This is a genomic window from Pseudoneobacillus rhizolycopersici, assembly GCF_054786815.1.
In genome coordinates, this window is sequence record NZ_JBTOOE010000011.1 from 1 (window position 1) to 57,671 (window position 57,671).

Sequence of the window (57,671 nt, forward strand, 5' to 3'; positions counted from 1 at the left end):
TTTTGAGGTGTTTGCTTGGTCATTTTGTCCATGAGATGCTGGTTCATAGACATTTCTAGTAGATTTCTTGGTCATTTTGTCCATGTGACGCTAGTTCATAGACATTTCTAATAGCTTGCTTGGTCTTTTTGTCCATGTGACGCTGGTTCATAGACATTTCTAGTAGATTTCTTGGTCATTTTGTCCATGTGACGCCTTCTATTGGACATTTAAACCCGCCAACCATGCAATTTTCTCCAATAGAATATCTGAAACTATTTAAATAAGCTAATCTCTTTCCATTTCACCCGAAACCGATCTACCCTTTTACGAAACCCAGACCGTAAATCTGGTTCCAGCTCGACTCCCGCTAACCGACCGATTTCCTCAACAACCTCTTCGATGGACATATTGTCTGTAGGGATATGCGTGGCGAAAATTTCTTTCCCTAATTGTTCGAGCCGCGTATAACTTTGCTGATAAGCCCAAGAGTTTTCCCCTTCCAATCGCCCTCGTAAACGCTTTTTCACCGTTTCCTGCTTCGTTGACAATGTAAAATGTTTTACCTCCACACCGGAACTTCTTAATCGACCAATAATTTCTTCAAAATACACCTCATTCGTCAACGTCATCGGAATAATAATGGTACCCTTATATTCACTCGCCAACTGATGTAACAAAGAAAAATTAGCCTCGCGCCATAATGGGTAATCTTGAAAGTCACCTTTGGCCATTTCTCTTGGTACATTTGACATGAGCACAAATCCGAAACGTTCTGGGTCATAAACAAAAGAATGAGGCAATCGACGCTGCAATTCATAGGCAGTTGTTGTTTTGCCAGATCCAAAAGTTCCGTTAATCCAAATAATCATACTGAACTCCTTTTATGAAAGAATAGTAATAATTATAAGGAGATTTTTCCAAATTTTCCATCACAAAATTGTAATATTTCCGTTAACGACTCCATTGACAATGATTCTCATTATCTTTATCATTAACAGTATAAACAACTAGAATGTAACGTAAAAATTCGGGGGGAACATCATGTTTGATATGTTATTTGGGTTAAAGGATATTCACACAGTCATTTCCAATAAACGAAAAATTGGTGGGGCTGCAGAGGCTGATATCATTCAGTTGGCATCTGGTGAAACGTTTCAAAACCCCGTATTTACAAATGTGGAAATCTCCAAAGGACAATATATTTCCTTCGGTTTTATCGATGAGAATGGTGTGAACATCATTGCCAATGTCGACCAAATTGCCGTCATTAAAGGCTTGCAACATAAATTAATTTGTCAACTAAACAATCAATATATTAAACAAATGATGACTCGAGATACCTTACAGTATTTGCAAAAGCTATGTGAAATCAATGCAGGCTTCGTTACGCAAACATTTAAAAAAGAAGCGTTAAAACTTGTTCAGGATGTAAGCTTTAAAGAATTGAAGAAACACAACATCACGCTTCCGTTTTCAGTCGAAGATAATCTTGTTCCTATCAATCATCGTTTATTCGCTTAAAAAAGAGGTCCTATCGCTTAGGACCTCCTTTTTATAGAAAAAATTCCGCTTGGCAGGCTAGCCTTAAGCCTCCAGCGATTCCGCCTGCCAGTTTCTTTTTCTCCAAATCATTAGGCATGGATAAGCCAGTACCGTTGATGATCCTAACGGTACATTGACCGCAGGTTCCCTTCCGACATTTGTATTTAAGCGACTGTCCTTGATTCAAGGCAGCGTCTAGCAACTTGCCCTTCACTGGTTGAATTTCGTAGCGTTGTCCATTTTGCTGAAGGACCATTTTAGGCACAGTAGATTCAGGAGTAGTTGGTTCCGCCAATTCGAATTGGGGTGTAATCGGTTTCTCGACTCTAACTGTTGCTGTATCCGTCAGTTCTTTTCCAGGTATAAGCGAGCCTACTGTATATGCTCTTACTCTCATAAGATTACACTTTCGCGTCTTCCAATGTACAGATCGCGGAAGGTCGTTTAATTCTAAGTACGGCGGTTTCATAAACGCGGAAAGGATGATTCATTCCTTCTTCTCCAAGGTAAGCCGTATCAAAATCCTCGGAAACGGCTAGGTCTAAATTATTGCGACCAGTATTAACAAGCACCCCGGCTCTTCCTTTTAAAACAGGCGATTGGAACACCCCATCGGTGACTAGCTCACGCACATGCTCAATTTCCAAGACATTTGTGTCACGGTGAACGCGATGTAAAAGTGAATAAAGTTCTGGCGAAAGAACAAGTGCAAATGGGCCATTATGATTCATTTCTAACAATTTATTACGGGCATCCACAATATCCTGGAAGGCGTTTCCTGATTCGAACCATTCCCCCATTAAGTGGGTTAAGCGACCGGGGACGTTCATGAGCCCTGGGGTATCAAATTCCTTCGCACCATGGAAAATCATTTGATCTTCCAATATAGCAACATCCCGTGCTGCGTTCGCCGCTGGTGAAAAATCAATTGGAATATCCAACACTTTTGCCTGCTCTAAATCGCGCCAATAGAGGACAAAATCCTTATAAAGGAAGGGAATGGTTAAATTAACCCTTTTGCTGGATTCGATATCGGTATCGAACGAGCCTTGGAAGTCCATTTTGGCTTCGAAGTTTTCTAAGAAAATATCATTCGGGATGCTTTGTACCCCACGACCAAGCGGCCCGTATAGCTCAATAAACCGACGACCAACCAATTGTCTTCTGGCTGCCTGAATGACCGTTTGATCCAGCTGAGCAAATTCTTGCTCTGTTAAAGGTGAATCTGGAAATAATAACGACTTACTCATATTTATTTACCTCTCTTAAATGAATTTAGATTAAACTTCCAACCGTAAAGCCCTTTTTTGCAGATGTTGGTTTTGGTGCCATAACCGGTGAAACTTGCGTTGTTGTAGATCGATCTAAATGATCTTGGTGTTCATCATGATAGGCATGTGGGTCAATATAGTTGGTATCAAAGCGGCTATTGATATCATTTAACATCGTTTTAACCTGTTGATAATCATTGTAGGATACTTCGCGTAATTGATTTAATAAAGTACTTCTTTCCGGATCAGTAAAGCGAAATAACGCCAAATCCAAATGCTCAACAAAATTATGTAGGCCGAACTTTTCAAGATTTAATTCTTGTAAAAGGCGATTAAATTCGTTATTGGATGGAGTAAAATTCTCTTCTTCTTTTTCAGCTTGAAACTTACTTATAAGTGGAATGAGAATGACTAATCGGGATAAACGCTGCTCTTCCTCTTCAAATATATGGTGATAATAGAGGCGCTCATGGTCGTCTGTTGCATTTTGAATGACAGGGTCGAGCATCGCCATAAATTTTTCTATCGCATCTTTTGTGGTGGTAAATATGTGATAAAAAATCGCTAATTCTTCTTTCATTACAGCACCTCCGTATAAACTCAACTAGTTAAACAGTATTGACGGAGAATAGCAGGTTTTAAACTTTAAATAACAATATTTAACACTTAATGAAGAAGTGGATATGATATAATAGGTTAAAATTCAAAGACGATTGATTGGTGATGGTGGATGAGGACAAAATCACTTGTTTATCAAAATGACTCCATTTCTCGTTTCAAAAGAAATGCTTATATTTTTCTATTACCGATTTTTGTGATGGCCTTTTTAGCCGTCACAATCATTTTATTTGAGTCAGGAGATTTAAACTTTCTTAATATCTTTACGTTTTCCTCATTAGGGATTGGTTTCTTCATTTGTTTCTTACTATTACTAAAAGAGAAGGTTAAACTGCAGAAAGTCGAGTTCTTTGTTTGTTTAGGCGCCAGTTTTGTTACACTCCTTCGTACATATGACAGCATTTTATTAAATATAGGAAATAACGGCGATATGCATCTTGGAACCTTTTCCTATTGGATGCCGCTGCTTTATTTGCTATATTTCTTTACCTTTCGCGGAAAAACGGCTTTAATTTTTTCCATTACTAACTTTACCCTTAGCCTGCTTCCAGGTATTTACTATATCTTCTTTAATGAACATGCCGTTAGTGAAGCCATATATTCTTTATTGCAATTTTATCTAGCCATCATCGGAAATATCATTTGTTTATACTATTTTCAAAGAATGCTAGAAGCATTTTTACAAGCAGAGGCTGTTAAAAAAGAAGCCAGTACTGACTTTTTAACCAATATTTATAATCGACGAAAAATGGACCTAATCCTTATCGACTCATTAAATACCGCGAAGACCAACCAGGATTCCATTTCCGCCATCTTGTTTGATGTCGATTATTTTAAACGAATAAATGATACATATGGGCATGATGTAGGTGATAGCGTTTTAAAGGAATTATCGTCTCTTATACTTAAAAGTCTTCCATCCCATGCATTTTTTGGAAGATGGGGTGGCGAGGAGTTTCTGATTATAAGTATTGATCCGAACGGCTATCAACTTGCTGAAGATATCAGAAAAATGATTGCCAATCATCGCTTTAGTAGAGTCAACCAACTTACCTGTAGCTTTGGTGTATCCGTTAGTTCAAAGGATTGTTTACCGAATGATTTAATTAAGCGGGCTGATGAGGCACTGTATTCCGCAAAGGAGAACGGAAGAAATCAAGTTCAATTTGATTGGGCCGTGTAGGACATGCATGGAGTGGGGGCTGGGAATGAAAGAATCGATTGCCATTCAAAACCAATTGATTATTAAATTAAAAAGGCGGATTTACCTATCATTACTTCCTTTATTTATAGGTGCGTTTACTTTTTTAATCATCATACTTTCCAGGAATGATGAATTACAATTTCACGGTTTTATAACCTTTTCGACGCTGTTGGTTGGATTAGTATTATGTTGTATCTTCGTTCTAATCCGAAAGCATGATACTTTATATGCTGATCTGTTTCTTAGTTTATTAGTTACCGTCCTGTTTTTAATAAATTTTTATAGACTACTATTACTGGAACTTGGGCATACTGGCAACGTGAATTTAGGACCAGTGGCTTATTGGGCACCGCTCTTATATTTACTTTTTTCCTTTTCGTTTAAAGGAATCGTTGCTTATAGGTTGTCCATACTTGTGTTTTTTTTATCGCTATTACCGGGAATCTATCATCTATTTATTAGTTCTTATGCTAATAGCTATACATTTGATACATTAATTCAATTTTATATTTCCTGTTTTGGTTATTTTTCATTTCTCTATTTTATCCGGAAAATTTTTGAAGGCTCGGTGCAACAAGACGCCGATAAATACTATGCCGTGACGGACTATTTAACAAATCTTCCAAATCGGCGTAGAATCGATCATCTTTTACATGAGGAAATCATTAAAGCGAAGCAGCATCAAGCCTCACTTTCCGTCATTTTATTTGATGTTGATTATTTTAAACGAATTAATGACCTGTATGGACATGATATTGGGGATGAGGTATTAAAGCAGCTTTCCATTCTAATAGCCAAAACCTTGCCTGAAAATACTTATTTCGGCAGATGGGGTGGTGAGGAATTTATCATTCTTGCCCTTCAGACGAACAAAACTAAAGCAATGGAACTGGCACAAGCTATTAAATTAGCTTTGTCTGAACATCCATTTGAAAAGGTCGGACTGATTACTTGTAGTTTCGGCATTACCGAACTAAAGGAAACAGATATTCCAAAGGATATTTTAAAACGGGCAGACGAGGCCCTCTATCTTGCAAAAGAACGAGGGAGAAACAGAATAAAGGTTGGTTAACAAAGCCAACGTGACAAGAGAAAAACCTACTTTTATTTCATTTTAGATGATCATAATAATTGATATTATCTAAATTTAAGGGATATCAATTTCAGATTTAAATGTTTATGATAAAATGATGAATGGAGTGATTGGAGGTTTAACCATGTTTTCTTTTTATAAAATTCTTGTGTTTGTACATATATTCTCGGCTATTATTGGGATGGGGCCGGGGTTTATTTTAACAACGGTAGTGAAATCAGGGAATAATATGACCGAGTTGCGGCATTCCTATAAAGTAAGACACAAGCTTCATATTTTTGTGATGATTGGTGGAGTGCTACTATTAATTTCCGGACTAGGTATGGGGGCGCTCAACCCTGCCCTTTTCAAAATGGGCTGGTATGTCACTAGTTTGCTATTATTTTTGGTGGCCCTTGGGATGGGTCCTATCATCCTGTCACCCAGATCCAAACCGATAAAAGCTTTGCTGCAGACCCACACAGGGGATGAAATCCCCGCGGAGTATTACCGATTATCGAAAAAGCTATTCTTTTTCGAGTATGTGGAGAACTTTATTTTTGTGATCATTATTACCTTAATGATATTGAAACCTTTTTAGTAAAAAACACACCATCAGAAATGGTGTGTTTTTACGGTTGTATATATTGGTATTCTAACTCATCTTCCTGCTCGTGGTATTCAACATGCAAATCATGCCCATTAAAGTACCATACATCCGATTCCTCGATGAAAAATAAAATTCCATCCGCTTCGTATCGGACCGCGATATCGATGGGGTCCTCGTCTTTGGAGAAACCGAGTGAATAACTTTCCTGTACAGGACTTGAGCCGTAAAGCTTCGCATAAAAGCGGATATTCCCGCCTTTTTGGACACCTATTATTTGTTTAAACCATTTCAGCGCTGAATCACTAATTGTAAGTTTCATTTCATGTTTCCCCCATTTAAGATATAAGACTAGTATACCCCATTACCTGTTATTTTTCCCACACATACCCTTCCATTTCCATTTTATTTCTCATTTCCCAAAAAATATAGTATCTTAAGGAATAGGATTATTTCGAAGGAGCTTTTTATGTGGAAAAATAAAAACGTTTGGATTTTGTTAATGGGGGAATTTATTGCCGGATTAGGATTATGGCTTGGTATTATCGGAAACCTGGAATTTATGCAAGAAAAGGTCCCATCCGATTTTGTAAAATCCTTAATCTTGGCTTCTGGACTACTTGCGGGGATCATTGTTGGCCCACTTGCCGGGAGAATGACGGATCAGGTCAATAAGAAAAAAGTGATGCTAGTTTCAGGGTTTACTAGAACCCTCAGCGTCCTTTTCATGTTAATCGCCATTGAAACCGGATCTGTCTGGTGGATGATTGTGTTTCTAGTCTTTCTTCAAATATCTGCCGCCTTTTACTTTCCTGCCCTGCAAGCAGCGATTCCTTTAGTAGTAGCGGAAAAGGATTTATTGCAGTTAAATGGCGTTCATATGAATGTCGCAACTGTTTCCCGTGTATTAGGTACAGCATTAGCAGGAGCCCTTGTTGTCGTCATGTCCCTTTCCATGCTTTATGTTCTTTCATTGGCCGCCTATTTAGGGCTCTTTTTCCTGACATGGTTCTTAACCATTGAGGAGAAAGAAAAGATGGTTCCTGTCGTCAAAGGAGGCCAACCTGCTACCTCTAGTTTTAAAGAGGTATTCCCCATCATTAAAGGGTTGCCTATTGTTTTCATGACATTAATACTCACACTCGTTCCAATCCTGTTCCTTGGTGGCTTTAATTTAATTGTCATTAATATTAGTGAGCTGCAGGACAGCTCAGCGATTAAAGGGTTAATTTATACGGCTGAAGGAATCGGCTTTATGCTTGGTGCCTTTATTGTTAAACATCTTAGTCAAAAAAGATCGCCCTATGCGATTTTATTTTTCTTTTCAGTTGTCATTGGTTTCTCCGAATTGTTGCTTTACTTTGCTAAAAGTCCAGTATTAACGTTGGTTGCCTTTTTTGTATTTGGGTTTTCGGTGGGCTGCTTCTTTCCGACAGCAGCGACCATTTTTCAAACAAGAGTTCCCAAAGAGTTTCATGGAAGGTTCTTTTCGTTCCGGAATATGCTTGACCGGATTTCATTCCAAGTTGTGTTATTAATGGCCGGATTTTTATTGGATGCGGTCGGTCTTTCTTACATGTGTATGATATTCGGGATAATTTCTCTTTTCATGACAGGCGTTTTCTTTGTCCGGTTTAGAAAGAATCAGGCGATGACTATTTCTGATAAAAATGCCTCTTTAGATGTTTAGCAGATAGAAGAAATGCCAAGACGCTGTGTCTTGGCATTTTGTATTATGTTTTAATAGGAAGTTCCTTCTTCCCATAGTCTGTCGATAAAATATTGTTTAAGGAAGTACAATGCCATAACGACCACGATGAGGTTTACCCAGTTCACAACAATTTTGTTATTTTTGGGCTGGACAATGCCAAGCGCGACAATATTCCAAAACCATTTCTGGTCGGTCCACCTTTTTTTCAATGTGGCTGATTTACCTGCGCGTTTTTTATTTTCATATCTGGCCCAGATAAGAATAATTACGACATCCAAAACGGAAGCAATCGCTATGGAGGTTGCAACAAAACGCTTGGATGGTTTCCACTTATCGGCATTTTTTATTTCCTTTTCTATTTTCTGCTGTTCGTATTTCTTCATTTCCATTTGAAAAGTATGAGAAACCTCTGATTTTGGTTGCTCGAGCGTTTCATTGCCTGCTTTATCTTTCTTGACGACACCTAAAATAAGCGAGGCCATTAAGATCCCATAGACTAGAAAAAAGCCAAGCACCTTTTTTTTCGGACTGTTAAAATAAGAAGCCATTGCCTATACCACACCCACTTTGGACTCGGCAGTTGAATACGTATGAGAAGTGACAAACCTCTCTTGAATTTCTCTTAATCTGATACAATCTCGGAAATGATGAATATCCACTTCTATTCCATATATGGTTTCGATCATATGTTGTTTTTCCCCCTTGTTATTTTTCAAAAAAGGAGACTAAATGGTCTTTTTTATTATAAAGGATAGTGGGAAATATAGGCAATATATTTCGTCATGTTTTTTTAAAAAAACTGCCTATTGCGAATCTGTCTATCGCATTAGGCAGGTAGTTTTTTTATCTAATTTAACAAATTTTCGATATCGGAGATGATTTTAGTGGGTGGAGTATTTGGAGCATATCGCTCTCTAACTATACCATTGCGGTCGATTAGAAATTTTGTAAAGTTCCACTTAATCGCCTTTGACCCTAGGATTCCCGGAGCTTCTGTAGCTAAATATTGGAATAGAGGATGTGCCTTTTCCCCATTTACGTTAACCTTCGCGAACATAGGGAAGGTTACTCCGTAGTTGAGGCTGCAAAATTCAGCAATCTCTTGTTCATTGCCTGGTTCCTGCCCACCAAACTGGTTACATGGGAACCCTAGTATTGTGAGGCCTTGGTCTTTGTATTGCTGATAAACCTGCTGGAGCTCAGCGTATTGAGGTGTAAATCCACACTGACTAGCTGTGTTGACAATGAGTAGAACTTGGTCTTGGTACTTTTCAAGACTAATTTCTTCGCCTTTAATCGTTTTTGCAGAAAATGAATAGATGTTCATATTATTCTTCCTTTCCTATTCTACTAGGGCAACCATGTCCCAAGAAGTTCCGTTTATCCCAACTTGTTGAAATCCAAATCTTTCGTATAAACGAAGAGCAGGGTTTGTTGGGTCGACACTTAAGGAAATTTTTTTGTATCCTTGTTCCTTCGCATTTTTAAATATTTCCTCTAACAGCAATGTACCAATTCCTTTTCCTCTATTTCCAGGAAGTAGGGCAATGGCCAAAATTGGCGTTTGTTCGTCTATGTAGCCGTAGGTTTTGGTCGTTTCATTAAAAAGTCTCCACCACACTGCACCGACGGGCTGGTTGGATGGATCGGTTGCGATTAAAGCGTAGTCGCCGGTTCGCCCCCAATCAATTAAGCTGCGTTTAATAGACGGATCATTTAGGACATCCCTTGACGGTGGTTTATGCCCCTCGGGTACATGAATGGCATGATAGAGCATATCCCAAAGAAATTCTATATCGGTAGGATTGCTGGGTCTGATTGTATAGTTGTTTGGCATTTTTTTGGCTCCTTTCTCATTTTTTTAAGTACAATTGCTAGGTGTTGTTTCTTGGATCCCTATTGAGGAATTGCTCGATTGCGTTTCATCCAATACTTGTAAGGATATGCTCCTTTATTAAACGGAATGACTTTTTAAATAAAGCAAGCATGTCATGCAACTCTTCGTCTGACTCAAAATTTAGACAAAGTGCAAAGGGGATAAAGGATTCCTCTTTTTGGATCACCCCGGCAAGCGAGAATCCATAATAGTGGTCCAGTTCAATATTTCCACTTTTCCGGTAGCATTTCACACCTTCTGGCCAAATCACGCTTTGATGATTATCTTCGATGGAGAGAATTTCCTTCATATATTTGACGGTTTCATCCTTATGAATGATGCTTTTTTCCCAAAGATGCTGATAAAATTTTGCTAACTCATCTGGAGTGGAGACAAGGCCAAGCTCCCCATTAAATAATGAAAGTGCCATCTCTGGTTCAAGCGTTTCCATGCCTATCACTAAGTCATTTAGTTCTTTCAACTTCCCAGGGAAACGAGTTTTGGCTAATCCGAGTGAACGCAAAAATGAGAGTATTTCTTCCGACCCTAGGTATTCCTGCAGTAGTTCGGTAGCGGTATTATCGCTATACCCCATCATCGCATTGGCGAGTTCGAGAATCGATAATTCCGTGCCATTTGGTATGTTTTCGGTATAGCTGCTGTCAAAAATTCTTGCTTCATCGGTTAAAGGAAGTTTATCGGTAAACGATAGCATCCCTAACTCAAATTTCCGTAATAAATCTCCTAAAATAAACACCTTATAGCTACTGGCAACATTAAATTCCTTTTCACCTTGATAGTGCCACGATCGTTGTCCTTCGAGTAAAGAAAAGCCAAAATGTTCTTTTTGATCTCCCCACAACTCCAACAATCGATCCTGCAAATTCACCATCATTCTCTCCCCCGTTCTATTTAAATAATTTGATTTCGATATCATCGGAAAGCTCACGCATAAGCGTGTCGATATCTTTATTCTCCAATTCTCCCTTTTCTGCTTTTTGGAGCATCTTGACAAATACCTTTTCCTTTTTATCCATCACTTTCTTCATTGCTTTTTTGGTTAAATCTATGAAAAATGAGCCATCTTTCTCAGTAAAGTCATTCATTTGTTGAATTAATCCATCTAATTGCTGGGCAACTTTATCTTGGTCCTTAGCGGATAATGTTGTCTTCTTTTTTAAAGGTTTTAATTCCTTCTTCACTATGGAAAAAGCCTCTGCTAAGCCCTCTGCCTCCGTAGCCAATCTCTCCGATTTTGAGGTAGAAGTATCAATATCAATTGAACAACCTGTTAATAAAAATCCACCTAGCATCATGATTAATAATACCATTTTTTTCATATAAATCGCTTCCTTTATTAGTTAATTTTTCCAAGGACACTAAGATAAACGTTATATAAGACAGTGACGAGCATAGCAAATGCGAGAAAAATCAAACCGATTGCGATGTCGTAAGGGTAACCATACATTCCAATTTGAGTTGGTCGGACATTCGCAAAAAGTAAACCTATTAAAATGATGGGGATTACTGAGATAAAGCTAACGACCAATCGTGGCCAGCGTCGTTTGATCTTACGGTTTCGACCTTTTACCCTTCTATAAACGGACCAACCAATCCAAATTAGAATCAGTAAGCTAACTAATGAGACCATTAACATGATCATGCCAGCCATTTTAAATAGAGGAACTGGGTAATCGTCATTTTCAGGTGTTTCTCCTATTAAAATTTGTAGCATACCTTTGGCTATCGATTGCTTCGGCTCGGAATTGGATTCGCCAATCATTAACACCACTCCGATTTTTTCTTCTGGCATCATCATCATGACTCCAGCTGAACCGACTCCATCTCCCCCTTTATAAAGAGTGAGTCGATTAGATACTTCGCCAACCTCAAAACCACTTGTGGAATATTGCCAATGCTCCTGTTCGGTAGAAACGAACCCTTCAACAGAAGTGGCAATACTTTCCTTTTTCAAGAGTGAATCATAGCCAAAAACCGCTGAAACATATTTAGCCAAATCGATTACATTCGTGTAGACTCCGCCTTCTGGATCCTGACTTGCCCCGAAGGTTTGATAGTTTTCTAGCTTTGTATTTCGGAAACCGAAGAACCAACTGTATTCCTTTGCTAAATCCTGATTAGGAACTTGATGGAGTTGTTCACCATAAATTGTCTTTTTCATCCCCAAAGGTTGATAGACAAAGTTTCTCATATAATCGTAGTAGCTAAATCCAGAAACTTTTTCAATGATTAGTCCAAGCGTGTTATAGCAGCTGTTGCAATATTGACCTTTTGTGCCTGGTTCGTACTGCATTTCGACACTTTTTAATGCTTTTATAGAAGCCTCTAGCGAGTTGCGATTATTCTTCTCATCTAGAAAAATCACACCATCTGCTTCAAATCGATTGATCCCTGCCGAGTGAGTTAATAAATGCTTTATGGTAACCTTCTTGGATTTCTCCTCATCTAGATAGGAGAACCATGGCAAATATTTTTGCACAGAATCATCGACCATTAATTTCCCTTGTTCCTGTAGCTGAAGGATGGCTGTCGCTGTAAGTACCTTCGTCAATGAAGCGATCGAATAAATCGTTTCCGGGCCGGCTTCTTGTTTTAACTTAAGGTCACTGTAACCTACTCCCTTTGCCTCAATAAGATTTTCTCCTGAAATAATGGCATATGAGCCACCGACGATTCCTGCTTCTTTAAACTGTTCATTTACATATTGATCTACCTTCTTAAGCTTTTCTGCGGTTATCGTAGTGGAACTGGCTAAAGCTTTTTGCAAAAAGAGTGGAAAAAGCAAAATAACCAATGTGATTAGAACAACTATTTTTCGTTTCATCACTTATCCTCCTCGTTTTCTTTACACCCTTACTTTACTTAAGAAAAGTCATACTTCTAAGTGCCAAATGGATAAAATAGAAACGGCAAAAGTAACAACAAAAAACCCGAACCTAGTCCACAGACTTTGTTCGGGTTTCTATTATTGCTTAATAATGCTTTCACCAATTGCCTTCATAACCGCCGAAGAGCGATTTTTTACGTTTAATTTCGAATAAATATTGGAAATATAGTTTTTGACTGTGCCTAGCGAGAGATACATTAATTCGGAAATGGCCTTGTTGGACAGCCCTTGAGCCAAGTAATTGAGAACTTTTAATTCCTGTGGGTTTAAGTCATAGGAATTGGGCATTGGAGAAGTCGTATTCAAGGAATCCTGACTTTTCATCGATCCTTGGTGGATGGATTGAAATACTTCCTTGGCCAGTTCCTGGGGAATTAATGACCCTCCGTGATACACCATGCTAATGCCACTTACTAAAAAATGCGGGTCCACTGCTTTTAAAATATAGCCTTCTGCACCAGCGTTTAATGCTTTTAATACATGATTAATATCCTGAAACGTGGTTAAGATGATAACCTTTATTTGCGGAAAACGCTTTTTGATTTCTTCGGTTGCCTTTACGCCATCCATTACCGGCATTTGAATATCCATAAGTACGATTTCCGGACTTTCCGTTTCACATAATTCAATAGCCTCCACACCGTTACCGGCCATACCGATAATTTCAATTTCTGAAATACTTTCCAAAACGATTTTTAAGCTTTTTCGAATAAGCTCTTGATCTTCGACGATTATTGTTTTAATCATACGGCCACTCCTTCCCTTGCTACTGGAATCGAACAGCGTATCTCCGTTCCTTTTCTTAATTCTGATTCTATTGTCATTATACCACTTAGTGAACTGATGCGATCCTTCATCGTCTGCAGGCCAAAACCAAGATGAAGTGAATCGGTTCCGATTCCATTATCTTTAATTTGTAATACAAACTCGTCCTCATGGTAAGTCATTTTTACGAAAATCTCGGTTGCCAGGCCATGTCGTTTGGCGTTTGTTAGCCCCTCCTGCAAGCAACGGATACAAGTGTATTTCACTCTTTCTCCTAATTCTCTTTCCTTGCCTTCTATTAGAAATTCAACGTCTGTACCGGTATGAAGGATAAATTCATCAATAACCTGCTGATAGGATAAGGAAAGTGGCTGATGATCTTCGAGCGGTGAAATCTGGTGAATCGTTCGTCTCACATCATCTAACCCTTTTCTAGCAAGATTAGAAATTTCCTTTATACTACTCTCAGCTTCCTTTTGGTCTGCCTTCATAATAAAGGGCAGCGCGTCGAGGCTCGTAATGACCGAGGTAAAAATATGGCCAACAGTATCATGCAAGTCCTGAGAAACCCGGTTCCGTTCTTCTAAAATCGTCAACTCTTCGATTCGTTTTGAATATTGCTCTAGGGCTGCATTTTTTTCTTGGACGGATTGAATTAATTTTTTCATCTTATTGTTTGTGACGCTAATTCTGCCTAAGCAAAATCCCATCATATAAAAGAGCGATGTGTTTATGAAAATATCAATAATATTTTCGGTTAATTGATCCCCCAACCATGCACCCGTTACAAAAATAACTATACTCAACGACATCCCTATCCATAATAAGGGCCGAACTTGGCAAACATAGGCAATCATAATCAGCGGCAAATACAAGAAATCGAAGGCGCCAATAAGTTGGAATTCGTTCATCATGTAAAAAAACATGCTACTGGTTAATAACGTTTCGGTAATAAAAAAGCCTAACAAATCGATATAGCCTGGTCGGTAAAAAAGGAGTGGCACCAGATAAATTGCTACGAACCAAAAGAATAATAGCCATTTTGTAGTCGGCTCGACTGTGGAGTTCAGGACCCAGCTAGCATTATAGTAAATCCATAAAGTACGCATAAAAAACATAAACGTATCGAGCCAGTTCCAATTCCGGTTATCTAACTCTACCACCAATCCTGATCATCTACCTTCCATTCTAGTTCATGTAAAGATTATACTCATTTTTCTTAAAATTATACAAATTTAGACACTTTTGGAAGTGACTTTCGGCTAAAAGGTTTTTGTGACCTAAATCTAACCATCCGTCACTTATCGCTATTACCTTTTGCCACTAAAATGAAAACTGTAAATATTATCGAAAAAAGGATGATGGTCAATGAAAAAAGGATTAATTCGCATCGCCAGTATTTGCGTGATCAATTTTGTTCTCAATTATTTATTGCTTTTCCCGCTGGGATTGTTTAAGTATCTCGAAACCCCTGACCTAAAAATGTTTAGCTTGATCGGGATCATTATAAGTGGGATTCCTGCTTTAGCAACATTACTATTTTTAAAATTAGTAGACAGAAAACAGGTTGCCTCATTAGGTTTCCGATTTAAGCGCAAGGATTTCTTATTCTCAGTTGCTGCTATTTTTGTTACGCTAGCGATTTTTACGGTTGTTGTGATGGTATGTTCCAATATCGGGGTTGTATCAGCGAAATTCAATACGGCTGCCTTAAAGAATCCTGAATTCTATCTTTTCTTCCTCTTGGTGTTTATTACATGGTTTGTGGCAGCCTTTTACGAGGAGTTACTGTTCAGAGGCTATTTTGTTGCCAATTTAAGCTTTCTTTCTCCGAAAAAGCTGTATGTGATGACAAGTATTATTTTTATGGTTTTCCATGTTTTCCGAGGATTTGATCTGTTGAGCAACGTCCTTTTAATGTTCATGAGCTGTGTATTTTTAACCATCTATTTAAAAAGTGGCTCCATATTACCATGTACGTTTGCCCATTTAATATTTAATTTTACTAATACACATCTTGTTGGCAGTAGCGAAATTGCCTTGCTGAAATTTAATGGAGACTTGGGAATTTACAATTTAATGAATATCGTGGCCTATTCGATTGGTATGGTGTTGTTAGCGAAGATTGTATATGGAAAAAAGCTTCAAGTCAGTTTAACGAAAAATTCAAAGTTCATTTCATAATGAACAAAAAGGAGCCTCGAGTAAGGGGCTCCTTCTTTTAAATGTCGTTATACACCTTGCTCATTGTTTTAATTCCTTCTTCAATTTCCGTTTCACTTAAATGGGAGAACCCAAAGATAACTTTCGGTCTTGCTATAGGTAGATGATAATAGTAATCCGCCCGTTGCCAGGTAACCCCATGGCCCGCACATTCCTCTTCAAATTTTGCATATGCCTCTTGTGAATCCCTCCAGTTACCAAACAGATGTAGACCAGCGTTCGTATCAATCCAATCAATGGCATTGAACTGATATTTTTCTAATGAATGTTTGAAAGCCTCATATTTTTGCGAATACAACCGATTCATTCTGCGCAAGTGTCGTTCCAATTTGCCCGTTTTGATAAAAATCGCCACTGCCATCTGTTCGATTATGGATGTCGTGTACTCCCCGGATAAATTACGTGCTTTTAAAAATAGCGGCACAAGGTCCGGTGGTAGAATCGCATAACCGATTCTTAAAGAAGGGAGGATGTTTTTGGCAAAGGTTCCTAAATAGACAACACGATCATCATAATCTAACACCTTTAAAGGTTCAATCGGTCTACCTTTCCGCTGAAACTCACTATCATAATCGTCCTCAATAATGATGGCGTTTCGATCCTTCGCCCACTGCAGTAGCTTAAGGCGCTCCTCCAATTTCATGACGTGACCTGTTGGAAATTGATGACTTGGAGTCACATAAATCAAACGGCTATCCCAATCCCCCACCATCAATCCGTTCGGTTCAACCGGAATGTGGAGTAGGGAAGCGCCTGATGTAATAAAATTGGCCTGTATCGATTGAAAAGATGGTTCCTCTACAACCACTTGATCTCCGGTGTTAATTAATAGCTGCGAAAGTATCCCAATCCCTTGCATGACGCCATTTATGATAACAATGTCACGAGGGTTGACTGCCATCCCACGCGTTCGATGTAGATAGGCGGCAATGGCCTCCCTGAGTGTCAATAATCCTTGGAGATCGTAACTTCCCGTATCCATTAAAAAATTTAATTCCCTAGATGCTTGGTAAAGGGTCTTTTTCCAGTCTTCTACTGGAAATTGGTTCATATTTGGAGAAAATCCCGCTCCATCGAAATTGATGATTCCTTTTTTGGTGGTTGAGTTCCATAAGGTTGGAATTCTTTTACCCCAATCTGAAATTTGTATGCTTTTTTGTGACTTTTCCATTAGGCGCAGTTTTTGAGGAGAATAGGCAACGAAGGTACCACTTCCCTCTAAGGTGGAAACATAGCCATCTGCATAGAGCATTTCGTACACTTGCTTGATGGTGTTGCGATTTACCTGATATCTTTTCGCCATTTCCCGACTTGAAGGCAACCGCATCCCCACTTCCACCTTCCCTTCTATCATTAGATTCCTTAAGAAATGATAGATTGCTTGGTATTTATAGGGGTATTTACTATTTTTTAAGTCTAATGTGAAAAAAACATCCATTGGAACAGCTTCCTTTCACTTATAGATTGGACTAGTAAAATTATAACAAATTGGGTCTTTTTTGGAATCCAGAAACTTTGTAAACTGTGGAAGAATTATCTAATAGATAGGAGAATATAAAAATGAAATTATATGTATTGATTTATGACGGATACGCTCACTTTGAAGCCGATTTAATTGGTTGGATGAAAGGGCGCTCTGATGAGCTCGTAACGGTATCGTTAAGAGAGACTGAAATTACAAGTGCAGAGGGATTCATTTTAAAACCTCATCTCTTGATAGATCAAGTGAATGTAAATGATGTCGATGCGTTTATTATTCCGGGTGGCGATTCCCCATCCGTTTTAGGGGATGAAAAGCTACGGAAACTTTTAAAGCAATTAAACGAAAGAGAAACATTGATCGGTGCTATTTGTTATGGTCCACTTTTATTAGCGGATGCTGGTATTTTAAAAGATAAGAAGTTTACAAGTTCGGTTGCTACCGATTTAGAATTATTTGCTCATTTTAATGACGGGCATTTTATCAATGAAGGTGTTGTTGTCGATGGCCATATTGTGACCGCAAAAGGCGATGAGTACGTTGATTTTGCCTTAACCGTATGTCGGATGGCCCAAGTTTCCAACGAAAATGCCTTAAACTATTGGGCGAAATTTTTCAGAAGTAAGGAGTTAGTTGGTCAATGAAAAAGAAGGTAGCCATCATTGGGATTGGTGCATTAGGGGAGGGTGTAGGTTTGAATTGGAGGAGCTGCGGAAGGGAAAGTTTGGGTTAGTAACTTGGATTTTTGTGGCGGTAGGTTTCTGGTGGTTTTTCCATGAAACCTACCGAACCACAGACAACATTGCTAATTACCTTTTTTCCATGAATCCTTTAGCGATACGATACGGTTAAATTGCAAGTTTCCATCTATAGACTCCTTGTCTAGAGTAAAATACCCATGACGGATAAATTGAAACTTGTCTTCTGAATTCGCCCCCCTAATCGAAGGTTCAAGAATACCATTTCGAAGCACTAGCCGTGAGTTCGGATTGATTCTTTCATCCCAATTCTTCTCCGTATCCTCATCCAACAACAACCGTTCAAACAAATGAATTTCTGCTTTTTCACCGTGCTCAGCAGATACCCAATGTATGGTGCCTTTTACTTTTCTCCCCGTAAATCCTGAGCCGCTTTTTGTCTCAGGGTCATAGGTGCACCGTAGTTCGATTATTTCATCGGTCGTTTCATCCTTAATGACTTCGTGACATTTGATAAAATAAGCCCCTTTTAAGCGAACTTCTTCACCAAGAGATAACCGTTTAAAGCCTTTCGAAGGAGTTTCCATAAAATCTTCTTGTTCAATAAAAATTACCTTCCCAAAAGGGACGTTTCTTTTACCAAGATCGGGGTTTTCTGAATTATTTTCAATCTCTAAAATCTCGGTTTCCCCTTCTGGATAGTTGGTAATGACCACTTTTAGTGGGTTTAACACCGCCATAATCGTATTGACCTTTGCTTTCAGCTCATTTCTCAGCGAGCTTTCAAGCATCGAAAAATCAACGGTGCTTTGATGCCGGACTAGCCCAATACTTTCGACAAAATCACGAATACTTTCTGGTGTAAATCCACGGCGCCTCAACCCTTTAATGGTTGGAAGGCGGGGGTCATCCCAGCCATCTACATATCCCTCCGCGACTAACTCACGCAAATAACGTTTACTCGTGACAACTCCTGTTAACGTCACACGTCCAAATTCACGTTGTTTCGGTGGATTAGGAATATCCAATTCATTAAGCACCCACTCATAAAGAGGGCGATGATCCTTAAATTCAATCGAACATAAGGAATATGTTACCCCTTCCATCATATCTTGAATCGGATGGGCAAAATCATACATGGGGTAGATGCACCAATCGCTGCCTGTTCGATAATGATCAGCATGAATAATTCGGTAAATGATTGGATCCCTTAGATTGATATTGGGGGAAGTCATATCGATTTTGGCCCTTAATACCATCGAAGCAGTTGGAAACTCTCCATTTTTCATCCGATAAAATAAGTCCAGATTTTCCTCAATAGTCCGATTGCGATAAGGACTATTTTTCCCCGGCTCGGTTAACGTTCCTCGATATTCAGTGATTTCTTCCGGTGATAGTTCGCAAACATAGGCTTTGCCCTTTTTGATTAATTTCACGGCAGCTTCAAAAATCTCCTCCGAATAATCCGAACCATAGAAAATTCTTTCCCCTGGACTGTAGCCCAGCCAGTTCATATCCTCGATAATCGAGTTAACGTACTCAATGTCTTCCTTCAGCGGATTCGTGTCATCGAAACGGAGATTAAAGTGACCACCGTATTTATTCGCCAAGGTATAATTAATATGAATCGCATAAGCGCTCCCGATATGGAGATAGCCGTTTGGTTCAGGTGGAAATCTTGTCACGATTGGGTCACTCAGATTGATTTCCTCTTCCAGCAATTTTTCGATGTCCATCATGATTCCTCCTTATTTTTGGTAAAATTTTAGCCAATAAAAAAAATCCCACCCCCAAGACGTTTAAGTCTTGGGGACGAGATTTGTTGTCGCGGTGCCACCCCAGTTTATTTATATGTTGCCATATAAACCTTGTCAGGTACGGCATGGTCCATTTCCACAATGCTTATACCCTAGCCCGTTAACGGGAGCATCCGTCACACTATCACCTACTCGGATCCAATGCGCAGCTCAGAGCCTTGTTTCAATAACGGATTTCTTGCTCCTTTTCAGCTGCCGGAGCTCTCTGCCGAAGAATTCCTATTATCTACTCTTCTCTTCATTGCCTTTAAATTTCTACTATATTAGCATGTGTAGGATGTCATGTAAAGATGTATTAGCCCATTATTTATCGACCATAAATCTTAATAAATCCCCGATAATGATGTCATCTGAAAGCGTCAGCTCTTGTCTTACTTTATCTAAATAAGGTTTACAAACCGGTATATCCAGCACATTCCCATCCTTCTTGTTATAACAAAGGTTGTTTTTATAAAAATACTTTTGCGAAATAAAACTGCCGTCCCTGAAAATGACGGGGTGATCACTGTCTCGTGTAAAAAGATTATGACCGAATGAATAGCCATTCTCAGACTTGATTCCAAGAAGATGAAGGAGGGTCGGCCGGATATCGATTTCTCCCCCTTGGGTGGTAATCGTCTCCCCTTCTTGACCGGGAACGTGAATGATTAAAGGAATTCGTTGTTGGTTCATATGGTTGACCAGATCATTTTTTTCGCCCAATAGCTCACTAAGACCTTTTTCATATTTCTCAGAAATACCGTAGTGGTCGCCGGCTAACACAAACACAGTATTTTCATACATTCCTTCTTGTTTTAATTTGGCAAAAAACGTTTCAAGAGCTTGATCCATATAGCGAACCGTCGTTACATAGCGATTCACAACATCTACATCTGTATCTGCTTCGTCAATAAACCTATCATGCTCATCCAGCAGAAACGGAAAATGATTCGTTAACGTAAGGAATTTCGCATAGTACGGTTGGGGTATTTTCTTTAAGTGCTTAATGGATTGAGTAAAGAACGGTATATCCTTAATTCCATAATTGATGGAGTTTTCGTCCGTTACAATGTAATCTTCCTTTGAAAAAAATCGGTCATAGCCCAGTGTTTGGTACATGACATCACGATTCCAAAACGTCGGCACATTGCCATGAAAGACAGCCGCGTAATAAGGCTGATTATCTTTTAAAATATGCGGCAAACTATAGAACGTATTTTCCGGTCTTCTGACAAATACCGAGCCACTTGCTAATGGGTAAAGACTGGTATCAATCATAAATTCAGCATCGGATGTTTTTCCTTGGGCGGTTTGATCAAAGACATGATCAAAATAAAAGCTATGTTCTATTAAATCGTTTAGAAATGGCGTAATTTCCTTGCCATTCACTTTCTGATTGATGACAAAGCCTTGAGTCGATTCCAAACTGATTAAGACGATATTTTTCCCTTTGGCGATTCCAAACAAGTCCGTTCGTTCCGAATCTTTTTGCTGCAGGTACTCTTGTGCCGTAACAACATCTGCCTCTGTGGCAATGAGCCTCTGTAGTGGTGCTTTTATTCCTAGGGCAATATCATATAAATGATAATTTAATGGTCCCAATGATTTGACCATTTGCCCACGGTCATAAGATTCAGAAAAAAGATGAACAGATTTGACCAAACCTAGACCAATCGTTAAAACTACTAATGCCGAACCAACTGAGACATACTTCCTTTTGCTTTGCGTTGAAACGGTAAGGATTGACCCCGACTTTATCAGCAGCATCGCAACAATAACGAGATCCATAAACAAAAATAGATCCCATGGACTCATTAATTCAACTGTACTAGCACTTAAGCCACCAACATTATTAAATTGAAAAAGAATCGGAGCGGTCACAAAGTCATTGTAAAACCGATGATAAAGTAAATCCCCATATAGAATGCCGGTACCAACCAAAAGCAGTCCATATAATAGAAAGCGGTTTACCTTATCACCAAAATAAAAACTCATTCCCATCAACAAAACGAGTGACCCAATCGAATTTGTTAAAATGAGAACCAAATCAAAAAATGATTGAATGCGTAAATTAAAGCCGACAAAGCATACCACGACTGTTTTTAGCCATAGGATGCTAGCCACGATTAAGGTGAGTTGTAAACCAGTCAAATTATCTAATCGTTTTCTTTGAGCGATCATATTATACTTGCTCCACTTTTGTATATATGGTTTGTTGAAGAATGGCTAAAGCCTTTTCCATTTCCGCCATGGAAAGATTGGCCATTAAGGCTAGCTGTATCCAATTCCGTTCCAATAAGTAATCACTTTCATAGCTAAGTAGTACTCCCTTATCCCTCAGCTGATCGCCAATGGCTCTAGAGGAAATGAATTCAGGTAGCGGAATGGTGATAATCCCCGGTGAGTAATTTCCATCCCCCAACACATCGAAACCGGATTCGAATAACCTCTTTTTAACAGCATTCGCTACTGCGTACTTCGTTTCCAAATCGACTCTATTTAATGCCTCATATAAGGCATAAATAAGGTTCGAAGAATGGGTATAAGGAATGCTATTAGAAAGTGCATATTGCCCTAAGTCTAAATATCGCGGAATCGCTTTATTTGGTCGAATGGGCTCCTGATGAAAAACGATGGCTAAGCCTGGGTAAGAGCCTAGTCCTTTACCACTTACCGTACTGGCTAAAAATACATCTTTAAAGTCGACAGGTACGACACCAACCGAACTGCATGCATCCACACATAGTTTAATTTGGTACATTTTCGTTAATTCTAGTAAACTAGGTAAATCATAAAGATAGCCCGTTGATGTTTCACAATGAACCGTCCAAATCCATTGAATATCAGGGTGCAGGATGAAATAACTTTCTATTTCGTTTAGTGACACCTTTTGGTTCCATCTTTTTTCTATTTTATAAAACGCTAATCCGTGTCTTTCCCCATGATCGATGAGACGATAACCAAATTCTCCGTTGGCGATAATTAATCCTTTCCCCGGAAGAGTCTTAATCTGTGCAGCGACTAGATCATTCGCGAGCGTTCCTGTCCCAACGGCTATTTGGACATTGTTCGCATGAAAGAGTTGGCAAAGCTTTTCCTGTACTCTGTTCATTATTTCGATAAAATCACTGGCACGATGAGAAATAGCGGATTTCATAAATGCTTGTTGGACTTCTTTATGAATGGCTACGGGGCCTGGAAGAAGGTTGATTTGCTCGGATGATTCCTGTTTATCGACCATCATCTTCGAGAACGCTTTAGAGGTTGTTTCAAACTTTTCCTTCGTTAAGTACATCGGTTGAAACATTGCCCCTTCCGTCCCAACCATTGGTCCAAACGGTTGGAAACCGATTCTTTTGTATAATCTGATTTGGCGGTCAGTCCCGGAAATCAGCGCCATATTATAGCTTTGATCCAAGCAATAGCTCACAAGAGAATCCACTAGTTGATAAAATACCCTCGTTTTCCGATAGTCCTTTTTCACGGAAAGCAGTCGGATTTCACATGGTTTCGCATTCTCCGGTAAATATTTATCTAAGTTATCTAACTTATAATCTAGGGAAAACGGACGATTGGCACGAACCGCAATCATTCCGACAACTTCCGCTCCATCCTTTGCAATGATATAAACATTTTCTCTATCAAATTTATCAACTAAACGTCTGTCTTCGTTATGTTGATGCTGGGGAATTTCTTCGACGAACGTTTCATAATTTAACTGATAGATTTGATCCATTTCTTTCGCGTCTGTTGCGATTTTATATGTTAAAGTATGGGATTCCATATTCCAACCTCCTCTAGCCAAAATGAAGTGGAGTGATTATTTTCACTGTATTATATATTCATATAGAAAGGATTCACCGTTTCGGTAGAATCTTGGATCGTAAATACCGAGTTGGTTTCCATTATCAATGATGACGACAAATGGTGACCATTGGTAAAGGGTCTTAGCTTTTGGGTTTTGGGCAAACAAATATTCTAGGTCGGCGTCCTCTTTAGATTGAAGTACATATTGGGTTTTTTTAGCCAAGAAAATGCCATCCTGAAAGATCGTTACAGTGCCATTATGTTTCGTAATAACCTGAAATGTAGTAGGAATAAAACCGGCTGATAAAGCAACTTGGTCATATTCATGACTGTATTTTTGAACAAAATAATAGCCTTGCAGACTTTGTATGACAACATGAAGGGCCATGAGAAGAAAGGCTACTTTAAAGTATTTAACCCGCTTCGCTGTTGTTTTCCTAGATAATAAAAAGGCACTGCCCATGATCATCCAAAATACAAAGTCTATAATCGGAATAGTTCCAAACGTGATTCTCTCATTTGAAAAAGGTTCTAAATAACCAGTTCCCCAGGCGTTAAATAAATCACTCGTAGTATGGATTACGACGGCGATCCAGCCGAGGAAAAAAAGCCGCTTATCATTTACTTTAAAGAATAGTCGACAAATGACATAGAAAAGCAACGCCCAAATCGGTGTTAAAAAAATAGAGTGAGTGATACCGCGATGCCACATTTGATAAAGCCCGGCAGTATCCCAAACTTGGGAAATCACATCACTGTCAGGTATTTGACTGGCGCCAACGGCCGTGAGCAAATAGGCCATTTTGGTTCGTTTGTCCATTTTATCTTTATTGATTGTCCCGTATAATGAAAGACCAAACAAGGTATGAGTAATCGTATCCAGAGCTATATCCCCTTCCTATTTTCTTGTTAAATGTGGGATGATGACGATGATTAGTAAAATCATTAGGCCAATCGCAAAATCATTTTCGCCCACTATCCAGGCTGTGATAGGAATGGAAATCATCGAAATGAGGCCAGTAATGGTGAAGTTTTTTACTAGTAAGTAACCTATTCCTACACAAGCCCCTACAACCAAAATGGCAACTGGAACGAAATAAAGGGTTATCGCCAAATAAACAACGACTCCCTTTCCACCTTTAAAACCGAGATGGAGCGGCCAGATATGTCCAATTAATAAACATAATGCACTAACCAATAGCATCCGATCATTTTGCGGGAATAAGGCAGACGTGATTAAAAGAGCAATCAGCACCTTTGTAGCATCAATGATGACTGTGTACAAAAATCCTTTCTTCCCTAGCTGTCTCCCGGCATTTCGGGCACCAACATTACCACTGCCAAGCTTACGAATATCTTTTCCAACCATCCATTTGGTTAAATAATAGGCACCCGTTATGCTACCAAGGAAATAAGAAAATAGAATGACCGAGATCACTTTTGCAATCATACCATTTCCTTCAATTCCCTATGATTTTCAGTCCAAGTTATTCGCTGCATCCTATTCATCGGAATCAACTCACTTTATTTTTGTTTTATATTAAATTTCGATTCACTTAGAATAATTTCCTTTATTTATTGTCAAGTATAGGAAACCATTCGTGTTTTAACCATATCATCTACCTCTTTGGTCAATTTTACCATGTTCATTAAAAATCGGGTAATTAAAAAACCGGGAATATGTACTCCATGAAACATACACAATCCCAGTTTATGAACTAGCTTTTTAAGCAAGATTTTCTTTATAAAGATAAGCAATCGAAAAAATAAAGCCGGTCAAAAAAGTACCAATGGTAAGCAATGAGATACTTGATAAATAATAGGATACTAGACTACTAAATAAGGTAAAAAATAGCCATCTATTCGAGGACTTCATTTCCCATTCACCTCGATTGCCTCCTTGGACTCCCAATAATATTCAGTGAAGATGTCTGAAAAGGCATCTATAGTCCTTGTCAGTTCCTCCAGATTATTGTCTACCCCGCCAACCTCGATTAAAATGGCTCGGTTGGAAATGTCTTGGTTATAAACTCCATTTCCTTCACTTTTCGGTTTCAAAAAGACACCTCTGCTAATACCTGGATATTTCTCTTCCAACCTTTTATTCAATTCCTCTGCAAATTGTTGATTTTGCTCGTAATTTTTATTCTCTTTGCCAATGATAAAATAAATTCTAGCGTATGGTTTCCCATTTATGGTTTTAGTCGTTTTTTCCTTTCTTTGCGAATCCCGATGAATATCGATGAAATATTCTAGTTTTTTATTTTTATTGGCACTTGCCTCGACAATATCGCCTGAAAGCGAATAAGAATCATAATAATCAAGATTACGTTTATGAAGCGCCTGGGTCATATTGGTTTGATCATGTTCGACGCCAATTCCCGCTTTTTGCAGATTGTTACTAAGTCTTTTACCAAGTCCCACTACATTGACACGCGGATCCGAACTGATAGCGTCATTGATACTTTTTGGATTCTTTATGTAGGGAAGATAGGATTCCCAACTGTGAGTTTGGTAAATAAAGACCGTTTTCTCTTGAGAGTTCGAAAATGGAGGTTGAGTAGATTCATCAAGTACGGTATTTTTTATATTTTCCTCCACTAGTTCCCGTTCCTTCAATAGAACATCCAATGGTGGTGATGATTCGTATGGCAGCGTGGCAAGCGTGGTCCCCTCACCAGCCACAACAATTTCAATATCAAACAAACTTAAACCAGGCAATTCATTACCTAAAAAAGTTCTCGTGTCAGTCGGCTTAATATTCGTTGCTAGATGGAATATGGTACTTGTCATATTTGAAATAGTGAAAAGATCCTTCTCACCATCCATTATTTGATAAAAATAATGATTTTCTGCTCGTAGGAAATTCAAAAGGACATTTTGCTGTCCTAATTCACCGAAATTAATATGTATTCCCTTGGAGTCAATTTTGATATTCATGAAAATAATGATGCCAATAAGAATGAAAGTAAACAAAACGCCTAAGATTGTGTGATAGATAACTTTCCAAATACTTTGCCTCATCTTTGTTTTCACCCCTTAAAAGATGTATATGTTCTTAAAAGGGGGATATGGCAAGCAATTTTGCGACAGAATCCATTTTTCACCCAAATCCCGATTTATTTAGGCAGTTGGGCATATGTGGCGAAAGTTGGGCATATCTGCAAAGACTTGGACATATATGAAAAAAGTTGGGCATATGTGGCGAAAAGTTGGGCATATATCTGAAAAGTTGGAAATAAGTATCGAAAAGTTGGGCATAAATTTTCAGAGTTGGGCATATCTGCAAAAACTTGGACATACCAGCCAAAAGTTGGGCATATAAATTTTCCTAAATGGGTGCAATATGATGTTTTAGCCTAAAAACCATAAAAAGTACTTGAAAATACCTCATTTTCATAAAAAACTACCCCAAAATAGCAAATTTTTTATAAAAAAAATGTTCAGACTCCACTTTTGATTGATTTTCTAAAAAAATCACTTATTTTTACTCTTTCGCTTTCTTCCTCAGACATTTTTTCCCTGCCTTTTAAAATCTAATTTTATATCTCACTTTGTTTATTTTTACGATAAGACAGATAGGCATCTTTGTCTTTCAGATGTTCTGGAATATCATCTTTCTCATGTAAATAATCATTGGAAGCATCCTTTACGTTATCAGGCTTTGGTGCAAGTGTTTTCCTAATTTCGTTAAGAAGGTAAACCCCTCTAAATAAACAGCCAACTACAATACCAAACGCGATGAAACCGCCAATTAGCGGACCCATCAATAGCAAAAGATAACCTAATATTGTAGATAGAATGATTGATAATAATAAATACACCACGCCACCCTCTCGTTTCTGAATGATCTCATTACATACAACAATTCTCTTATTTTTCATTTAATCATATAATCTTTTTTTCTAAATCATCCAGTCGTCTATGAATCCGGTAAATAATCGGAGGATACGCTATTTCGATGATCAATATCCACACAATAATTGGCCTCACCCTATTTATAGGATTGCTTTGAATAATTATATCATATTAGCACACCAAAATATTCCATATACGAAGTAGGGCTAAACTCATATTCCGTACTCATAGGAAATATAGATTCATAAAATTTACTCAAATGGAAAATTTGACTTGGAAATACACAGTATATCCTTTACGATAAAAATAACATTAAGGTACATCTTAGAATGCTAGTGAGTTAAAATTGATTGGAGGTATCAAATAAAATGCGGTTATCTAAGTCGTTTTGGGCAATCATTATTCTACAGCTTTATATGATTCTATTTTTACTTCTCCATGATTGGGTGAAAATTGGCCCTTTTACTGACCCGGTTGGGTTTGGTGATGAAAATACTCTTGGTGAAGCTATTTTTCAGACAGCAGTCAACACGCTCCCTATTTTAATCGGATTTATACTAACTTTAATCTACATGGGAAAAAGATTTCCTTTGGCTGCCAAAATTTACATTTGTCTTCTCTATCCGATTTACATGTTCGGTGAGTTCCAAGCTTGGTGGCTACCTTATTTTTTTGGAAAGACCTTGGGAAGGGACTTTGATGGAGTAGTTGAGCGCTATGAGGTTATGTTCGGAAACACTCATGCCTTTTTACCACCATTAAATGGGATCGTTATTAATACAGCACATGTGATCCTGCATCTAAGTACAGTATTGGTGTTTCTATTATTTTTGTATATTTTTAGGTCTTCTGGTAGTGGGAAAGTGACTCGTAATAAAAACCTATCGCAGTAAACATTTTAATTGTAAGCATGAGCTTTGAACTAGAACTTGTATCTTGTTTTTTTGGGGAGTGAGTGTCTATTTGCGGACATACAATCCGTTATTTCACCATTTTAGGCACTTTTAACAAGGAATGCGGACACTGGTACCTCTATTACCCCAAAATTAGCAAACTTTTTAGGCTTTTTAAGACAATAACGGATCTTATGTCCGCAACAGCCCATAAATACCGTCATTTTTAGGAAATAGCGGATTCTATGTCCGAAAAAAAACATGTTGCATGTTTTTTTTGTGGTAAAAGTCCATCAAAGTGAAGTTTGTTCCTTAGTAATATGCAAAACCCGCCACAATGTAGTGGCGGGTCCTTCTTATTTTATCGTAGTGTTTTTAATGCTCCGCTCCAAGCAATAACTTCTTCTAGCATCGCATTAATATTATTTAGATGTAGATCTTGTGGTTTAAATTCCGTTCCATTAACAAAATCGGTAAATAAACTTAAAGTTGGATGGGTGCGGACATCAGCCACTTTTAATTCTCCTAGAATCCCACGTAAATGTTCAGCTGCACGAGCTCCACCAGTTGAACCATAACTTACGATACCGGCAGCTTTGTTATTCCAAGCTTCACGCGCAAAATCAAGAGCGTTCTTTAATGCCCCCGTAATACTGTGATTGTATTCTTGAACGATGAATACGAATCCATCAAGGTTTGCAAGTTTTTCATTCCAAGCTGCTATTCCTGGTTCGGATCCATCAGTTGTTCCTAAAAACGGAAGATTAAAGTCAGCAATGTCGACAATTTCATAATTCGCATCCCCACGTTTGTCAGCAATTCCTTTAACCCACTCTCCAACTTGTGGACTTACACGTCCTTGACGTGTGCTACCTAAAATGATACCTATGTTTAATTTTTCTGTTGTCATCGTTTCTTCCTCCTTCGTTTGTTTCCCAAATAGTTTGTCTAAAAAGCCCATTTATTACACCACCTGTACGTTTGATTCTTTTTGTATTTCTTTCCGAACGCTTGGAGCTATTTCCATCGCTAACAACTCAATTCCTTCAGCGATTTTTTTGAATGGAATTCCACCGATATCGATCTGTACCATTAAACGTTGATGGCCAAAAAGTTCGTATTGATGAAGAATTTTTTCGACAATCTGTTGCGGACTTCCCACAAACAACGCAGTATTCGGAGCTGCCATTTGCTCAAAATCGGATTTTGTGATTCTAGCACTCATCATGCCTCGCTGACGATTAACGTAATTCCAGTAATTAGAATAATACGGATAAAATTCATCCTTTGCTTGTTGGGTTGTCTTTGAGAAATACCCGTGACCCGTAACTCCTACCTTCAGTTTCTCTAACTCATGTCCTGCCTCAATGCCAGATTGACGATATAGGTCAATCAGTGGTTTAAATCGTACAGGTTCGCCACCGAGTATAGCTAAAGTCATTCCGACACCTAATCTGCCCGCACGAGCTGCACTTTCTGGAGTCCCCCCTACACCAGCCCAAATAGGTATCTGGTCTTGTAAAGGTCGTGGAGCAATCTCAGCATTTCTTAACGGAGAGCGAAAACGTCCATCCCACGTAACTCTCTCGTTTTCGTTAAGTTTTAAGAATAATTCTAGGTTTTCCGAGAAAAGAGCGTCATAGTCATTAATGTCATATCCAAATAGAGGGAAAGATTCTATAAATGCCCCGCGTCCAGCAATGATTTCAGCACGTCCATCTGAAACCAAATCCAAAGTAGCATAGTCTTCAAACAGGCGAACAGGATCAATCGTGCTTAATACAGTCGTTGCACTTGTTAACTTAATTTGTTTTGTTCGCCCAGCAATCGCTGCTAAAACAACCGGAACGGCTGAAGTCGCATAATCTAAGCGGTGATGTTCACCAACTCCAAACACATCAAGTCCAGCTTCATCGGCGAGTTTAGCAGCTTCCATTATTTCCTTCATTCTTTGACTGGCACTAATGGGTGTACCTGTTAGCGGATCCGTACTTATATCTCCTAATGTATAGAGACCGATTTCTATCCCCTTATTATTGGCTCCTTCAACTTTTTGCATGATAAGTCACTCCCTCCAGCTTAAACTTTTAGGACAATTCGGTTTCCTGAAGGGTCGGATGTAACATAAGAACCATTTTCTTCTGTAACAGTTGCACCAATACCCTTTAACTGATCAACCGTTTTATTTCTCTTGTCCTCATTTGCCAGCATTAATGTATAGGATTTAAGTCCAACACTGTTAGGAGCTGGTGTTGGGGCACCTACACCGTTCCAAGTATTTAGTCCGATATGGTGATGGTATTTGCCATCTGAGATAAATAATGCTTGGGCACCATATCGGTTTACGACTTCAAATCCAAGTCCCTTCGTATAGAACTCTTCTGTCTTTTTTAATTCTGATACGTGCAAATGGATATGTCCCATCACCGTTTCGGCAGGTAGGCCTTTCCATGACTGCTGTTTTCCACCAGCAAGAAGGTCCTGAAAATTCAATGGATCGACAGTCATTGCCACTTCACCATTACTCCAATTCCATTCGGTAGGGTCCCGGTCGATGTAGATTTCAATTCCATTTCCGTCCGGATCATTTAAATAAAGTGCCTCACTGACAAGATGATCGGAAGAACCAAATCGCAATCCAATTTCTAAGAAATGTTGCACGATTTTTGCTAAATCAGAACGCTTAGGAAGAAGAAGTGCGTAGTGATATAATCCAGTCGTTCTTCCTTGTTTCGGAACAACGTTTGTTGGTTGTTCAATGGATAGTAAAATGGTTTTTCCGTCCGCCGTAAGGCTTGCGGAACGGTCTGTTTGTTCCAATACCTTAAATCCAATAACCTTTTTATAAAAAGCTAACGAACGTTGTAAATTTTCTACCTTTAAAGTTACTTGACCTACAAATGTGATCGGTTCACGATGAAAATTCATTTCCGTTTCCTCCTTATTATCAAGCTTTTTCTGAACGGAACAGTACATTATCTAAAGCTAAAATGGATTTGTTTGTTGCAGCAAGATAGATTGAAATGACCAATAAAGCTAAATCAAGCTCATAGCCTGCCATTTGCCCATTTCCAAGGAATCCAATAGCGAGCTTTACTTTTATAATGGCAACCGCTAAAACAATCGCAAATAATATGGAAATAATTCTTGTACCTATTCCCAGAACAATAGCGATGCCGCCAATTAGCTCAATTAAAGCTACCAGATACGCAGTAAAACCAGGAAGACCTAGATTTTCAAAAAATCCAACCGTATTTTCTATACCACCTTGAAACTTTGCTAATCCATGTATTAAAAAGGTTGCCCCTAAAAATACTCTTAAAATAGTTGCTACGACTTCATTTTTTCTTAACATTTACTTAACTCTCCTTCGTTATGTTGTTAACTAACAAATTTAATATACAATTTATTAGTTGGTTACTTTATGTAAGTAAGTATATTATTATACCATACTAAAGTCAAGTAAGTATTTTATATTATGTAATTTAATTATTTGTATATAGTTTAATAAGATCATTCGTTTTAATAACACAAAAAGGGATCTAACTACATAGCATGTGCAGTAGTTGTATCCCTTCTTAACATTTTTATTTTAAATTAGCCTTTTATACCACTGAGATGCCGCTTCCACTTCTTCAAGGGTCAATTGATGGCCTCTGTTTTCCCAATGTATCTCTACATTCGCATTCGCTTTTTCTAATAAGGACTGCAATTCGGCTGATTCCTGCGGTGAACAAATCGGATCATTTGTCCCAGCTCCAATAAATACAGCCTTCCCAGATAAATCAGGTAGTTCAATCCCTCTTCTTGGTACCATTGGATGATGAAGGATGGCCGCTTTTAAAGCATTTTGATAATGAAATAATAAACTTGCTGCAATATTGGCTCCATTGGAGTAACCAATTGCGATTATATTATCACGATCAAATTCATATTCCTTAGCCGCCTCATCAAGAAATGCGTATAATTCTTTCGTGCGGAATATGAGGTCTTCTTCATCAAAGACTCCTTCAGCTAATCTTTTAAAAAATCTTGGCATTCCATTTTCTAAAATATTTCCTCGGACACTTAAAACCGAAGCTTCCTCATCAATTCTTCCTGCTAGAGGTAGTAAATCTAATTCATTACCTCCTGTTCCATGCAACAAAAGTAAAGTAGGCTTTGTTAAATCTTTTCCTTTATTAAATATGTGCTTCATGATTGATCTCCCTTCAAAACAAGAATTTAGATATTCGGTATGATTTCATAGAAAAATTGATTATGAACGAACTTCTCGCACCTTTATAGGTATTAATCTGCGCTCAAGTTGTTCTCTATATTGTTCATATTGACTTGGAAGCATTAATTTTTCACCCATTGTTTCTTGTGATTCATCATGAGCAAAACCTGGAGGATCCGTTGCAATTTCAAAAAGAAGTTCCCCATGCTCTCTAAAGTAGATAGCATTAAAATAATTTCGATCCTGTACAGGTGTCACACCATATCCGTTCTCTGCTACATACTTTTGCCAATCTAATTGATCTTGGTCGTCTTTTGCGCGCCAAGCAATGTGGTGAACGGTTCCAACACCCATTTGCCCACGACCGATAGGAGTTTGTTTAACATCAATGATATTTCCTATATCTGCAGTGGAACGAAACCGAGCGAAATCTCCTTCTTTTCCAATTTGTTCAAGTCCCATTACTTTTTCCAGTAATTCTGCAGTTTTGTTAGGCTGGCTGGAAAATAGAATAGCTCCTCCAAAACCTTTTATCGCCACTTCTGGTGTAACACCAGCAAACGTCCAAGTATTCACTTCACCTTCTTCGCGTTCCACGATTTCTAAATGAAGCCCATGAGGATCATTAAATTGCAAATACTCTTCACCAAATCGTTCCGTTTTAGTGAAAGAAATTTGAAACTTTTCTAATCTCTGTTCCCAGAAGCCGAGAGCACCTTTTGGAACAACATAAGAAGTTACTCCTACCTGCCCGTCGCCAACTCTCCCTGGATAGGCGTTAGCCCACGGAAAGAAAGTAATGATGGTTCCAGGTTTTCCACCTTCATTACCAAAATACAAGTGATAAGTACCCGGATCATCAAAATTAACCGTTTGCTTTACTAAACGTAAACCTAACACTCCTGCATAAAAATCTACATTTTCCTGTGGATGTCCTACAATTGCAGTAATATGGTGAATCCCCATTGTTTTTTTACTCATTTATTACCACTCCTTTATTAGCTCGTTTATTTTGAAAACTTGATAGTTTATTTTGACCTGATAGTTGAAAATGCAATCTAACGCTTCTATTTATCTTTAATTACAATATCTTGAATCTGAGATAATAATAATTTATAATATCTTATATGTCAATGTTATTCGTTAAATTAAAGGGAAAGGATTCATTTTATGGATGGAAACAATTATTGTAGATGAAGAAGTTGCATCTGTAGGAACCTTCAATATCGATACACGAAGTTTTCGTTTAAATTTTGAAGTCAGTAGCGAAGCAGCAGATAAAAAAAGAACTGTAGACGGTCCAATTACACTACAGTTCTTTTGTTTGGATAAAATCATGCAAGCTTAGTCTATTAAGTTATGGGGTAGTTTTTAGGGCCTCGGCAAATCTTTTGATCCCTTCATTAATAGATTTTTCATTCTCTCTAGCAAAAGTAAATCGTACATAACCTTTTTGAGATCCCATTGTCGATCCGGGGACAAAGATGACTCCTTTTTTTAGAGCATTTTCCAATAATTTCATTTCGTCAACTTCCCTCTTTAATTTACACCAAATATGGATTCCACCCTGAGGTATCGTAAATTCGACTTTATCATGTAAGAAAAGTCTAAGACTCGTAATGATTTGATTTCTCCGTATTTCTAATTCCTTTACTAGTTTTTTTATATGTGAATGAAAATGTCCTGACTCTAAAAAATCATTCGCAATCCATTGCGTAAAGCTGGCATGGCCAAAATCGATGATTTGTTTAGCATCCGATAACCTCTCTATAACCGATTTTGGTCCAACTATCCAACCAATTCTTAAACCCGAAGCAACGATTTTTGATAAAGAACTAATGTATAGGACATTACCATGTTTATCTAGTGATTTTAAGGTTGATACTTGTTCTCCGTTATAAGAAGTTAAACTATACGGATCGTCTTCCACCACAGGTATCCCATGTTCCGAAGAGATATCTAAGATAGTCTTCAGCCTAGTTTCTTTTAGGAGAGTACCGGTTGGATTTTGAAAAGCTGGATTTAAAAAGATCATTCGGATACGATGTTTTTTAAGTAATTCCAATAACTCATTCGGATTTAGCCCATCGCTATTGACAGGTAAATAGAAAATTTTCAAACCTGCCGATTTAAATATCGGCAAACTATAATGATACGATGGATCCTCGATTACCACGGCATCACCAGGTTTTAATAAACACTGAACGACTAAGTGTAGGGCTTGTTGTGCTCCAGACGTAATCAGGATAGAGGAGGGATTTGTTTCAATATCTCGGAACTCATTCACATGCTTGGAAATCGTATTCCGTAATATTGCATTTCCCTGTGGATGATCATAACCAAGCCTTCCAATAAAGGATCTCGTTGATGTAATCTCTCTAAAAGATTCCAGCGGAAAAAGATCTTCCGATAATTCCCCACTGGCTAGATTGATGAGCTTTTGCTCTTCCATCTCTTTACGTATTCTTTGAGTGACCGGTAAATTGGGTAAAAATGAACCAGCTTCTATGTACCTGTTCCAACTTGGAATACGTTTTTTGGTTATCCCCCATATATCCTTACTGATCATTGTACCACTTCCACGATTGCGTTGAATAAGCCCATTTGATTGGAGTTCATCATAGGCTGATACGACAGTACTTCTATTAATATTTAACTCTTTTGCTAAGTATCTCTCCGAGGGTAGCGGTTTATCCTGTGGAAAAGTTCCGTCCGCAATACCATTTTCAATATATTCAGCAAGTTGTTTGTATATCGGTTTCTTCGCATCTCGGTTAGGTTTCCAATCCATTAGTCACATTCCTTTTAATTAAAATTGTAACCTTACACACCATAGCCTAGCTTGGTTAAATCTCCAGCTAAATTAAATAACCTATTGAGTCATTACGACCAATAGGTTATAAAAAGAAAAACTAAATAAATTTAATATACACGCCGAGGGCTAATAAAGAAATTAAAATAACTACTACATATATTAAAGTCAAGTTGGTTGTATTTCTTTTTGTTGCACTCCGATAATTGCTATCACTTTTTCCCGTTAGCAATAAGGTTCCTATAAAAGAACCAATTAAAATAATGATGACCAAGGTTACTAATATTTCCATTATACACCTCTTTGTTGTTAGGTAAAAAAAATAACCTATACTCTTTTATATGAAGATAAATAAAAGATGAATTCAAATAATCATTATAAAATAAATATTAATATTTTGACCATCCACTTTGCAAATATTTTGACCATCCACTTATTATTTTTATCTTTCATGATGGCCCATTGTTTAGGCATCCATCTTATTCATATACCAAAATGGAAAAATACCGATTTCCTTCATGGAAACCGGATTTTATCCATTTTCAACCTTTTCACCTAAACGGTAACTAGCTCTCTTTGTTCTTGTTCTTCAAGACTGTCCATTGGTCCAAAGAATTCAAAATGAATTTGCTGTTCACTCACTCCTAAATCCTTTAATGAACGATTGATTATTTTCATAAAAGCTATTGGTCCACAGAAATAAAAATCGGTATTTTTAACAGGTATATTTTTTTCAAGCCAATCCTTTGTGATATATCCTTCCTGATCGAACCGGTTGCTTTCACGATCTTCCTTAGTTGGTGAAGCATAAAATACAAACGATTTAACATTTTCAAGCGCTGAAATTGCTTCGACTTCTTCTCTAAGTGCATGCAGCTTACCATTTTCAGCCGCATGGATAAAAGTAACTTTTCTTTCAGGTTGTACCTCAACAATCGTTTTTAACATACTAATGATGGGAGTTAATCCAACCCCGCCACTTATCAATACAACGGGACTATCACAGCTGGTATCAAGAACAAAGTCGCCAGCCGGAGCACTTACCTTTAGAATGTCACCTACTACTACCTGATCATGAAGATAGTTAGAGACGGTTCCATTGGGTTTGGAAGAGCCTGATTCTCTTTTTACACTAATCCGATAATAATCCTTTCCAGGAGCATCAGATAAACTATATTGTCGGATATGGGTATAGGCTTCTCCATCTACTTCCAGTTTAATGCTAATATACTGACCTGGAAGAAAAGTTGCCATTTCGTTTGCATCTTCTGGTTTTAAGTAGAAGGAAGTAATCACATCACTTTCTTTCACTTTCCGATCCACTACAAAGTTGCGGAAACCATCCCATCCTCCCTGCTGACTAGAAGCCTCATTATACATTTCAGCTTCTACACTAATAAATGCATCCGCTATTACGCTATATGCCTTTGCCCAGGCATTCATTATTTCATCCGTTGCTGCATCACCTAAAACATCTTTAATCGCTAATAGAAGATGCTTGCCGACAATCGGATAATGTTCCGGCTTAATACCTAGACTTCTATGCTTATGCCCAATTTGTTTAACCACTGGGATGATCGTTTCAGAATTATCAATATACTTAGCTGCAGCATATACCGTACTTGCAAGTGCCTTTTGCTGTCTGCCCTGTTTTTGGTTTGCATGGTTAAAAATATTCAATAATTCAGGATGATTCCCAAACATCAGTTGATAAAATTTAGTCGTTATAGCTTCACCATGTTTTTCTAGTACTGGTACGGTAGATTTAACGATTTCAATTGTTTTTTGGTCTAACACTCGTAACACTCCTTCATATGCAATTAATACTATTTACATGGTGATTATATTAAATAAATAACACTGAATAAGTGATTTAAATCACATATTATTTTATTTAGATAATTTATAGGAATCTAGTTTGGTATTTTGTCATAAATTCTAAAATGAACTTAGCACTTATTAATACAATGGAACATATCTTGCTGACTATCATATTCCTAAACAAAAAAGCCATTCCACTATTTATGTTTGGAATGGCTTTTAGACTAAAATAATCGGAACATATTGGTCATTTTTTTAAAAGTTTCTTATAATGTTAATGCTTTGTCGTAAAATCGGGTACAAGCCAATGGATTAGCAATCCGGCAATGGTAGCAAAGGCGATACCATAATGAGCATATCCAACCCCGATAATGAAGACAATGGCTACGATAATCAAATTTTTCATATTAACTAGATTCACTTTTTCCTCAATGAGGTGACGGATTCCCATCGCAGCGATCATACCAAACAACAATATACATATGCCACCCATTACAGCAACTGGAATGGATTGAATAAGAGCGCCAACTTTACCGAACAGACCAAGAATAATGGCTAGAACAGCAGCGCCTTGAATAATCCTGCTGGAAAACTGACGTGTGATAGCTAAAACCCCTAGATTCTCTGCATAAGTTGTTTGGGCTGGTCCGCCTATAAAGCCAGATATGAGTGTTGCAACACCATTTCCCCATAAGATTCTCGAAAATCCAGGATTCTTTGTCACATCTTTCCCAATAATCTCATTTAACACAAACATATGTCCAAGGTCTTCGATGATGGTAACGAGGGCAATCGGCGCCATTCCAAGAATCACGACCCAGGTAAATTCCGGCATAGTGACATGGGGTAGAACAAAAGCAGGTGCAGAGGCAATCGTATCAAAATCAATAAATCCACGTACCGCGGCATAGCCGTACCCTACTGCAAGACCGATTATGAGTGGCAACAGTCGTATCACCTTTGGGCCTGCAAGCGCTGCAATGATGGCTGCAAGAAGACTGACGATCGCAACATCCCATTGGGTCGAAGCCATGTTAGTTACCGCCGTGGTTGCCAGTGAAAGACCAATAATACTGACAACAGGTCCGGTGACAACGGCTGGAATGACCTTACGTACTTTTTCAAAACCGACAAAGGTAATAATCAAAGATACAATGGCATAAACAATGGAAACGCTGATAAGACCTGCAACGGCTTGACCAGGTGAATGTAACTTCCCAACATATAAAGCAAGTGGAGCTATAAAGGCAAAGGATGAACCTAGATACATAGGAACCTTACCGCCTGTGATAAGATGGAAAATCAAGGTTCCGACACCACTGGCAATAAGGGCACTTCCTGGATCAAGACCGGTTAAAGCTGGCACTAAAACGGTTGCACCGAACATCGCAAACAAATGCTGTAAAGATAATGGTATCGCTTTCAAAAATGCTTTCAAACATTTTCCCCCCTTTAATAGTACCTTCACTATGATATATTCATTCTATTTTTTTTTAGAATACATGGAAGTTCTTTTGTCCCATTTAATTTCCTCCGCTAAAGGTCCTTTAGGAATAGAATAAAAACAAATGATGTCGGAGGAAATTTCGATTTATTACCAATCAAATTTTGGACAAAATAGTTTTAGTAGTAATAAGAAATTCTAATAGAACGATTTTTTTAATAATGTAAGTCCTATATCAGGGTTCATGTTTTTTAGGGGGGCATATGCTTGGAAATACTTTACCGGGCCATAATCGTTTTTTTTGCAGGATATTTCTTGTTAAGAGTCACAGGAAAAAAGGCCGTTGCTCAAATGCATACTTTTGATTTACTTTACATTCTGGTCCTTACCAATATCATTAGTACGCCAGTCGAAGTGGAGAGTATTGGAAAAGCAATTGTTTATTCTGTCATTATGGTGATTTTATACAAAATTATTATACGATTATCTTTACATAACAAATTACGATGGATTATTTACGAAAATCCCACTGTATTAATTCAAAATGGAAAAATAGATAGAAAAATGCTAAAAAAAGAACGTATGCCATTGAATGAATTACTATCACAACTTAGGGTAAAAGGGTACACAGATACACAAAATATTGCGATTGCCATTATGGAGCAAACCGGTGATTTAAGCGTTTTCCCAAAGTCGGAATATCGTCCTGTTCAACCTAATGATTTAAAATTAAATGTTAGTAAAGCATATCTTCCCATACCACTGATCATGGATGGTCAAATTGTAAGTCATAATTTGAAATATTTGCAATTAGATAATGAATGGTTAATGAACGAAGTAAAAAAAGTAGGTCAGAAAGTAGAGAATATAACATTAGCGACATATTTAGAAAACGGAGAATTATTTATAGATGCAAATAATATTCAAAAACATAAGGGCGATCCATATTACTACAAGCCTGGGAGAGATAATTGAGTGGGAAATTTACCACAGGTACTTTCCTATTAGGGCGGAGATTGTGTGGGCGAGCATCGCCCCTTTTTTGGGATTCCAAGGTAAAAAAGCAAAATAAAAAACCACCAAATATGTATTTGGTGGAGACGGAGGGAGTCGAACCCTCGTCCAAAGATAACGGCACTTAAGCTTCTACGAGTGTAGTCGACATATTCGCGTTTCGCTGAATCCATCTGCCTATCGACAGGCGCCCGGCCAGCTAGCCTGGTTGTTCTCTTCCTTTGCCCTCAGACGGTGAGCTCCGGCGTAGCCTACTTAGAGTGAGTCCGCTACCCTACCACATAGGCGATGGAGGGGCGAACAGCTATGCAGTATTAAGCTGCGAAAGCTAAGTTGTTGTTAGTTTTGCCAGTTATAGGCGTTGACGTTTTAACGAGGCCGATCCCCTCGACTCGCCACCCAAGCTCGAACTACCCCTGTCGAATCCGTAGCGTCCCCATGTTAGAATGGTCAGCATTGCTTGTTCGCCATGCTTGACGTTCGGAAGCTCATGTTTTAGTTGAGCTAAGTGTTTGTCGCTTTTGTTTCTTTGTAACCCGGCGACATAATTTATTATAACACACAGCTATGGTTTTTCAATTGTTAGTTACTGTAAATGTATTTCCATTTGTTGTTGATTATTGTTTTTGGCGATCGCGGAATGCACGTTCAATCTCACGTTTTGCTTCTTTTTGCTTTAGGTCTTCACGTTTGTCGTAATTCTTTTTCCCTTTGGCAAGACCGAGTAGAACCTTGCAGAATCCATTTTTTAAATAAAGTTTTAATGGAACAAGCGCATATCCAACTTCTTTTGTTTCACCTAATAGCTTGTTGATTTCCCGTCTGTGCAGTAGTAGCTTTCTTGGTCGTAAAGGATCATGGTTGTAGCGGTTACCTTGCTCATACGGGCTTACGTGCATGCTGTATAACCAAGCTTCACCATTTTGAATTCTTGCATAGGAATCCTTTAAGTTCACTTTTCCGGCACGAATTGACTTGATCTCCGTTCCTTGAAGGACGATTCCGGTTTCGTATGTTTCTTCAATAAAATAATCATGATATGCTTTTTTGTTTTGGGCAACCTGTTTGCCTTCTCCTTTTGGCATCTTGTCTCCCCCTTCCTATTGCTTCATTTTATCAAAAGATTGATTTGGATGAAAGAGGGATGATGATGAAAGACAATTTGGGTCCGTTTTGGGCTAAAAATGTCTTTCATCGAGCTTATGAAGGACATTTTGACCTTGTTGCATCTTAATGTCCTTCATAAAAAGTCTATCTCCGTTTTTTCGATTTCCGCTTGGCACTTGGGGCGTTCTCGTAGAATTTACGTTTCTTTTTTGCTTTTTTTCCCTCGCCACCAGCACCAGAACCTCCGCCGGAATTGCCTCGTCCTTGGCCACCAGACTCTTCTCGAGAACCTCCACCTTGGCGTCCATCTCGACCACGGCCTTGGCCACCGCCACGTGCGCCCTGGCGACCTCCGCCACCGTTACCACCACTTGTTCTGAAAATCTTCTTCGTATCACTTCGTTCGCGACGAGTTCCCTTCATACCAACGATTTCAAAGTCAATCGAGCGTTCCTCTTTATTGACGTTGATAACGCGGACCGTAATCTCGTCGCCGATGCGAAAGACGTTTCCGGTGCGTTCGCCAATCATCGCATAATGGCGCTCATCAAAACGATAGTAATCATCGGTCATATAGCTGACATGAACTAGACCCTCAATCGTATTTGGAAGTTCTACGAACATACCAAAATTCGTCACAGAACTAATTATTCCGTCGTATTCTTGACCAATTTTATCCTCCATGTACTCGGCTTTCTTCAACTCATCCGTTTCACGCTCGGCATCGACAGCACGACGCTCCATTTTCGAAGAATGCATCGCGATCTCAGGTAAAAGGGCATTCCATTTTTCCCGTGTCGCATCATCCAACTTGCCCTCAACTAAATAAGTACGAATTAATCGATGGACGATCAGGTCAGGATAACGTCGAATAGGTGAAGTAAAGTGCGTGTAATATTCGGTCGATAATCCGAAGTGCCCTAGGCTTTGCGGATCATATTTTGCTTGCTGCATCGAGCGTAGCATGACGGTTGATACAACCATTTCTTCCGGTTTCCCTTGTACTTCTTCAATTATTTCCTGTAGGGCTCTTGGGTGAACGGAATTCGCCGTTCCGCGAACTAAATAACCGAAGTTCGTTATGAATTCGAAGAATCTTTGTAATTTTTCTTCCTTCGGATCCTCATGAATTCGGTAGATGAACGGAACATCTAACCAATGGAAATGCTCAGCAATCGTTTCGTTTGCCGCCAACATGAATTCTTCAATTAGTCGTTCAGCAACCGAACGTTCGCGAAGAACCACATCAACTGGTTTGCCGTCCTCTTCTACTAAAACCTTTGCCTCTTTAAAATCAAAGTCAATCGCGCCACGGTTCATTCGCTTTTCTCGCAAAATGGCAGCAAGCTCTCCCATCAGCTCAAACATTGGAACGAGCGCCTCATAGCGTTTCATAGCCTCTTCATCTTTATCGACTAAAATTTTATTCACATCAGAATAGGTCATACGCTCTGTTGTTTTAATGACACTTTGGAAAATTTCGTGCGAAATGACTTCTCCTGTAGTGGTAATTTCCATCTCACAAGATAGTGTTAGGCGATCAACCTTGGGATTTAACGAGCAAATTCCGTTTGATAGTCGATGTGGAATCATTGGAATCACGCGGTCTACAAGGTACACACTCGTTGCGCGGTCAGCCGCTTCACGATCAATAGGTGAATCTTCGGTAACATAATAAGAAACGTCTGCAATATGGACCCCGAGCTTAAAGTTGCCATTGGTTAATTTTTCAACCGTAACGGCATCGTCTAAATCTTTAGCATCCGCACCATCAATTGTGACGATGACTTCGTTTCGTAAGTCACGGCGATTCTCAAGCTCACTCGGATCAATTTCGTCCGGGGTTTCATTGGCGTGCTGAATCGCTTCCTCAGGGAACGGTCCTGGTAGGCCGTGCTTGTGAATGACGGAGAGAATATCGACTCCTGGATCATTTTTATGACCGAGAATTTCAATGATTTCTCCTTCAGCACTTTTTCGGCCCTCTGGATAGCTGGTTAATTGGACGACAACCTTATGTCCTTCAACGGCACCTTTTGAGCCAGCTTTCGGAATAAAGATGTCACTGGCAAATTTTTTATCATCAGGAATGACGAAACCGAAACTCTTACTTTCGACGTATGTACCGACAACCCGCTGGATGCCTCTTTCTAAAATTCGTACAATTGTACCTTCCCGTCTTTGTCCGGACGTTTCACTGTTAATTCTAGCAAGGACGATGTCGCCGTGCATGGCTTGGTTCGTTTCATTTGGTGGGATAAAAATATCATCCATGCCGGGTTCATCTGGGATGACAAAAGCAAAGCCTTTTGCATGTCCTGTTAGTTTCCCGCGGATTAGATTCATTTTTTCTGGAAGTCCGTAACGATTGCTGCGTGTTCGGACAACTAGCCCTTTTTCTTCCATAAGGACTAGCGCTTTGACAAAATCCTTGAAGTCTGCCGAGTCCTTAATGCCAAAGGATTGCTCGAGCTCTTGAACGGTAAGTGGTTTATAGGTTTCTTCCTTCATATGCCGGAGTAGGCGGTCAATATGGTTTTGAATTTCTTCAGTCATTTTGCCAACCTCCTTTTTTATTATTTATTCTGCCCAATCTAATGTTTCTAAAAACTGATAAATATCTTCGTGTAGCTGGTCTTTTTCCTTATCAAGGGTGATAACATGACCTGATTCTTCGTACCATTTCAATTGTTTCGTTGGTGACTCAATTTCATTGTAAATAATGTTAGCACTTTCAGTGTTAATCATTTCATCGTGACGGGCTTGGACGACAAAGGTTGGTGCGTAAATCATGTCGATATTGTCACGAACCTGTTGAATGAGATCTTGTAACGCTTTTAACGTTTGCATTGGTGTTTTTTCGAAGTCTTGCATTTCTTGTTCGATTATTTCGTTCGTTTTTCCTTCACGCCTTTTATATTCGCGGGCATAGTCCAATATTCCTTTATACATGACCTCTTCACTTTTAATATGCATTGGTGCACATATAGGGACAATACCCTTTATAGGTAAAGTGTAACCTAATTTTAAGGAAAAAACTCCTCCGAGCGATAGACCAGCAACAGCGATTTCGTTATGGCCAAGGTCTTTTAGGTATTGATAGGCGTTTTGTACGTCCTGCCACCAGTCGTTGGGACCTGTGTGTACAAGCTCCTCCGGCGGAACTCCATGGCCTTTGTAATGTGGTGCATGGCAGGTATAGCCTCTAGCCTCTAAGTAGCGGCCAAGCATCCGTACATCTGAAGAATTGCCGGTGAATCCGTGTAATAAAAGGACAGCCCGTGGGCCTCCTGCAAATGTAAATGGTTTCGGTAAGGATATTTTCATATTCGATACTCCTTTAAGCTAAATAAAACAACCTCTTCCTTAGTTTTAACAAAGCGTTGCCGGATAAGTCCAATAATAGCAACTTCACTTTAACACTTTAAAGCATGTGGGGACAGTCCCGCTTTGCATTAACGCGTTAAGGTGTGCGGGGGGATTGTCTGCGAGTTTTTTTAAAATATACATGCTTTAGAGCACTAAAGAGCCGCCTTCCCTACGGGAAGGCGGCTCTTGGTTTTGTTTATTAGAATTTAAAGTATGTTACTAGTACTGTTAGGATGAAGAATAGGACTGCTAGCACGATAGTGATGCGGTGTAAGATAAGGTCGATGCCTCGTGCTTTTTGTTTACCAAAAAGCTGTTCTGCTCCACCAGAGATCGCTCCTGAAAGTCCTGCGCTTTTACCTGATTGCAATAAAACGACAGCGATAAGGCCTAAACTAACGATAATTAATAAAACAACTAAAAATGCATGCATGAAAGCCACCTCCTGAAAAAACGTACATTATGCAATATTAATAATTTATCATAATTATTGGAATAGGACAATAGTGATTCCTTGGCAAAATCCAGAAAGTCCCTTCAAAACATTAACAGGGGGCAAACCGAAGCCTGCCCCCTATGTTAAATTATTTTAAGTTGTAAAAAGATTTACGGCCATGGAATTGCGCAGAATCACCTAATTGATCTTCAATGCGAAGTAATTGGTTGTATTTCGCTACGCGATCTGTACGGGATGGAGCACCTGTTTTAATTTGGCCAGCATTAGTCGCAACAGCGATATCAGCGATTGTGTTATCTTCTGTTTCACCAGAACGGTGGGAAATAACCGCAGTGTAGCCAGCGCGTTTCGCCATTTCAATCGCGTCAAATGTTTCTGTTAACGTACCGATTTGGTTAACCTTAATCAGGATGGAATTAGCAATGCCTTGCTCAATTCCTTGAGAAAGTTTCTTTGTATTTGTAACAAATAAGTCGTCACCGACTAATTGAACTTTTTTACCAATACGTTCAGTTAATAGCTTGTGACCTGCCCAGTCGTTTTCATCAAGGCCATCTTCGATAGAGATGATTGGGTATTTCGAGCATAGTTCTTCGTACCAATCAACCATTTCTTCAGATGTTTTCACAACACCTTCACCCGCTAAATGGTATTTGCCATCTTCTTTGTTGTAAAGCTCAGAAGACGCAACGTCCATTGCAAGGGCAATTTGCTCACCTGGCTTATAGCCAGCCTTTTCAATTGCTTCGATGATGGTTGTAAGAGCTTCTTCGTTCGAACCAAGGTTTGGTGCAAAGCCGCCTTCGTCACCAACCGCAGTGTTTAAGCCCTTAGCTTTTAATACAGACTTCAAGCTGTGGAAAATTTCTGCACCCATACGAAGTGCTTCTTTAAAGTTTTCAGCGCCAACCGGCATAACCATGAATTCTTGAATGTCAACGTTGTTATCGGCATGCGCACCGCCGTTAACGATGTTCATCATTGGAACTGGCAATTGCTTCGCGTTGAATCCGCCAAGGTATTGGTATAAAGGCATGTCTAAGTAGTTAGCCGCTGCATGTGCAACTGCCATTGAAACACCTAGAATAGCGTTTGCGCCTAATTTACCTTTGTTTTCTGTCCCGTCAAGCTCGATTAACGCGTTATCGATGCCTACTTGGTCAAGTACATTGTATTCGTCTTCTACTAACATTGGCGCGATAATTTCGTTGACATTGTCAACCGCTTTTTGCACACCTTTACCTAGGTAACGGTCCTTGTCACCGTCGCGAAGCTCGACTGCTTCGTATTCACCGGTTGACGCTCCACTTGGGACCATCGCACGGCCAAATGCACCTGATTCTGTGAACACTTCTACCTCAATCGTTGGATTTCCGCGTGAATCTAATACTTCGCGTGCGTAAACATCTGTAATAAATGGCATGAACAATCTCTCCTTAGATTATTTATTTATTTATTTATTTATTTATTTATTTATTAATTAATGAACTTCCTGTCATTTCAACAGGTTTTTCCAATCCTAATAAATCTAACACAGTTGGCGCTAAATCACCAAGAATGCCACCGTCGCGAAGAGTTACTCCCTCGGCCGTGACGATTACCGGTACCGGGTTTGTCGTATGAGCAGTCATCGGCTGTCCTTCTAACGTTACCACTTCATCAGCATTTCCATGATCAGCGGTGATAATCGCTTTACCACCCTTTGCTAAAATGGTATCCACGACACGTCCGAGACATTCATCGACCGTTTCTACCGCTTTAATCGTCGGCTCGAGCATGCCTGAATGTCCAACCATATCCGGATTAGCAAAATTCAAGATAATCGCGTCAAACTTGTCTGACTGGATTTCCTTTACCAATGTGTCAGTTACTTCATAAGCACTCATTTCTGGTTTCAAATCGTATGTAGCCACTTTTGGCGAAGGGATGAGTATTCTCTCTTCACCTGGGAATTCTGCCTCCCGACCACCGCTCATAAAGAAGGTGACATGCGGATATTTTTCGGTCTCCGCAATGCGCAGCTGTTTAAGACCGTTTTGTGAGAGAACTTCACCAAGCGTATTATCCAAGTTTGTTGGTTTAAACGCTACATAGCCGTTTACCGATTCGCTAAAATGAGTCAAGCAAACGAAATGCAAATGTTTCGGATGCTTTGGTCCGCGGTCAAACGAGCGAAAATCTTCGTTCGTGAACGTATTTGAGATTTGGATGGCCCGGTCAGGACGGAAGTTATAGAAAATAACGGCGTCGTTATCCTTTATGGTTGAAACTGGCTCACCGTTTTCTTTTACCAACACGGATGGCAGGACGAATTCATCATGGATTCCGTTAGCGTAAGAGTCCTTTACGACTTCTAACGGGTCCGTGTAAGTTGGACCTTCGCCATAAACCATGGAACGATACGATTTCTCGACGCGTTCCCAGCGCTTATCGCGGTCCATTGAGTAATAGCGTCCGGAAATCGTCGCGAATTCGCCAACGCCATAATCCTTCATTTTCGCCAATGTTTCCTCTATATATTTCGTCGCTGTTTGTGGTCCGACATCACGACCATCTAAGAAGGCATGAACGTAAACGTTTTTTACGCCTTCTTCAGCAGCAAGCTTTAATAACGCAAACATATGGCTGATATGGCTATGCACTCCACCGTCTGATAAAAGACCAAACAAGTGGAGATTGGTATTATTTTTTTTCACATGTTCTAAAGCGGCACAAATCGTTTCGTTCCGTTCGAACTCTCCTTCGCGAATGGCCACATTGACGCGGGTTAAGCTTTGGTAGACTACTCGGCCTGCACCGATATTAAGATGCCCTACCTCTGAATTACCCATTTGTCCTTCTGGCAATCCGACGGCTTCTCCTGACGCCGTTAAATGAGAATGAGGAAATTGATTCCAATAACGGTCGAAATTTGGTTTATTCGCTTGAGATACGGCATTTCCTTTCACCTCATCGCGGCAGGCAAAACCGTCGAGGATAATTAACGCAACAGGTGCTTTCGTCATTTCGATCCTTCCTCCACTAATTGCAGGTAGCTTTGTGCATCCAGGCTTGCTCCGCCTACAAGTGCACCATCAATATCCGGTTGAGCCATATACTCAGCGATGTTGGTTGGTTTTACACTCCCACCATATTGGATGCGAACCGCTTCGGCCACTTCCTGTGAAAATTGTTCGGCTACCACATGGCGGATATGAGCGCATACCTCATTTGCATCTTGAGCTGATGATGATTTTCCTGTGCCAATGGCCCAAATAGGCTCGTATGCAATGACGGTTTGTTTTGCCTGTTCATCGGATAGACCTGTTAGAGAAATCCTGATTTGGTTTTCAACAAGCTGATTGGTTTGGCCAGCTTCGCGTTGCTCTAATGTTTCACCACAGCAAACAATTGGTGTGAGGCCATGCTCAAAAGCAGCAAGTGTTTTTTTATTCACTGCTTCGTCGGTTTCATTGAACATTTCGCGGCGTTCGGAATGTCCAAGAATAACGTATTGAACGCCAAGATCCGCTAATGCCACTGGGCTAATTTCTCCTGTAAAAGCACCGTTTTTTTCAAAATGCATGTTCTGGGCACCGATTTTTACATCAGAGCCTTTGGCCGCATCGACTAAGCGCTCTAAAAATAGCGCTGGCGCACAAATAACGGAGTCTACTCTTTCGTTGACGGGAATCGCTGTTTTCATTTCTGACAGAAAGCGCGTGGCTTCTGCTAGTGTTTTGTGCATTTTCCAGTTTCCTGCAATGATTGGTTTTCGCATTTAGGTTCATCCTTCCTGTTTTGAAAGGGACTGCTTGCGTGAGTCCATTTTTTTCTATTGCTTTATTTATCGTTCAATGCGACAACTCCAGGTAGTGCTTTACCTTCCATAAATTCAAGGGAGGCACCGCCGCCTGTAGAGATGTGGCTCATTTTATCAGCTAGGTTGAATTTTTCAACTGCCGCCGCTGAATCTCCGCCACCGATGACGGAATATGTATCTGTAGCTTCTGCGAGGGCTTCTGCAATTGCCTTTGTTCCGTTCGCAAATTGGTCGAATTCGAATACGCCCATTGGTCCGTTCCAAATCACAAGCTTCGAATTTTGGATGACATCTTTGTAGATGGCTGCCGTTTTAGGACCAATATCTAGTGATTGCCAATCCGCTGGGATCGCGTCGATATCGACTTCTTTGGAGTTGGCGGTCGGTGAAAATTCATCAGCAATTACCGCATCAACTGGCATGTAGAAGTTTACACCTTTTGATTTCGCTTTTTCCATGAACGATTTGGCTAGCTCGATTTTATCCTCTTCTAAAAGCGATTGACCGATTTCATGGCCGTTTGCTTTGATAAAAGTGTAGGCAAGCCCGCCCCCGATAATTAGGTTATCCACTTTTTCTAGTAAGTTATCGATGACATCAATTTTGTCTTTTACTTTAGCACCGCCGATAATGGCTGTGAACGGTCTTTCAGGATTGGATAATGCTTTTCCTAACACCGCAAGTTCCTTTTCCATAAGTAATCCGGAAACTGCTGGTAGATAGTGAGCAATTCCTTCCGTTGATGCGTGGGCACGATGGGCAGCACCGAAAGCGTCATTAACATAAACATCAGCTAGTTCGGCAAATGCTTTTGCTAATTCGGGGTCATTCTTTTCTTCACCCGGATAGAAACGAACGTTTTCGAGTAGCAACACGTCGCCTTCATTCATTTGCGCGATTTCAGCTTTGACATTGTCCCCGTATGCATCGTCAGCTTTTTGGACAGGTTTGTTGAGCAATTCAGATAGTCTCACTGCAACGGCTGTTAGGCGCATGTCTTCATTAACCTTACCCTTAGGACGTCCTAAGTGGCTTGCTAAGATCACCTTAGCACCTTGTTCGATTAAGTACTGAATCGTTGGTAAAGCTGCACGAATTCGCGTATCATCTGTTATCTTGCCATCCTGCATCGGCACATTAAAATCAACCCGACAAAAAACCCTCTTCCCTCTAACCTCAACATCCTTAACCGTCTTCTTATCCACCTGAAAAGACCTCCTATAAAAATAAAATACTTTAGCACTTTAAAGCATGTGGGGACTGTCCCCGAGTTTTTTAAAGCGCTAAAGCGTTAATGCGCTTTAGTGCTTTAAAAAATACACTTACTTTAAAGCGGTGAAGTGACATAGTAAAGGAGAGGGGGATTCTTCCCCGCTCCCCTGTTGTTAGCTTGTAGCATGATTTTCCATTTTATATTATAGCGGTTCGGTTTTGTAATAGCCAATGATTTCGAAAGGTTTTCGGGACTTTTTTTGACCCATTACGGAGTCCTAAGACCTAAAGTCCTTTTTTCGCGATATAATCGACTAAATCAACCACACGGCTAGAGTAACCTGTTTCATTGTCGTACCAAGAAAGAACCTTCACCATGTTGCCTTCAAGAACCATTGTGGATAATGCGTCAATCGTTGAAGAAGCCGTATTTCCATTGTAGTCGCGAGACACTAGTGGCTCTTCGCTGTATTCAAGAATTCCTTTTAAATCGCCTTCTGCTGCTGCTTTTAATGCTGCGTTTACTTCATCAGCAGTGACATCCTTTTCTAATTCTGCAACTAAATCCACAACAGATACGTTCGGCGTTGGAACACGCATCGCCATCCCGTTTAATTTACCTTTTAATTCAGGTAATACTAACGCAACTGCTTTGGCTGCTCCAGTAGAAGTCGGGATAATTGATTCTGCTGCTGCACGAGCACGACGATAATCCTTATGCGGTAAGTCTAGAATTTGTTGGTCGTTTGTATAAGCGTGAACCGTTGTCATCATACCGCGCTTAATACCAAATTGGTCATTTAAAACCTTTGCAAATGGTGCTAAGCAGTTCGTTGTACAAGATGCGTTTGAAATGACATGATGGTTAGCCGGATCGTACTTATCATGGTTAACCCCCATAACAACCGTGATGTCTTCATCATTTGCCGGAGCAGAGATGACGACTTTTTTAGCGCCAGCTTCTAAATGTTTTGCTGCATCTGCACGTTTTGTGAAACGTCCCGTAGATTCTACAACTACTTCAATACCAAGCTCGCCCCATGGTAAAGCTGCAGGGTCACGTTCAGCGATAACCTTCACCTTATGACCATTTACAACAAGATACTCACCATCTACTTTAATATCCGCATCTAAAGTACCGTGAACGGAATCATATTTTAAAAGATGTGCTAACATATTTGCATCTGTCAAGTCGTTAACAGCCACGATTTCTACATTCGGATTATTTAATGCTGCCCGAAATACTACACGTCCAATTCGTCCAAATCCATTAATACCAACTTTTACTGCCATGATAATATCCTCCTTTAAATGTAAACCATCATTTTTTATAAAATAGGGTCTGACCCTTCTAGTAAACCTGCTGCCGCTCCTTCATCTGTGATTAAAATCGTTGAATTAGGAGCTTTTTGTAAGTAAGCACGTATTGCCTTAGCCTTTGAGGCTCCACCAGCAACCGCAATGACATTCGGAATCTGGTCTAAATCACTTAACTGAAGACCAACGGTTAACGCTTTATGGACAACATCACCAGCTTCGTTAAAATAGTAGCCAAATGCCTCAGCAACTGCCTTTTCTGCCTTCATTTTAGCTAATTCATGAGGACTCGATTTACGGCGCTCTGCCATTGTCATAGCGTCCCCAATTCCATGAAGAACCATGCTTGAAGAACGAATTTTTTCTAAAACATCTTTAATCATTGGCTCCTTCAGGAAAGAAGAATAAATCTCTTCACTCACTTGGTCAGGAACATAGAAAACGAGGTGTTTCGATTTTGTGCGAGCTGCCATAATCGAGCAAATCGTGTTTGCTTGATTTTGAACATCTTCACCAATTCCGCCTCTAGCAGGCACAAATAGCCATTCCTCAGACCGAATATCGGGTGAGAGTTTTTCGGCAACAGCAGCCATTGTCGAACCGCCTGTTACTGCAATAATAGCTTTTCCTGAGATTAAATCCTTCATGCTCGCCGCGCAGGCCCTACCCATTTCACTCTTTACCCATGGGGATTGATCGCTATTACCGGTCACCACGACGACATCTCGAATCTTAAACATCGATTTTAATCTGGCTTCCATGACATCGATTCCTGCTGCTTCTCTCATCATTCCTTCGAGTTTTTCCAACAGGTCTTTTCCGTCCGAAGTAATCATCGCTCCTACACTAGTAATCGAAATTAGGTTTTGGTCTTTTAGAAAATCAACCTCACTACGCAGGATTCTTTCAGTAATCCCAAGGCTCTGTGCTAAACTTCTTCTCCCAACCGGTTGCATCCAATCTATGTACTGGAGAATCGTATAGCGCTTTTGCATAACTTGAAGCAGGTCTGGTAATAATCTTTTTTGTATATCTAATAATGAGTACATATTCGAAATTGCTCCTTTTGCTTTATGGATATAAAAAGTCCCACCTAGACAAATTATGTCCCACTAAAGATAAAAAAAAACTCTCCTGCTACAATTTTTATTCTAACAGGAGTGGAAACTAGATTCAACTAATATGTTTACCTTGTAAACGGTTACTTATGACAAATTTATTAATATGACCAAATTCGACTTCCTCACCGTCAATTTCCACGACCGGAATCATCAAACCATATTTTTCTGTGAGTTCATCACTATCATCAATATTCTTTTCAATTAAAGTAAACTCAAACTCTTGTTTAAGCTCATCGATAACTGCCTTCGCCTGATCGCAAAGATGACATTTTTTTCGGGTATAAAAGGTTAACAGTGGCATTGACATATGGTTTTCCTCCTTATTCATATCGGCGGCGTTTAGACGAAGAAGGAATTTTCATTTGTTCACGATATTTGGCCACCGTTCTACGTGATATCACAATTCTTTCCTTCTCTTTTAATATTTCAACAATTTCTTGGTCAGATAATGGTTTGAGTTTATCTTCGGATTCGACCAATGTTCGGATTGCCGCTTTAACCTGAGTCGAAGACGTCGATTCCTCATTGGTAGTTTGAATGGTACTCGTAAAAAACGACTTTAATTCAAACACACCAAATGGGGTTTGGACATATTTTTCACGAACAGCTCGGCTAACAGTTGATTCATGAATGTCTAATTCCTCCGCAATTTCTTTCATAATCATGGGCTTAAGATGATCTTGCCCTTTTTGAAAAAAATCAGCCTGTTTCTCGACGATTTTCAAGGCCACTCTTTGCAAGGTTTCCTTGCGCTGTTCTAAACTCCTTTGTAACCATTGATATTGTTGAAATTGATGATCTAAATAACGAGTGACCTGTGGGTCCTTATCGTTAGAATAACGCTGATAAAATCCGCCATTAAGGCTTAGTTTTGGTAAAAGTTCATCATAAATGGTGATGGCAAAATCATAACCATCCCATGTGACAACGACATCTGGAACAACAAACGCTGTTTGGTCAGTTGAAAATTTAGCCCCAGGACGCGGATCGAGGGTTTGCAGTTGATCAAACGCCAACTGAATATCTGCTAGGCTGATTTTTAAATGGCTCGCAAGTTCCTTCCACCTTTTTTCAGCGAAGGGTTGAAAATGTTCCTCTACTAATGTGATTGTTAGTTGTGGTATGGTAGGTAGTCTTTTCAACTGGAGCAGCAAGCATTCTTGGAGCGAACGTGCGCCAATCCCGGCTGGCTCCATCTCTTGGATAATGGCAAGACACATTTCAAGTTGCTGGTCCGTTTGCATGTTGGATATGGTTATGTAACCGTTCTCATCAAGGCTATGAATTAAACGTTCAATATTTGGCCTTAATGGTTTAATTTTTTCATCTAAAGGTATTTGGGCAATTAAATGGTCTGCTAATGACTGTTTCGATTCACCAATTTGTTCTAGCCAATCATTTTCGATGGTAGCTGAAGTTGCCTTCATTTTCCGTTTTCTGTCCCGCAAAGGGTTTACCGGAACGATGGTCGAATCCATTTGAATAAGGGGGTTTTCATTTGCTTTCTCCTCTAAGAAGGATGTAAGCTCCTGCGTGGAATATTGCAATAAAGCGATTGCTTGCGATAGTTCCTGTGTCATCTGTAGTTTTAACGTCTGTTGTTGAAAAAGCCCCTGCTTAAAATTCATTCTCCTTGCACCCCCATCTTTATTTTACATGAAATTGTATGAATGTGGGAATGGAAAGAAAGTGGAATTTATGGGGAAATAAAGTTGGGCTTATTTCGCGGAAGTTGGGCATATATGCAGAAACTTGGGCATTTCCTCAAATAGTTGGGCATATGTTCCAAAAAGTTGGGCATATATTTTTAAAGTTGGAAATAAGTGTTGAAAAGTTGGGCATATGCGCTGAAACTTGGGCATATAGCTGAAAACTTGGGCATAAAGCTGTGCTACGCTTAACATAAATCAAGGTTTTTGGTCATTTTTGAAAAAAAATCAGTTTAGAAATGAAAAAACGATCTAAAAAAAGCAAAAAACCTTCCAAAAAGGAAGGTTTTTTACAATAAATACGCGCTCGGAGGGAATCGAACCCCCATTTTAAGAACCGGAATCTTACGTGCTATCCGTTGCACCACGAGCGCATGTTATTAACAACGCCTTTCTATTATATAATCATCTTGACGGCTTTGCAATACCAATATTTCTAGACAAAATCCTATTTACGATTAAAAAACCGCCGATTTGGATATGATGATGATGGGATTTTAAGAAGTTCAAAACCTGTCGAACGATTTGCTGCTGTTTCAAAAGCGAAATGTTTGACCTTTATTGACCAACATTGTATGATAACTATACATAGCAAGTATTCTCTCATTACTAAGGAGGAAAATGAAATGAATTTGATACCTACAGTCATTGAACAAACAAATCGTGGCGAGCGTGCCTATGATATTTACTCACGTCTATTAAAAGACCGCATTGTGATGTTAGGAAGTGCGATTGATGATCATGTTGCCAACAGCATCGTGGCACAGCTGCTTTTCTTAGAGGCAGAAAATCCTGAGAAAGACATTACCCTTTACATTAATAGCCCAGGTGGAAGCATTACAGCTGGGATGGCAATCTATGATACCATGCAGTATATCAAAGCGGATGTATCAACCGTTTGTATTGGTATGGCGGCATCAATGGGTGCGTTTTTACTTGCAGCTGGTCAAAAAGGCAAGCGCTATGCGTTACCTAACAGTGAAGTGATGATCCATCAACCACTTGGCGGTGCTCAAGGGCAAGCAACGGAAATTGAAATCGCTGCAAAGCGAATCCTTTTCTTACGTGACAAATTAAACGGTATTTTATCCGAGCGCACTGGTCAGCCAATCGATGTGATTGCTAGAGATACAGACCGCGATAACTTTATGACTGCAGAAGCGGCTAAAGAGTACGGCTTAATCGACAATATCATTACTCGTAATGTATTAGATGAGAAGAAAAAATAATTATAAGAAAGGACTATGTTGCCACGTGGCCATAGTCCTTTTTTGGTAGGCAGTGTTAAATAGTTTGTTGATTTCGGCTGCGGGCACTTGCTTTCCGCGGGGCGTCAGGGGAGCCTCCTCGTCGCTATGCTCCTGTGGGGTACAAACGCTCCCTCTCCGAGGAGCATTTTACCTAGGTCTCACCTTTGCCGCTAATCCCGCAGGAGTCAAGTGCCCTCCGCTTCAATCAACAGATGCGACATTAACAATGTCCTTTAACACAGCCTTTTAATAAAATTTTACGCTTCACGACCGATAAATTTCTCAAGTGCTTCTAATGCTTCGACTTCATCGTTTCCATCTACTGAGATCGTGATTGTTGAACCCGAGCTTACGGCAAGGCTCATTAGGCCCATGATGCTTTTCGCATTTACCTTTTTACCGTCTTTTTCTAAGTACACATCTGATGAAAAACGGTTTGCTTCTTGGACAAATTGCGCCGCTGGTCTAGCTTGTAAACCTGTTTTTAATTTAACCTCTAATTGCTTTTCAACCATATTGCTTCGTTCCTCCCTTAGCCTATTTTCATTCTCTTCTTGAGAGATTGGTTCCATTGTTAAAAAAATGATCGTTATCGCGAAACCGTTTCACCCATCCGCAGCTTTTCAGCAATTTCATCAATTTTGCGTAGTCGATGATTGATGCCAGATTTACTGATGGTGCCACCCGAGACCATTTCTCCTAGTTCCTTTAAAGTGACATCCTGATATTTTACACGCAATTCGGCGATTTCCCGCAATTTATCTGGCAGGATATGTAAGCCGGCTGTTTTCTCAATAAACCGAATGTTTTCCACCTGGCGGATGGAAGCCCCAATCGTTTTATTTAAGTTTGCCGTTTCACAATTGACCAGACGGTTAACGGAATTGCGCATATCGCGGACAATTCGGATATCTTCGAAATGCATTAGCGCATTATGAGCCCCAATAATGTTTAGAAATTCAGTTATTTTCTCGGCTTCCTTTAAATAAGTAATGAAGCCTTTCTTGCGTTCAAGTGTTTTACTATTTAAGCCAAAGGTGTTCATCAACTCACAAAGAGAATCATTATGCTCCTTATATAATGACGCCACCTCAAGATGATAGGACGAAGTTTCCGGATTGTTGACTGAACCGCCTGCCAAAAAGGCACCGCGTAAATAGGAACGGCGACAGCATTTCTTTTTCACCAAATCCTTCGAAATATCGTGGACAAATGTGAAATTTTCACCTAATATCTTTAATTCTTCTAAAATCTCTTTGGCCATTTTCGCCAAACGAACAATATAAACATTATTCTTCTTCAGTCTCATTTTTTTTCGAACGAGAAGTTCGACGGGGACCTGGAAATTCCTTTTAATTAATGTATAAATTCTTCTGGCAATCGCCGCATTTTCCGTTTGAATATCGACGACAAGCTTACGATTAGAAAAGGATAGAGAACCATTCATACGAATTAGTGCTGATAATTCTGCCCTTCCGCAGCAATCTTTGATTTCTAAAGTTGTCAATTCTTTTTTGGTTTCAGATGCAAAGGACACCCCATCACCTCCTATCCGATGAAAGACAAACGCTTGCACTAATCATTACGAATGAAAACGCTTTTAGTTTCATCTTTTAATAATATTAAATAATATTTCTGCTACTTTTTTTGCATCGTGACGTATAACATTCTCGTCATCGCTGACAATTTTCTCTTGCAGAACACAAAGACCCATTGCTTCCAAACGTTCAATATCATAGATGACCGGTTTTGCTAGCTCCTCGTGATAACGCAGCTGAACATCCTCCGGAATATTTTCATTATTGACCAAAATCATATCTATAGACGAATCGTTTAGATGATCATAAATAGCCTGAACATGATCACTAGCCGTAAAATCGTGCGTCTCCCCGGCTTGGGTCATGAGATTACAAATGTAAACCTTTTTAGCGCGCGCCTGACAAACTTCTTCCCCAAGTGTTGGCACTAATAGATTTGGTAAAATGCTAGTGTATAAACTCCCTGGGCCAATCACGATTAAGTCCGCTTGACGAATCGCTAAAATCGTTTCAGGAAGCGGCTTTATCTGTTCAGGAGTAAGGAATACACGGCGTATTTTTTTACCCGAAAAAGGAATTTTCGATTCTCCGGACACGACCGTTCCGTCCTCCATTTCAGCATGTAGGACAACATTTTGGTTCGCAGAAGGAAGAACCTTCCCCCTAACGTTTAAAACCTTACTCATTTCCTGAATGGCATGAACAAAATTACCGGTAATGGAGGTCATCGCTGCTAGAATTAAATTACCGAGCGAGTGTCCTGATAGTTCATTTGATGTTTTAAACCGGTGCTGGAACATTTCTTCCACTAACGGCTCGACGTCTGACAGGGCCGCCAACACATTTCGAATATCGCCTGGCGGTGGGATATCTAAATCCTCACGAATCCGCCCTGAGCTTCCCCCATCATCTGCCACCGTCACGATTGCCGTGATTTCTATCGGATATTGCTTTAAGCCCCGCAATAGAACTGGAAGTCCGGTTCCCCCACCGATAATAACTACCCGTGGCTGAGTTGTCATGTAGTGGCTTCCTTTCTCCTTTCGATATCGCGGTGCGAAATGCACGTATGATAATCTTTTTTGAAAAATTGGCCAAGATGCTGAGCCAGTGCGACAGAACGATGCTGCCCGCCTGTACAGCCTATGGCAATAACCAACTGCGCTTT

At 39.5% G+C, this 57,671-nt stretch carries 58 protein-coding genes, 1 tRNA gene, 1 other RNA gene, 1 pseudogene and 1 other annotated feature (1 of these 62 running past the window's edge); of the genes and pseudogenes, 11 read left to right on the forward strand and 50 right to left on the reverse strand.

All coding sequences use genetic code 11. The annotated features are described in order from the left end of the window. Positions 1-254: 254 nt before the first annotated feature. On the reverse strand, positions 255-851 hold the full coding sequence (locus ACX9YW_RS12585) for an AAA family ATPase (RefSeq protein WP_460346840.1): 597 nt from the start codon (positions 849-851) through the stop codon (positions 255-257). A 172-nt stretch (positions 852-1,023) separates the two neighbouring features. Between ACX9YW_RS12585 and ACX9YW_RS12590 the strand changes: the two genes are divergently transcribed. Next, positions 1,024-1,503 carry a hypothetical protein gene (locus ACX9YW_RS12590; protein ID WP_460346842.1) on the forward strand — a complete coding sequence of 160 codons (480 nt, stop codon included), beginning with the start codon at positions 1,024-1,026 and terminating at the stop codon, positions 1,501-1,503. Between the two features lie 31 nt (positions 1,504-1,534). Here the strand turns inward: ACX9YW_RS12590 and ACX9YW_RS12595 are convergent, their stop codons facing one another. From ACX9YW_RS12595 to ACX9YW_RS12605, 3 genes are read right to left on the reverse strand one after another with little or no spacing between them, the layout of a single operon-like run. After that, on the reverse strand, positions 1,535-1,921 hold the full coding sequence (locus tag ACX9YW_RS12595; RefSeq protein ID WP_460346844.1) for a 2Fe-2S iron-sulfur cluster-binding protein: 387 nt from the start codon (positions 1,919-1,921) through the stop codon (positions 1,535-1,537). Between the two features lie 4 nt (positions 1,922-1,925). Next, positions 1,926-2,774, reverse strand: coding sequence for a family 1 encapsulin nanocompartment shell protein (locus tag ACX9YW_RS12600; RefSeq protein WP_460346846.1), 849 nt, complete (start codon positions 2,772-2,774; stop codon positions 1,926-1,928). Positions 2,775-2,799: 25 nt separating this feature from the next. After that, on the reverse strand, positions 2,800-3,375 hold the full coding sequence (locus tag ACX9YW_RS12605; protein WP_460346848.1) for an IMEF encapsulin system ferritin-like cargo protein: 576 nt from the start codon (positions 3,373-3,375) through the stop codon (positions 2,800-2,802). Positions 3,376-3,525: 150 nt separating this feature from the next. Between ACX9YW_RS12605 and ACX9YW_RS12610 the strand changes: the two genes are divergently transcribed. The 3 genes from ACX9YW_RS12610 to ACX9YW_RS12620 all read left to right on the forward strand — a co-directional run bounded on the left by ACX9YW_RS12610 (position 3,526) and on the right by ACX9YW_RS12620 (position 6,290). After that, complete coding sequence (locus ACX9YW_RS12610) at positions 3,526-4,596, forward strand: GGDEF domain-containing protein (RefSeq protein ID WP_460346850.1); 1,071 nt, start codon at positions 3,526-3,528, stop codon at positions 4,594-4,596. Positions 4,597-4,621: 25 nt separating this feature from the next. Continuing rightward, the gene (locus ACX9YW_RS12615; protein ID WP_460346852.1) at positions 4,622-5,689 is read left to right on the forward strand and encodes a GGDEF domain-containing protein; all 1,068 of its coding nucleotides are present in this window, start codon (positions 4,622-4,624) and stop codon (positions 5,687-5,689) included. A gap of 145 nt (positions 5,690-5,834) precedes the next feature. Beyond that, positions 5,835-6,290, forward strand: a complete 456-nt coding sequence (locus tag ACX9YW_RS12620) for a DUF2269 family protein (protein ID WP_460346854.1) — start codon at positions 5,835-5,837, stop codon at positions 6,288-6,290. A gap of 31 nt (positions 6,291-6,321) precedes the next feature. Here ACX9YW_RS12620 and ACX9YW_RS12625 read toward each other — a convergent pair whose 3' ends face one another. After that, positions 6,322-6,618, reverse strand: coding sequence for a HesB/YadR/YfhF family protein (locus ACX9YW_RS12625; RefSeq protein WP_460346856.1), 297 nt, complete (start codon positions 6,616-6,618; stop codon positions 6,322-6,324). A 147-nt stretch (positions 6,619-6,765) separates the two neighbouring features. Here ACX9YW_RS12625 and ACX9YW_RS12630 point away from each other — a divergent pair, with 147 nt between their 5' ends. Continuing rightward, positions 6,766-7,986, forward strand: a complete 1,221-nt coding sequence (locus ACX9YW_RS12630) for an MFS transporter (RefSeq protein ID WP_460346858.1) — start codon at positions 6,766-6,768, stop codon at positions 7,984-7,986. A 50-nt stretch (positions 7,987-8,036) separates the two neighbouring features. Here the strand turns inward: ACX9YW_RS12630 and ACX9YW_RS12635 are convergent, their stop codons facing one another. The 9 genes from ACX9YW_RS12635 to ACX9YW_RS12675 all read right to left on the reverse strand — a co-directional run bounded on the left by ACX9YW_RS12635 (position 8,037) and on the right by ACX9YW_RS12675 (position 14,719). Beyond that, complete coding sequence (locus ACX9YW_RS12635) at positions 8,037-8,555, reverse strand: hypothetical protein (protein WP_460346860.1); 519 nt, start codon at positions 8,553-8,555, stop codon at positions 8,037-8,039. Positions 8,556-8,558: 3 nt separating this feature from the next. After that, the gene (locus ACX9YW_RS12640) at positions 8,559-8,693 is read right to left on the reverse strand and encodes a hypothetical protein (protein WP_460346862.1); all 135 of its coding nucleotides are present in this window, start codon (positions 8,691-8,693) and stop codon (positions 8,559-8,561) included. Between the two features lie 161 nt (positions 8,694-8,854). Beyond that, positions 8,855-9,334 (reverse strand): glutathione peroxidase, encoded by a 480-nt coding sequence (locus ACX9YW_RS12645; RefSeq protein ID WP_460346864.1) that lies wholly within the window; start codon positions 9,332-9,334, stop codon positions 8,855-8,857. Positions 9,335-9,349: 15 nt separating this feature from the next. After that, entirely contained in the window at positions 9,350-9,844 is a 495-nt protein-coding gene (locus ACX9YW_RS12650; RefSeq protein ID WP_460346866.1) for a GNAT family N-acetyltransferase, read from the reverse strand. 85 nt (positions 9,845-9,929) lie between these two features. Further along, a complete protein-coding gene (locus tag ACX9YW_RS12655; RefSeq protein WP_460346868.1) occupies positions 9,930-10,778 on the reverse strand; it encodes a serine hydrolase in 849 nt (282 codons plus the stop codon). A gap of 13 nt (positions 10,779-10,791) precedes the next feature. Further along, a complete protein-coding gene (locus ACX9YW_RS12660) occupies positions 10,792-11,223 on the reverse strand; it encodes a hypothetical protein (RefSeq protein ID WP_460346870.1) in 432 nt (143 codons plus the stop codon). 17 nt (positions 11,224-11,240) lie between these two features. Further along, positions 11,241-12,728 (reverse strand): serine hydrolase domain-containing protein, encoded by a 1,488-nt coding sequence (locus ACX9YW_RS12665; RefSeq protein WP_460346872.1) that lies wholly within the window; start codon positions 12,726-12,728, stop codon positions 11,241-11,243. 141 nt (positions 12,729-12,869) lie between these two features. Then, positions 12,870-13,538 (reverse strand): response regulator transcription factor, encoded by a 669-nt coding sequence (locus ACX9YW_RS12670; RefSeq protein ID WP_460346874.1) that lies wholly within the window; start codon positions 13,536-13,538, stop codon positions 12,870-12,872. After that, complete coding sequence (locus tag ACX9YW_RS12675) at positions 13,535-14,719, reverse strand: sensor histidine kinase (protein WP_460347098.1); 1,185 nt, start codon at positions 14,717-14,719, stop codon at positions 13,535-13,537. Before ACX9YW_RS12675 ends, ACX9YW_RS12670 begins: the two co-directional genes overlap by 4 nt. A 205-nt stretch (positions 14,720-14,924) precedes the next feature. Between ACX9YW_RS12675 and ACX9YW_RS12680 the strand changes: the two genes are divergently transcribed. Next, entirely contained in the window at positions 14,925-15,740 is an 816-nt protein-coding gene (locus ACX9YW_RS12680; protein WP_460346876.1) for a CPBP family intramembrane glutamic endopeptidase, read from the forward strand. Positions 15,741-15,777: 37 nt separating this feature from the next. On the opposite strand, the gene pdxR (ACX9YW_RS12685) is transcribed toward ACX9YW_RS12680, so the two are convergent. After that, positions 15,778-17,217, reverse strand: coding sequence for a MocR-like pyridoxine biosynthesis transcription factor PdxR (gene pdxR / locus ACX9YW_RS12685; protein WP_460346878.1), 1,440 nt, complete (start codon positions 17,215-17,217; stop codon positions 15,778-15,780). A 122-nt stretch (positions 17,218-17,339) separates the two neighbouring features. On the opposite strand from pdxR (ACX9YW_RS12685), the gene ACX9YW_RS12690 reads away from it, so the two are divergent. After that, the gene (locus tag ACX9YW_RS12690; protein WP_460346880.1) at positions 17,340-17,903 is read left to right on the forward strand and encodes a DJ-1/PfpI family protein; all 564 of its coding nucleotides are present in this window, start codon (positions 17,340-17,342) and stop codon (positions 17,901-17,903) included. A 161-nt stretch (positions 17,904-18,064) separates the two neighbouring features. Here the strand turns inward: ACX9YW_RS12690 and ACX9YW_RS12695 are convergent, their stop codons facing one another. The 8 genes from ACX9YW_RS12695 to ACX9YW_RS12730 all read right to left on the reverse strand — a co-directional run bounded on the left by ACX9YW_RS12695 (position 18,065) and on the right by ACX9YW_RS12730 (position 27,387). Beyond that, positions 18,065-19,696, reverse strand: a complete 1,632-nt coding sequence (locus ACX9YW_RS12695; RefSeq protein WP_460346882.1) for a glutamine--tRNA ligase/YqeY domain fusion protein — start codon at positions 19,694-19,696, stop codon at positions 18,065-18,067. Positions 19,697-19,762: 66 nt separating this feature from the next. Beyond that, positions 19,763-20,025 (reverse strand) — a binding site (T-box leader). Between the two features lie 52 nt (positions 20,026-20,077). Then, the gene (locus ACX9YW_RS12700) at positions 20,078-21,934 is read right to left on the reverse strand and encodes an LTA synthase family protein (RefSeq protein WP_460346884.1); all 1,857 of its coding nucleotides are present in this window, start codon (positions 21,932-21,934) and stop codon (positions 20,078-20,080) included. Position 21,935: 1 nt separating this feature from the next. Beyond that, on the reverse strand, positions 21,936-23,537 hold the full coding sequence (locus tag ACX9YW_RS12705; protein ID WP_460346886.1) for an aminotransferase class V-fold PLP-dependent enzyme: 1,602 nt from the start codon (positions 23,535-23,537) through the stop codon (positions 21,936-21,938). A gap of 42 nt (positions 23,538-23,579) precedes the next feature. Beyond that, positions 23,580-24,443: a metal-dependent hydrolase gene (locus ACX9YW_RS12710; RefSeq protein ID WP_460347100.1), complete on the reverse strand. Its 864-nt coding sequence runs from the start codon at positions 24,441-24,443 to the stop codon at positions 23,580-23,582. A gap of 15 nt (positions 24,444-24,458) precedes the next feature. Beyond that, positions 24,459-25,010 (reverse strand): glycerol-3-phosphate acyltransferase, encoded by a 552-nt coding sequence (locus tag ACX9YW_RS12715; RefSeq protein WP_460346888.1) that lies wholly within the window; start codon positions 25,008-25,010, stop codon positions 24,459-24,461. Between the two features lie 276 nt (positions 25,011-25,286). Further along, complete coding sequence (locus ACX9YW_RS12720; protein ID WP_460346890.1) at positions 25,287-25,436, reverse strand: hypothetical protein; 150 nt, start codon at positions 25,434-25,436, stop codon at positions 25,287-25,289. Beyond that, the gene (spoIIP, locus tag ACX9YW_RS12725) at positions 25,433-26,584 is read right to left on the reverse strand and encodes a stage II sporulation protein P (RefSeq protein WP_460346892.1); all 1,152 of its coding nucleotides are present in this window, start codon (positions 26,582-26,584) and stop codon (positions 25,433-25,435) included. The genes ACX9YW_RS12720 and spoIIP overlap by 4 nt, the downstream gene beginning before the upstream one ends. A 518-nt stretch (positions 26,585-27,102) precedes the next feature. Further along, on the reverse strand, positions 27,103-27,387 hold the full coding sequence (locus ACX9YW_RS12730; protein ID WP_460346894.1) for a hypothetical protein: 285 nt from the start codon (positions 27,385-27,387) through the stop codon (positions 27,103-27,105). A gap of 399 nt (positions 27,388-27,786) precedes the next feature. Between ACX9YW_RS12730 and ACX9YW_RS12735 the strand changes: the two genes are divergently transcribed. Then, positions 27,787-28,311 (forward strand): hypothetical protein, encoded by a 525-nt coding sequence (locus ACX9YW_RS12735; protein ID WP_460346896.1) that lies wholly within the window; start codon positions 27,787-27,789, stop codon positions 28,309-28,311. A 361-nt stretch (positions 28,312-28,672) separates the two neighbouring features. On the opposite strand, the gene ACX9YW_RS12740 is transcribed toward ACX9YW_RS12735, so the two are convergent. The 6 genes from ACX9YW_RS12740 to ACX9YW_RS12765 form a co-directional block, all read right to left on the reverse strand. Then, the gene (locus ACX9YW_RS12740) at positions 28,673-29,272 is read right to left on the reverse strand and encodes an NADPH-dependent FMN reductase (RefSeq protein ID WP_460346898.1); all 600 of its coding nucleotides are present in this window, start codon (positions 29,270-29,272) and stop codon (positions 28,673-28,675) included. Between the two features lie 3 nt (positions 29,273-29,275). Beyond that, complete coding sequence (locus ACX9YW_RS12745) at positions 29,276-30,370, reverse strand: LLM class flavin-dependent oxidoreductase (RefSeq protein WP_460346900.1); 1,095 nt, start codon at positions 30,368-30,370, stop codon at positions 29,276-29,278. Positions 30,371-30,390: 20 nt separating this feature from the next. After that, entirely contained in the window at positions 30,391-31,239 is an 849-nt protein-coding gene (locus ACX9YW_RS12750; RefSeq protein ID WP_460346902.1) for a VOC family protein, read from the reverse strand. Between the two features lie 19 nt (positions 31,240-31,258). Further along, positions 31,259-31,666, reverse strand: coding sequence for a DoxX family protein (locus tag ACX9YW_RS12755; protein ID WP_460346904.1), 408 nt, complete (start codon positions 31,664-31,666; stop codon positions 31,259-31,261). Between the two features lie 237 nt (positions 31,667-31,903). Beyond that, positions 31,904-32,509 (reverse strand): alpha/beta hydrolase, encoded by a 606-nt coding sequence (locus ACX9YW_RS12760; protein ID WP_460346906.1) that lies wholly within the window; start codon positions 32,507-32,509, stop codon positions 31,904-31,906. A gap of 60 nt (positions 32,510-32,569) precedes the next feature. After that, entirely contained in the window at positions 32,570-33,511 is a 942-nt protein-coding gene (locus ACX9YW_RS12765) for a ring-cleaving dioxygenase (RefSeq protein WP_460346907.1), read from the reverse strand. A 166-nt stretch (positions 33,512-33,677) separates the two neighbouring features. Between ACX9YW_RS12765 and ACX9YW_RS12770 the strand changes: the two are divergent. After that, positions 33,678-33,797, forward strand: a pseudogene (locus tag ACX9YW_RS12770) (hypothetical protein); the annotation flags it as partial. A 90-nt stretch (positions 33,798-33,887) separates the two neighbouring features. On the opposite strand, the gene pdxR (ACX9YW_RS12775) reads toward ACX9YW_RS12770, so the two are convergent. The 3 genes from pdxR (ACX9YW_RS12775) to ACX9YW_RS12785 all read right to left on the reverse strand — a co-directional run bounded on the left by pdxR (ACX9YW_RS12775) (position 33,888) and on the right by ACX9YW_RS12785 (position 38,550). Then, positions 33,888-35,321 (reverse strand): MocR-like pyridoxine biosynthesis transcription factor PdxR, encoded by a 1,434-nt coding sequence (gene pdxR / locus ACX9YW_RS12775; protein ID WP_460346909.1) that lies wholly within the window; start codon positions 35,319-35,321, stop codon positions 33,888-33,890. A 576-nt stretch (positions 35,322-35,897) separates the two neighbouring features. Further along, entirely contained in the window at positions 35,898-37,139 is a 1,242-nt protein-coding gene (gene hmpA, locus ACX9YW_RS12780) for an NO-inducible flavohemoprotein (RefSeq protein ID WP_460346911.1), read from the reverse strand. A gap of 298 nt (positions 37,140-37,437) precedes the next feature. Further along, positions 37,438-38,550 carry a uracil-xanthine permease family protein gene (locus ACX9YW_RS12785; protein ID WP_460347102.1) on the reverse strand — a complete coding sequence of 371 codons (1,113 nt, stop codon included), beginning with the start codon at positions 38,548-38,550 and terminating at the stop codon, positions 37,438-37,440. Positions 38,551-38,874: 324 nt separating this feature from the next. On the opposite strand from ACX9YW_RS12785, the gene ACX9YW_RS12790 reads away from it, so the two are divergent. Further along, positions 38,875-39,582: a DUF421 domain-containing protein gene (locus ACX9YW_RS12790; protein ID WP_460346913.1), complete on the forward strand. Its 708-nt coding sequence runs from the start codon at positions 38,875-38,877 to the stop codon at positions 39,580-39,582. Positions 39,583-39,699: 117 nt separating this feature from the next. Here the strand turns inward: ACX9YW_RS12790 and ssrA are convergent. From ssrA to ACX9YW_RS12860, 14 genes are all read right to left on the reverse strand, one after another. Further along, positions 39,700-40,059: a transfer-messenger RNA gene (gene ssrA / locus ACX9YW_RS12795) on the reverse strand. A gap of 179 nt (positions 40,060-40,238) precedes the next feature. After that, on the reverse strand, positions 40,239-40,706 hold the full coding sequence (gene smpB, locus ACX9YW_RS12800; protein ID WP_460346915.1) for an SsrA-binding protein SmpB: 468 nt from the start codon (positions 40,704-40,706) through the stop codon (positions 40,239-40,241). 166 nt (positions 40,707-40,872) lie between these two features. Beyond that, on the reverse strand, positions 40,873-43,284 hold the full coding sequence (gene rnr, locus ACX9YW_RS12805) for a ribonuclease R (protein ID WP_460346917.1): 2,412 nt from the start codon (positions 43,282-43,284) through the stop codon (positions 40,873-40,875). Positions 43,285-43,308: 24 nt separating this feature from the next. After that, a complete protein-coding gene (locus ACX9YW_RS12810; protein ID WP_460346919.1) occupies positions 43,309-44,055 on the reverse strand; it encodes an alpha/beta hydrolase in 747 nt (248 codons plus the stop codon). Positions 44,056-44,296: 241 nt separating this feature from the next. After that, positions 44,297-44,530 carry a preprotein translocase subunit SecG gene (gene secG / locus ACX9YW_RS12815; RefSeq protein WP_460346921.1) on the reverse strand — a complete coding sequence of 78 codons (234 nt, stop codon included), beginning with the start codon at positions 44,528-44,530 and terminating at the stop codon, positions 44,297-44,299. A gap of 151 nt (positions 44,531-44,681) precedes the next feature. Next, the gene (eno, locus tag ACX9YW_RS12820) at positions 44,682-45,977 is read right to left on the reverse strand and encodes a phosphopyruvate hydratase (RefSeq protein WP_460346923.1); all 1,296 of its coding nucleotides are present in this window, start codon (positions 45,975-45,977) and stop codon (positions 44,682-44,684) included. Positions 45,978-46,023: 46 nt separating this feature from the next. Beyond that, positions 46,024-47,559: a 2,3-bisphosphoglycerate-independent phosphoglycerate mutase gene (gene gpmI / locus ACX9YW_RS12825; protein ID WP_460346925.1), complete on the reverse strand. Its 1,536-nt coding sequence runs from the start codon at positions 47,557-47,559 to the stop codon at positions 46,024-46,026. Next, positions 47,556-48,314 carry a triose-phosphate isomerase gene (gene tpiA, locus ACX9YW_RS12830; protein ID WP_460346927.1) on the reverse strand — a complete coding sequence of 253 codons (759 nt, stop codon included), beginning with the start codon at positions 48,312-48,314 and terminating at the stop codon, positions 47,556-47,558. The genes gpmI and tpiA overlap by 4 nt, the downstream gene beginning before the upstream one ends. A gap of 62 nt (positions 48,315-48,376) precedes the next feature. After that, positions 48,377-49,561, reverse strand: a complete 1,185-nt coding sequence (locus ACX9YW_RS12835; RefSeq protein WP_460346930.1) for a phosphoglycerate kinase — start codon at positions 49,559-49,561, stop codon at positions 48,377-48,379. Between the two features lie 292 nt (positions 49,562-49,853). Further along, positions 49,854-50,861 carry a type I glyceraldehyde-3-phosphate dehydrogenase gene (gene gap, locus ACX9YW_RS12840; RefSeq protein ID WP_460346932.1) on the reverse strand — a complete coding sequence of 336 codons (1,008 nt, stop codon included), beginning with the start codon at positions 50,859-50,861 and terminating at the stop codon, positions 49,854-49,856. 35 nt (positions 50,862-50,896) lie between these two features. Beyond that, a complete protein-coding gene (locus ACX9YW_RS12845; RefSeq protein WP_460346934.1) occupies positions 50,897-51,934 on the reverse strand; it encodes a sugar-binding transcriptional regulator in 1,038 nt (345 codons plus the stop codon). Between the two features lie 124 nt (positions 51,935-52,058). Further along, the gene (locus ACX9YW_RS12850) at positions 52,059-52,307 is read right to left on the reverse strand and encodes a glutaredoxin family protein (protein ID WP_460347104.1); all 249 of its coding nucleotides are present in this window, start codon (positions 52,305-52,307) and stop codon (positions 52,059-52,061) included. Positions 52,308-52,326: 19 nt separating this feature from the next. Continuing rightward, a complete protein-coding gene (gene rpoN, locus ACX9YW_RS12855; protein ID WP_460346936.1) occupies positions 52,327-53,634 on the reverse strand; it encodes an RNA polymerase factor sigma-54 in 1,308 nt (435 codons plus the stop codon). 383 nt (positions 53,635-54,017) lie between these two features. Further along, positions 54,018-54,089: transfer RNA gene (locus ACX9YW_RS12860), tRNA-Arg, on the reverse strand. 201 nt (positions 54,090-54,290) lie between these two features. Here ACX9YW_RS12860 and clpP point away from each other — a divergent pair. After that, positions 54,291-54,944, forward strand: a complete 654-nt coding sequence (gene clpP, locus ACX9YW_RS12865; RefSeq protein WP_460346938.1) for an ATP-dependent Clp endopeptidase proteolytic subunit ClpP — start codon at positions 54,291-54,293, stop codon at positions 54,942-54,944. Between the two features lie 278 nt (positions 54,945-55,222). Here the strand turns inward: clpP and ACX9YW_RS12870 are convergent, their stop codons facing one another. The 4 genes from ACX9YW_RS12870 to rapZ all read right to left on the reverse strand — a co-directional run. Further along, positions 55,223-55,480, reverse strand: coding sequence for an HPr family phosphocarrier protein (locus ACX9YW_RS12870; RefSeq protein WP_460346940.1), 258 nt, complete (start codon positions 55,478-55,480; stop codon positions 55,223-55,225). A 74-nt stretch (positions 55,481-55,554) separates the two neighbouring features. Next, complete coding sequence (gene whiA / locus ACX9YW_RS12875) at positions 55,555-56,502, reverse strand: DNA-binding protein WhiA (RefSeq protein ID WP_460346942.1); 948 nt, start codon at positions 56,500-56,502, stop codon at positions 55,555-55,557. A gap of 69 nt (positions 56,503-56,571) precedes the next feature. Beyond that, complete coding sequence (locus ACX9YW_RS12880; RefSeq protein ID WP_460346944.1) at positions 56,572-57,525, reverse strand: gluconeogenesis factor YvcK family protein; 954 nt, start codon at positions 57,523-57,525, stop codon at positions 56,572-56,574. Beyond that, a protein-coding gene (gene rapZ, locus ACX9YW_RS12885) for an RNase adapter RapZ (RefSeq protein ID WP_460346946.1) crosses the window boundary here: on the reverse strand, positions 57,522-57,671 show its final stretch. It continues 744 nt past the right edge of the window; 150 of the gene's 894 nt are visible here — the last part of the coding sequence; the start codon falls outside the window, past its right edge; the stop codon is at positions 57,522-57,524. Before rapZ ends, ACX9YW_RS12880 begins: the two co-directional genes overlap by 4 nt.

Bases quoted from the DNA above. Each gene is read 5' to 3' on its own strand.
- ACX9YW_RS12585 (WP_460346840.1), bottom strand. From the start codon at position 851: ATGATTATTTGGATTAACGGAACTTTTGGATCTGGCAAAACAACAACT.
- ACX9YW_RS12590 (WP_460346842.1), top strand. From the start codon at position 1,024: ATGTTTGATATGTTATTTGGGTTAAAGGATATTCACACAGTCATTTCC.
- ACX9YW_RS12595 (WP_460346844.1), bottom strand. From the start codon at position 1,921: ATGAGAGTAAGAGCATATACAGTAGGCTCGCTTATACCTGGAAAAGAA.
- ACX9YW_RS12600 (WP_460346846.1), bottom strand. From the start codon at position 2,774: ATGAGTAAGTCGTTATTATTTCCAGATTCACCTTTAACAGAGCAAGAA.
- ACX9YW_RS12605 (WP_460346848.1), bottom strand. From the start codon at position 3,375: ATGAAAGAAGAATTAGCGATTTTTTATCACATATTTACCACCACAAAA.
- ACX9YW_RS12610 (WP_460346850.1), top strand. From the start codon at position 3,526: ATGAGGACAAAATCACTTGTTTATCAAAATGACTCCATTTCTCGTTTC.
- ACX9YW_RS12615 (WP_460346852.1), top strand. From the start codon at position 4,622: ATGAAAGAATCGATTGCCATTCAAAACCAATTGATTATTAAATTAAAA.
- ACX9YW_RS12620 (WP_460346854.1), top strand. From the start codon at position 5,835: ATGTTTTCTTTTTATAAAATTCTTGTGTTTGTACATATATTCTCGGCT.
- ACX9YW_RS12625 (WP_460346856.1), bottom strand. From the start codon at position 6,618: ATGAAACTTACAATTAGTGATTCAGCGCTGAAATGGTTTAAACAAATA.
- ACX9YW_RS12630 (WP_460346858.1), top strand. From the start codon at position 6,766: ATGTGGAAAAATAAAAACGTTTGGATTTTGTTAATGGGGGAATTTATT.
- ACX9YW_RS12635 (WP_460346860.1), bottom strand. From the start codon at position 8,555: ATGGCTTCTTATTTTAACAGTCCGAAAAAAAAGGTGCTTGGCTTTTTT.
- ACX9YW_RS12640 (WP_460346862.1), bottom strand. From the start codon at position 8,693: ATGATCGAAACCATATATGGAATAGAAGTGGATATTCATCATTTCCGA.
- ACX9YW_RS12645 (WP_460346864.1), bottom strand. From the start codon at position 9,334: ATGAACATCTATTCATTTTCTGCAAAAACGATTAAAGGCGAAGAAATT.
- ACX9YW_RS12650 (WP_460346866.1), bottom strand. From the start codon at position 9,844: ATGCCAAACAACTATACAATCAGACCCAGCAATCCTACCGATATAGAA.
- ACX9YW_RS12655 (WP_460346868.1), bottom strand. From the start codon at position 10,778: ATGATGGTGAATTTGCAGGATCGATTGTTGGAGTTGTGGGGAGATCAA.
- ACX9YW_RS12660 (WP_460346870.1), bottom strand. From the start codon at position 11,223: ATGAAAAAAATGGTATTATTAATCATGATGCTAGGTGGATTTTTATTA.
- ACX9YW_RS12665 (WP_460346872.1), bottom strand. From the start codon at position 12,728: ATGAAACGAAAAATAGTTGTTCTAATCACATTGGTTATTTTGCTTTTT.
- ACX9YW_RS12670 (WP_460346874.1), bottom strand. From the start codon at position 13,538: ATGATTAAAACAATAATCGTCGAAGATCAAGAGCTTATTCGAAAAAGC.
- ACX9YW_RS12680 (WP_460346876.1), top strand. From the start codon at position 14,925: ATGAAAAAAGGATTAATTCGCATCGCCAGTATTTGCGTGATCAATTTT.
- pdxR (WP_460346878.1), bottom strand. From the start codon at position 17,217: ATGGATGTTTTTTTCACATTAGACTTAAAAAATAGTAAATACCCCTAT.
- ACX9YW_RS12690 (WP_460346880.1), top strand. From the start codon at position 17,340: ATGAAATTATATGTATTGATTTATGACGGATACGCTCACTTTGAAGCC.
- ACX9YW_RS12695 (WP_460346882.1), bottom strand. From the start codon at position 19,696: ATGATGGACATCGAAAAATTGCTGGAAGAGGAAATCAATCTGAGTGAC.
- ACX9YW_RS12700 (WP_460346884.1), bottom strand. From the start codon at position 21,934: ATGATCGCTCAAAGAAAACGATTAGATAATTTGACTGGTTTACAACTC.
- ACX9YW_RS12705 (WP_460346886.1), bottom strand. From the start codon at position 23,537: ATGGAATCCCATACTTTAACATATAAAATCGCAACAGACGCGAAAGAA.
- ACX9YW_RS12715 (WP_460346888.1), bottom strand. From the start codon at position 25,010: ATGATTGCAAAAGTGATCTCGGTCATTCTATTTTCTTATTTCCTTGGT.
- ACX9YW_RS12720 (WP_460346890.1), bottom strand. From the start codon at position 25,436: ATGAAGTCCTCGAATAGATGGCTATTTTTTACCTTATTTAGTAGTCTA.
- spoIIP (WP_460346892.1), bottom strand. From the start codon at position 26,584: ATGAGGCAAAGTATTTGGAAAGTTATCTATCACACAATCTTAGGCGTT.
- ACX9YW_RS12735 (WP_460346896.1), top strand. From the start codon at position 27,787: ATGCGGTTATCTAAGTCGTTTTGGGCAATCATTATTCTACAGCTTTAT.
- ACX9YW_RS12740 (WP_460346898.1), bottom strand. From the start codon at position 29,272: ATGGGCTTTTTAGACAAACTATTTGGGAAACAAACGAAGGAGGAAGAA.
- ACX9YW_RS12745 (WP_460346900.1), bottom strand. From the start codon at position 30,370: ATGCAAAAAGTTGAAGGAGCCAATAATAAGGGGATAGAAATCGGTCTC.
- ACX9YW_RS12750 (WP_460346902.1), bottom strand. From the start codon at position 31,239: ATGAATTTTCATCGTGAACCGATCACATTTGTAGGTCAAGTAACTTTA.
- ACX9YW_RS12755 (WP_460346904.1), bottom strand. From the start codon at position 31,666: ATGTTAAGAAAAAATGAAGTCGTAGCAACTATTTTAAGAGTATTTTTA.
- ACX9YW_RS12760 (WP_460346906.1), bottom strand. From the start codon at position 32,509: ATGAAGCACATATTTAATAAAGGAAAAGATTTAACAAAGCCTACTTTA.
- ACX9YW_RS12765 (WP_460346907.1), bottom strand. From the start codon at position 33,511: ATGAGTAAAAAAACAATGGGGATTCACCATATTACTGCAATTGTAGGA.
- pdxR (WP_460346909.1), bottom strand. From the start codon at position 35,321: ATGGATTGGAAACCTAACCGAGATGCGAAGAAACCGATATACAAACAA.
- ACX9YW_RS12785 (WP_460347102.1), bottom strand. From the start codon at position 38,550: ATGTTCGGTGCAACCGTTTTAGTGCCAGCTTTAACCGGTCTTGATCCA.
- smpB (WP_460346915.1), bottom strand. From the start codon at position 40,706: ATGCCAAAAGGAGAAGGCAAACAGGTTGCCCAAAACAAAAAAGCATAT.
- rnr (WP_460346917.1), bottom strand. From the start codon at position 43,284: ATGACTGAAGAAATTCAAAACCATATTGACCGCCTACTCCGGCATATG.
- ACX9YW_RS12810 (WP_460346919.1), bottom strand. From the start codon at position 44,055: ATGAAAATATCCTTACCGAAACCATTTACATTTGCAGGAGGCCCACGG.
- secG (WP_460346921.1), bottom strand. From the start codon at position 44,530: ATGCATGCATTTTTAGTTGTTTTATTAATTATCGTTAGTTTAGGCCTT.
- eno (WP_460346923.1), bottom strand. From the start codon at position 45,977: ATGCCATTTATTACAGATGTTTACGCACGCGAAGTATTAGATTCACGC.
- gpmI (WP_460346925.1), bottom strand. From the start codon at position 47,559: ATGACGAAAGCACCTGTTGCGTTAATTATCCTCGACGGTTTTGCCTGC.
- tpiA (WP_460346927.1), bottom strand. From the start codon at position 48,314: ATGCGAAAACCAATCATTGCAGGAAACTGGAAAATGCACAAAACACTA.
- gap (WP_460346932.1), bottom strand. From the start codon at position 50,861: ATGGCAGTAAAAGTTGGTATTAATGGATTTGGACGAATTGGACGTGTA.
- ACX9YW_RS12845 (WP_460346934.1), bottom strand. From the start codon at position 51,934: ATGTACTCATTATTAGATATACAAAAAAGATTATTACCAGACCTGCTT.
- ACX9YW_RS12850 (WP_460347104.1), bottom strand. From the start codon at position 52,307: ATGCCACTGTTAACCTTTTATACCCGAAAAAAATGTCATCTTTGCGAT.
- rpoN (WP_460346936.1), bottom strand. From the start codon at position 53,634: ATGAATTTTAAGCAGGGGCTTTTTCAACAACAGACGTTAAAACTACAG.
- clpP (WP_460346938.1), top strand. From the start codon at position 54,291: ATGATAACTATACATAGCAAGTATTCTCTCATTACTAAGGAGGAAAAT.
- ACX9YW_RS12870 (WP_460346940.1), bottom strand. From the start codon at position 55,480: ATGGTTGAAAAGCAATTAGAGGTTAAATTAAAAACAGGTTTACAAGCT.
- ACX9YW_RS12880 (WP_460346944.1), bottom strand. From the start codon at position 57,525: ATGACAACTCAGCCACGGGTAGTTATTATCGGTGGGGGAACCGGACTT.